General features: G+C 65.7%; 59 protein-coding genes and 1 tRNA gene (1 of these 60 running past the window's edge). 34 read left to right on the forward strand and 26 right to left on the reverse strand.

Annotated elements, in window-relative coordinates; translation table 11 throughout:
• On the forward strand, positions 1–410 hold a 410-nt coding region (locus L286_RS46145; RefSeq protein WP_021224040.1), incomplete at its 5' end, for a histidine phosphatase family protein.
• A gap of 176 nt (positions 411–586) precedes the next feature.
• Here L286_RS46145 and L286_RS46150 read toward each other — a convergent pair.
• The 3 genes from L286_RS46150 to L286_RS46160 are packed head-to-tail and all read right to left on the reverse strand — an operon-like array spanning position 587 to position 2415.
• Entirely contained in the window at positions 587–1138 is a 552-nt protein-coding gene (locus L286_RS46150) for an LptA/OstA family protein (protein WP_020818731.1), read from the reverse strand.
• Positions 1138–1785 carry a hypothetical protein gene (locus L286_RS46155; protein ID WP_007682542.1) on the reverse strand — a complete coding sequence of 216 codons (648 nt, stop codon included), beginning with the start codon at positions 1783–1785 and terminating at the stop codon, positions 1138–1140. Before L286_RS46155 ends, L286_RS46150 begins: the two co-directional genes overlap by 1 nt.
• 12 nt (positions 1786–1797) lie before the next feature.
• Positions 1798–2415 (reverse strand): ribonuclease D, encoded by a 618-nt coding sequence (locus L286_RS46160; protein ID WP_020818730.1) that lies wholly within the window; start codon positions 2413–2415, stop codon positions 1798–1800.
• A 246-nt stretch (positions 2416–2661) separates the two neighbouring features.
• Here L286_RS46160 and L286_RS49645 point away from each other — a divergent pair, with 246 nt between their 5' ends.
• Both L286_RS49645 and L286_RS48735 read left to right on the forward strand, forming a co-directional pair.
• Positions 2662–3486, forward strand: coding sequence for a cold-shock protein (locus L286_RS49645; protein ID WP_007682544.1), 825 nt, complete (start codon positions 2662–2664; stop codon positions 3484–3486).
• A gap of 187 nt (positions 3487–3673) precedes the next feature.
• The gene (locus L286_RS48735) at positions 3674–4237 is read left to right on the forward strand and encodes a P-loop ATPase, Sll1717 family (protein ID WP_152520578.1); all 564 of its coding nucleotides are present in this window, start codon (positions 3674–3676) and stop codon (positions 4235–4237) included.
• On the opposite strand, the gene L286_RS46165 is transcribed toward L286_RS48735, so the two are convergent.
• A complete protein-coding gene (locus L286_RS46165; protein ID WP_020817899.1) occupies positions 4226–5305 on the reverse strand; it encodes an IS630 family transposase in 1080 nt (359 codons plus the stop codon). The genes L286_RS48735 and L286_RS46165 overlap by 12 nt on opposite strands.
• Positions 5306–5332: 27 nt before the next feature.
• Between L286_RS46165 and L286_RS48740 the strand changes: the two genes are divergently transcribed.
• The gene (locus L286_RS48740; RefSeq protein ID WP_443215302.1) at positions 5333–6340 is read left to right on the forward strand and encodes a P-loop ATPase, Sll1717 family; all 1008 of its coding nucleotides are present in this window, start codon (positions 5333–5335) and stop codon (positions 6338–6340) included.
• An 8-nt stretch (positions 6341–6348) separates the two neighbouring features.
• Here L286_RS48740 and L286_RS46170 read toward each other — a convergent pair whose 3' ends face one another.
• Positions 6349–7764: a helix-turn-helix domain-containing protein gene (locus L286_RS46170; protein WP_020817901.1), complete on the reverse strand. Its 1416-nt coding sequence runs from the start codon at positions 7762–7764 to the stop codon at positions 6349–6351.
• Positions 7765–7887: 123 nt separating this feature from the next.
• On the opposite strand from L286_RS46170, the gene L286_RS49100 reads away from it, so the two are divergent.
• Positions 7888–8055 carry a hypothetical protein gene (locus tag L286_RS49100; protein WP_007682549.1) on the forward strand — a complete coding sequence of 56 codons (168 nt, stop codon included), beginning with the start codon at positions 7888–7890 and terminating at the stop codon, positions 8053–8055.
• Between the two features lie 61 nt (positions 8056–8116).
• Here the strand turns inward: L286_RS49100 and L286_RS46175 are convergent, their stop codons facing one another.
• The 4 genes from L286_RS46175 to L286_RS46190 all read right to left on the reverse strand — a co-directional run bounded on the left by L286_RS46175 (position 8117) and on the right by L286_RS46190 (position 13516).
• Positions 8117–9118 carry an inorganic phosphate transporter gene (locus L286_RS46175; protein ID WP_007682550.1) on the reverse strand — a complete coding sequence of 334 codons (1002 nt, stop codon included), beginning with the start codon at positions 9116–9118 and terminating at the stop codon, positions 8117–8119.
• Between the two features lie 18 nt (positions 9119–9136).
• Positions 9137–10252, reverse strand: coding sequence for a DUF47 family protein (locus tag L286_RS46180; RefSeq protein ID WP_007682552.1), 1116 nt, complete (start codon positions 10250–10252; stop codon positions 9137–9139).
• Between the two features lie 105 nt (positions 10253–10357).
• Positions 10358–12472 (reverse strand): TonB-dependent receptor domain-containing protein, encoded by a 2115-nt coding sequence (locus L286_RS46185; protein WP_020817902.1) that lies wholly within the window; start codon positions 12470–12472, stop codon positions 10358–10360.
• Positions 12473–12601: 129 nt separating this feature from the next.
• Complete coding sequence (locus L286_RS46190) at positions 12602–13516, reverse strand: LysR family transcriptional regulator (protein ID WP_020817903.1); 915 nt, start codon at positions 13514–13516, stop codon at positions 12602–12604.
• A gap of 108 nt (positions 13517–13624) precedes the next feature.
• Between L286_RS46190 and L286_RS46195 the strand changes: the two genes are divergently transcribed.
• The 7 genes from L286_RS46195 (at position 13625) to L286_RS46225 (ending at position 19321) form a co-directional block, all read left to right on the forward strand.
• A tRNA-Gly gene (locus tag L286_RS46195) sits at positions 13625–13698 on the forward strand.
• 26 nt (positions 13699–13724) lie between these two features.
• The gene (locus L286_RS46200; protein ID WP_007682557.1) at positions 13725–13919 is read left to right on the forward strand and encodes a DUF4169 family protein; all 195 of its coding nucleotides are present in this window, start codon (positions 13725–13727) and stop codon (positions 13917–13919) included.
• A 179-nt stretch (positions 13920–14098) separates the two neighbouring features.
• Positions 14099–15034: a hypothetical protein gene (locus L286_RS46205; protein ID WP_238559350.1), complete on the forward strand. Its 936-nt coding sequence runs from the start codon at positions 14099–14101 to the stop codon at positions 15032–15034.
• A 160-nt stretch (positions 15035–15194) separates the two neighbouring features.
• Complete coding sequence (locus L286_RS46210; protein ID WP_007682561.1) at positions 15195–16412, forward strand: argininosuccinate synthase; 1218 nt, start codon at positions 15195–15197, stop codon at positions 16410–16412.
• 135 nt (positions 16413–16547) lie between these two features.
• Positions 16548–17174, forward strand: a complete 627-nt coding sequence (locus L286_RS46215) for an EF-hand domain-containing protein (RefSeq protein WP_020820116.1) — start codon at positions 16548–16550, stop codon at positions 17172–17174.
• A gap of 75 nt (positions 17175–17249) precedes the next feature.
• Complete coding sequence (locus L286_RS46220) at positions 17250–17969, forward strand: response regulator (RefSeq protein WP_007682565.1); 720 nt, start codon at positions 17250–17252, stop codon at positions 17967–17969.
• A complete protein-coding gene (locus tag L286_RS46225; RefSeq protein ID WP_020820117.1) occupies positions 17966–19321 on the forward strand; it encodes a sensor histidine kinase in 1356 nt (451 codons plus the stop codon). Before L286_RS46220 ends, L286_RS46225 begins: the two co-directional genes overlap by 4 nt.
• A 553-nt stretch (positions 19322–19874) precedes the next feature.
• Here L286_RS46225 and L286_RS49875 read toward each other — a convergent pair.
• The 14 genes from L286_RS49875 to flgB form a co-directional block, all read right to left on the reverse strand.
• A protein-coding gene (locus L286_RS49875) for an IS5 family transposase (RefSeq protein WP_152520581.1) occupies positions 19875–20632 on the reverse strand; the annotation gives its coding sequence in 2 pieces (ribosomal slippage) (positions 19875–20314 and positions 20314–20632; 759 coding nt in all).
• 243 nt (positions 20633–20875) lie between these two features.
• Positions 20876–21931 carry a flagellar motor protein MotB gene (locus L286_RS46235; RefSeq protein ID WP_020820118.1) on the reverse strand — a complete coding sequence of 352 codons (1056 nt, stop codon included), beginning with the start codon at positions 21929–21931 and terminating at the stop codon, positions 20876–20878.
• Between the two features lie 3 nt (positions 21932–21934).
• Positions 21935–22798: a flagellar motor stator protein MotA gene (gene motA, locus L286_RS46240; RefSeq protein WP_007682571.1), complete on the reverse strand. Its 864-nt coding sequence runs from the start codon at positions 22796–22798 to the stop codon at positions 21935–21937.
• A gap of 261 nt (positions 22799–23059) precedes the next feature.
• Positions 23060–23905: a flagellin gene (locus L286_RS46245; protein ID WP_020820119.1), complete on the reverse strand. Its 846-nt coding sequence runs from the start codon at positions 23903–23905 to the stop codon at positions 23060–23062.
• 17 nt (positions 23906–23922) lie between these two features.
• The gene (gene flgK / locus L286_RS46250) at positions 23923–25263 is read right to left on the reverse strand and encodes a flagellar hook-associated protein FlgK (RefSeq protein ID WP_007682575.1); all 1341 of its coding nucleotides are present in this window, start codon (positions 25261–25263) and stop codon (positions 23923–23925) included.
• The gene (locus tag L286_RS46255; RefSeq protein ID WP_020820120.1) at positions 25260–25574 is read right to left on the reverse strand and encodes a rod-binding protein; all 315 of its coding nucleotides are present in this window, start codon (positions 25572–25574) and stop codon (positions 25260–25262) included. The genes flgK and L286_RS46255 overlap by 4 nt, the downstream gene beginning before the upstream one ends.
• Positions 25574–26809, reverse strand: a complete 1236-nt coding sequence (locus tag L286_RS46260) for a flagellar basal body P-ring protein FlgI (RefSeq protein WP_238559351.1) — start codon at positions 26807–26809, stop codon at positions 25574–25576. Before L286_RS46260 ends, L286_RS46255 begins: the two co-directional genes overlap by 1 nt.
• Positions 26810–26820: 11 nt before the next feature.
• Positions 26821–27480, reverse strand: a complete 660-nt coding sequence (locus tag L286_RS46265; RefSeq protein WP_020820122.1) for a flagellar basal body L-ring protein FlgH — start codon at positions 27478–27480, stop codon at positions 26821–26823.
• Between the two features lie 119 nt (positions 27481–27599).
• On the reverse strand, positions 27600–28388 hold the full coding sequence (flgG, locus tag L286_RS46270; RefSeq protein WP_007682583.1) for a flagellar basal-body rod protein FlgG: 789 nt from the start codon (positions 28386–28388) through the stop codon (positions 27600–27602).
• A gap of 62 nt (positions 28389–28450) precedes the next feature.
• Positions 28451–29191, reverse strand: a complete 741-nt coding sequence (locus L286_RS46275) for a flagellar basal body rod protein FlgF (RefSeq protein WP_020820123.1) — start codon at positions 29189–29191, stop codon at positions 28451–28453.
• A 117-nt stretch (positions 29192–29308) separates the two neighbouring features.
• Entirely contained in the window at positions 29309–30151 is an 843-nt protein-coding gene (locus L286_RS46280; RefSeq protein ID WP_007682587.1) for a flagellar hook-basal body complex protein, read from the reverse strand.
• Between the two features lie 30 nt (positions 30152–30181).
• Positions 30182–30838, reverse strand: coding sequence for a flagellar hook assembly protein FlgD (locus L286_RS46285; protein WP_020820124.1), 657 nt, complete (start codon positions 30836–30838; stop codon positions 30182–30184).
• Positions 30835–31245 (reverse strand): flagellar basal body rod protein FlgC, encoded by a 411-nt coding sequence (gene flgC, locus L286_RS46290; RefSeq protein WP_025161007.1) that lies wholly within the window; start codon positions 31243–31245, stop codon positions 30835–30837. Before flgC ends, L286_RS46285 begins: the two co-directional genes overlap by 4 nt.
• Before the next feature lie 2 nt (positions 31246–31247).
• Positions 31248–31616 (reverse strand): flagellar basal body rod protein FlgB, encoded by a 369-nt coding sequence (gene flgB, locus L286_RS46295; protein ID WP_021224042.1) that lies wholly within the window; start codon positions 31614–31616, stop codon positions 31248–31250.
• Positions 31617–31878: 262 nt separating this feature from the next.
• Between flgB and L286_RS46300 the strand changes: the two genes are divergently transcribed.
• The 8 genes from L286_RS46300 (at position 31879) to L286_RS46335 (ending at position 38275) form a co-directional block, all read left to right on the forward strand.
• Entirely contained in the window at positions 31879–32547 is a 669-nt protein-coding gene (locus L286_RS46300; RefSeq protein WP_020820125.1) for a MotA/TolQ/ExbB proton channel family protein, read from the forward strand.
• A complete protein-coding gene (locus L286_RS46305; RefSeq protein WP_020820126.1) occupies positions 32544–33026 on the forward strand; it encodes a flagellar motor protein MotB in 483 nt (160 codons plus the stop codon). The genes L286_RS46300 and L286_RS46305 overlap by 4 nt, the downstream gene beginning before the upstream one ends.
• A gap of 74 nt (positions 33027–33100) precedes the next feature.
• A complete protein-coding gene (locus L286_RS46310) occupies positions 33101–33682 on the forward strand; it encodes a flagella basal body P-ring formation protein FlgA (RefSeq protein ID WP_050983532.1) in 582 nt (193 codons plus the stop codon).
• Between the two features lie 46 nt (positions 33683–33728).
• Positions 33729–34010, forward strand: coding sequence for a flagellar biosynthesis anti-sigma factor FlgM (flgM, locus tag L286_RS46315; protein WP_020820127.1), 282 nt, complete (start codon positions 33729–33731; stop codon positions 34008–34010).
• A 4-nt stretch (positions 34011–34014) separates the two neighbouring features.
• Complete coding sequence (locus L286_RS46320) at positions 34015–34323, forward strand: hypothetical protein (RefSeq protein WP_020820128.1); 309 nt, start codon at positions 34015–34017, stop codon at positions 34321–34323.
• 250 nt (positions 34324–34573) lie between these two features.
• The gene (locus tag L286_RS46325; RefSeq protein WP_025161008.1) at positions 34574–35395 is read left to right on the forward strand and encodes a hypothetical protein; all 822 of its coding nucleotides are present in this window, start codon (positions 34574–34576) and stop codon (positions 35393–35395) included.
• A gap of 9 nt (positions 35396–35404) precedes the next feature.
• Positions 35405–37525 carry a flagellar biosynthesis protein FlhA gene (gene flhA, locus L286_RS46330; RefSeq protein WP_021224044.1) on the forward strand — a complete coding sequence of 707 codons (2121 nt, stop codon included), beginning with the start codon at positions 35405–35407 and terminating at the stop codon, positions 37523–37525.
• A 12-nt stretch (positions 37526–37537) separates the two neighbouring features.
• Complete coding sequence (locus L286_RS46335) at positions 37538–38275, forward strand: FliA/WhiG family RNA polymerase sigma factor (RefSeq protein WP_013041201.1); 738 nt, start codon at positions 37538–37540, stop codon at positions 38273–38275.
• A 112-nt stretch (positions 38276–38387) separates the two neighbouring features.
• Here L286_RS46335 and mdoH read toward each other — a convergent pair whose 3' ends face one another.
• The 3 genes from mdoH to L286_RS46350 form a co-directional block, all read right to left on the reverse strand.
• Complete coding sequence (gene mdoH, locus L286_RS46340; RefSeq protein ID WP_021224045.1) at positions 38388–40280, reverse strand: glucans biosynthesis glucosyltransferase MdoH; 1893 nt, start codon at positions 40278–40280, stop codon at positions 38388–38390.
• Positions 40281–40346: 66 nt separating this feature from the next.
• Positions 40347–41831: a glucan biosynthesis protein gene (locus L286_RS46345; RefSeq protein ID WP_031293625.1), complete on the reverse strand. Its 1485-nt coding sequence runs from the start codon at positions 41829–41831 to the stop codon at positions 40347–40349.
• A 377-nt stretch (positions 41832–42208) separates the two neighbouring features.
• Positions 42209–43042 carry a flagellin N-terminal helical domain-containing protein gene (locus L286_RS46350; RefSeq protein WP_031293626.1) on the reverse strand — a complete coding sequence of 278 codons (834 nt, stop codon included), beginning with the start codon at positions 43040–43042 and terminating at the stop codon, positions 42209–42211.
• Between the two features lie 337 nt (positions 43043–43379).
• Between L286_RS46350 and L286_RS46355 the strand changes: the two genes are divergently transcribed.
• From L286_RS46355 to fliQ, 14 genes are all read left to right on the forward strand, one after another.
• Positions 43380–44633, forward strand: coding sequence for a sigma-54 interaction domain-containing protein (locus L286_RS46355; RefSeq protein ID WP_031293628.1), 1254 nt, complete (start codon positions 43380–43382; stop codon positions 44631–44633).
• A gap of 16 nt (positions 44634–44649) precedes the next feature.
• On the forward strand, positions 44650–45009 hold the full coding sequence (fliE, locus tag L286_RS46360) for a flagellar hook-basal body complex protein FliE (protein WP_007682619.1): 360 nt from the start codon (positions 44650–44652) through the stop codon (positions 45007–45009).
• Position 45010: 1 nt separating this feature from the next.
• Positions 45011–46762 (forward strand): flagellar basal-body MS-ring/collar protein FliF, encoded by a 1752-nt coding sequence (gene fliF / locus L286_RS46365; RefSeq protein WP_021224049.1) that lies wholly within the window; start codon positions 45011–45013, stop codon positions 46760–46762.
• On the forward strand, positions 46755–47768 hold the full coding sequence (fliG, locus tag L286_RS46370; protein WP_007682626.1) for a flagellar motor switch protein FliG: 1014 nt from the start codon (positions 46755–46757) through the stop codon (positions 47766–47768). The genes fliF and fliG overlap by 8 nt, the downstream gene beginning before the upstream one ends.
• Complete coding sequence (locus L286_RS46375) at positions 47755–48387, forward strand: FliH/SctL family protein (protein WP_013041194.1); 633 nt, start codon at positions 47755–47757, stop codon at positions 48385–48387. Before fliG ends, L286_RS46375 begins: the two co-directional genes overlap by 14 nt.
• Positions 48387–49715: a FliI/YscN family ATPase gene (locus L286_RS46380; protein ID WP_021224050.1), complete on the forward strand. Its 1329-nt coding sequence runs from the start codon at positions 48387–48389 to the stop codon at positions 49713–49715. Before L286_RS46375 ends, L286_RS46380 begins: the two co-directional genes overlap by 1 nt.
• Complete coding sequence (locus L286_RS46385; protein ID WP_007682629.1) at positions 49712–50137, forward strand: hypothetical protein; 426 nt, start codon at positions 49712–49714, stop codon at positions 50135–50137. The genes L286_RS46380 and L286_RS46385 overlap by 4 nt, the downstream gene beginning before the upstream one ends.
• Positions 50130–51941 (forward strand): flagellar hook-length control protein FliK, encoded by a 1812-nt coding sequence (locus L286_RS46390; RefSeq protein ID WP_021224051.1) that lies wholly within the window; start codon positions 50130–50132, stop codon positions 51939–51941. Before L286_RS46385 ends, L286_RS46390 begins: the two co-directional genes overlap by 8 nt.
• 28 nt (positions 51942–51969) lie before the next feature.
• A complete protein-coding gene (locus L286_RS46395) occupies positions 51970–52617 on the forward strand; it encodes a flagellar basal body-associated FliL family protein (protein WP_021224052.1) in 648 nt (215 codons plus the stop codon).
• Positions 52618–52668: 51 nt separating this feature from the next.
• Positions 52669–53553, forward strand: coding sequence for a flagellar motor switch protein FliM (locus L286_RS46400; RefSeq protein WP_007682635.1), 885 nt, complete (start codon positions 52669–52671; stop codon positions 53551–53553).
• Positions 53550–53888: a flagellar motor switch protein FliN gene (fliN, locus tag L286_RS46405; RefSeq protein WP_007682637.1), complete on the forward strand. Its 339-nt coding sequence runs from the start codon at positions 53550–53552 to the stop codon at positions 53886–53888. Before L286_RS46400 ends, fliN begins: the two co-directional genes overlap by 4 nt.
• An 83-nt stretch (positions 53889–53971) precedes the next feature.
• Positions 53972–54238 carry a FliO/MopB family protein gene (locus L286_RS46410; RefSeq protein WP_007682639.1) on the forward strand — a complete coding sequence of 89 codons (267 nt, stop codon included), beginning with the start codon at positions 53972–53974 and terminating at the stop codon, positions 54236–54238.
• A 61-nt stretch (positions 54239–54299) separates the two neighbouring features.
• Complete coding sequence (gene fliP / locus L286_RS46415) at positions 54300–55079, forward strand: flagellar type III secretion system pore protein FliP (RefSeq protein ID WP_021224054.1); 780 nt, start codon at positions 54300–54302, stop codon at positions 55077–55079.
• Positions 55080–55222: 143 nt separating this feature from the next.
• On the forward strand, positions 55223–55256 hold the 5' portion of the coding sequence (gene fliQ, locus L286_RS46420; protein ID WP_007682643.1) for a flagellar biosynthesis protein FliQ. It continues 239 nt past the right edge of the window; 34 of the gene's 273 nt are visible here — the first part of the coding sequence; its start codon is at positions 55223–55225; its stop codon lies off the right edge, out of view.

Raw genomic sequence — 55256 nt, forward strand, 5'->3', positions numbered from 1 at the left:
TCCGCGCCCGCCAGACCGCCGCCGCCATCGCCGCCGCCACCGGCCACCCGCTCGACGGCCCGCTCCCCTGGCTCGACGAAATCGACCACGGCCCCGACGAAGGCCAACCCGAAGCACAAGTCCTGGCCCGCCTCGGCCCTGAAGCCCTCACCGCCTGGGACGAACGGGGCATCCCGCCCCAGGACTGGAAAGTCGACGCCCCGTCCCGCATCGCCGCCTGGAAAGACTGGTTCGCTCGGAAAGGGGAGGGCGCCGACCTGCTCGTCACCAGCAACGGCGCCGCCCGCTTCGCGCTCCTGGCGCTGGGCCTGCCGCTCGCCAACCTCAAGCTCCGCACCGGCGCCTTCGGCGAACTGACGGTCGAGGAAGGGGCCGGCGTCCATCTCATCCGCTGGGACGAACGGCCCTAACCACGCCGAACGCCCCGAAGCGGCAGCTAAAGGGTAGAGAGCGGACCTTTCCCCTATTCGTCACCCCGGACTTGATCCGGGGTCCCGCTTTTCTTGTAAACCAGCGCCCAGCTCAAGATAGCGGGACCCCGGATCAAGTCCGGGGTGACGGAGGATTAAACCCCCAGAAACCCGGCTCAATCCTTCCGCTGCGGCACCGAAAAAGTCCCCGACACGCGCCCGCCGGCCCCGCCAGAAACCCCCGGACCGCCACTTCCGGCAGCGCGCCCGTCCACGGTCGAGCGCCCGCTGGTCAGGTCGATCACCAGCCGCCCCCCGGTCAGCCTGTTGGCCCCCTGCGTCAGCGACACATTGCCCAGCATGGTGATCAGCCTGCTGTTGAGGTCATAAATCGCGACATTGCCCTTGGCCATCTGGTCCGCCTTGCGCACCACGACATTGCCGGACGCGTCGATCCGGTCGATCTCCACGCCGCCCGGCCCGGTCCCGCCCCCCGGCTGGTTGCGGTAGGCCACCGTCATCCGCGCCGCGTTCAGCGTCATGCCCGCCTGCGTCACCTCGACATTGCCGGACACCACGACGCGGTCGGCGCGGTCCTGCACCTCGATCCTGTCGGCGGTGAAGTTGACCGGCGCATTGCTGTCATGGTTCTTCAGCACCTGCGCGTCCGCCCCCGCGAAAAGGAGGCCCGCCGCACCCAGCGACAGCAAAAGAAGGGGCTTTCTCATCACCTTTGCCCTTTGAGACCATTTTGTTCGATACGCAAGCTCGCCCGCCCGTTCAGTGTAACGGTCCGGGCGCTCAGGTCGGCCTCCAGATGGTCGCCGCTGAACGTCCCGATGGGTATGCGCCCGTCGACCCGCCCGGCGCTCTGCATCCGCCGCGTCTTGAGGTCCACGCCCACGTCCCGCGTGGTCAGCCGGTATCCGCCCTCCGACTGGAACTGCACCGGCCCGTCGATGGCGACCCGCTCCGTATCCATGTCGTACCGCCCCTTCTGCGCCCGCAGCAGCGCCTGCCCGTCGGACAGCAGGATCCGCGCCGACATGTCGTTGAGGTCGACGATCGGCTCCCGCGAGCTTTTCTGCACCGCCGATCCCGCCCGCAAGGAAAAGGGCTGGCCCTTGCTGTCCTCCCCGCGATAGAGCGCCTCGGTCACGCGCATCCGCTCCTTCGCCACCTCGACCTTGTTCTTGTCCAGCACGAAGCTCACCTTGTCCCCGCCGGTGAAGGGCGCCGTCGCCAGCAAGGCCGCCAGCACGCCCACCGACACCGGCAACCAGTTCTTCAGCAGCCCGACCAGCCGGTCATGGCTTCCCCCCGGCCGCGCCCAGTGACGGCGCACGTCGCGTTGCTGATCGGCCTGTATCGACATGGGTTCAGCCCTTCACATATGCGCGAAGATGTCGATCTCCGGCCATCCCGCCAGGTCCAGCTCCGCCCGGTGCGGCAGGAAATCGAAACAGGCCTGCGCCAGTTCCATCCGCCCCTCGCGCACCAGCCGCTTGTCCAGTTCCGCCTTCAACGCATGCAGGTATCGCACGTCCGACGCCGCATATTCCTTCTGCGCGTCCGACAGCACCGGGCCGCCCCAGTCGCTCGACTGCTGCACCTTGGACAATTCCTGCCCCAGCAATTCGCGCACCAGTTCTTTCAGGCCATGCCGGTCGGTATAGGTCCGCACCAGCCGCGAAGCGATCTTCGTGCAATAGACCGGGGCGGCCACGACGCCCAGATAATGGCGGATCGCCGCGATGTCGAACCGCCCGAAATGATAGAGCTTCAACCGCGCCGGATCGGCCAGCGCGGCGCGCAGGTTGGGCGCGGCATAATCGCTGCCGGGGTTGAAGCGCACCAGATGCTCGTCCCCCTGGCCGTCGCTGATCTGCACGACGCACAGGCGGTCGCGGGGCGTGATCAGCCCCATGGTTTCGGTGTCGACGGCGATCGGGCCGGGGGCAAGGACGCCCTGGGGCAGATCCTCTTCATGGAAATGGACGGTCATGATTCCCCTCTATGGCCAAAGCCGCCGGTTCGCAATCGCCCCTTGGCGACCGGGAACGAAAGGCGACCATTCCGTCCCAAAGTCGCCATTTTCACGCCCTTTACCCGCCTTAAAAATCATTCGCCTGTCCCGCAAAAGTTGATATAGTGATTCCCAAACCGCGCGTGAGCGGTGGATTCTGCATGTCATTCGCCCGACATGCTTGTCTGGTTTAGTCTGGGGCGAAGCGAAAGTGACCAACAGGGCATGAGTTTTGATAGAGGTCGCCGCGGCGGGCGCGGCAAGGACAAGCGCGACAGTTTCGGCGACGATAGTTTCTATGAAGGCGGCCGTGGCGGCTTCGGCGGTGGGTTCGACCGCGGCGGTTTCGGTGGTGATCGTGGTGGCTTCGGCGGCGGCGACCGCTTCGGTGGCGGCGGCGGCGGCTTCGGCGGCGACCGTGGCGGTTTCGGCGGCGGCGGTGGTGGCGGCGGCTTCGGCGGCGGTCGCAGCGGCGGCGGCGGTTTTGGCGGCGGTGGCCGCGGCATGCCCGCCCAGGTCGTGGGTGAAGGCACCGGCGTCGTCAAGTTCTTCAACGGCCAAAAGGGTTTCGGCTTCATCGTCCGCGACGATGGCGGCGAAGACGTGTTCGTCCACATCAGCGCGGTCGAGCAGGCGGGCCTGACGGGCCTCGCCGAAGGCCAGCCGCTCGGCTTCACCCTGGTGGATCGCGGCGGCAAGGTGTCGGCGACCGATCTCAAGATCGAGGGCGAACCGCTCCCCGTCACCGAACGCGCCCCCCGCGAACCCCGCGCCGGCGGCTTCGGCGATCGTCCGGGCGGCGGCGACCGCGGCCCGCAGCGCCAGCTTACCGGCGAACGCGCCAGCGGCACGGTCAAGTTCTTCAACGCGATGAAGGGCTTTGGCTTCATCCAGCGCGACGACGGCCAGCCCGACGCGTTCGTGCACATCAGCGCCGTCGAACGCGCCGGCATGAGCGCCCTCAACGAAGGCGACCGCCTCGACTTCGAACTGGAAGTCGACCGCCGCGGCAAATATGCGGCCGTCAATCTTCAGACGAAGGCCGACTAAAGAACAGCCTGCCCGCTTTAGGGAGAGGATAGAAGGGGTCGCCTGCCCGGCGACCCCTTTTTTGTTGGAGCGTAACCGCAAATTGCTTCTTTATATCTACTTGGCTTTTGGTTTTAGTTCTTTACAGCCGATTGCTTGGATGCTGACGGCTTCGGTCTGTACGTGAGGCTGAAAGGGGATATTCTCAATGGATCGGTTGACGCTGCTCAAGAGTCTTTCTTTCGGCTCTCAAGTTGCAGAAGAAGAGGTTTCCAGCCTTCAAGACTACTTCGTTCAAACTGACCAATGGGGCCGTATTTCTGACGGCAATATTGATATTGTGCGGGGGGAAAAAGGTGCAGGCAAAAGCGCAATTTATCTCCTTCTAAATAAGAATAAAGAAGCGCTTTTTGATAAAAACGTTCTGGTAGTTAGTGGTGAACGTCCTCGTGGTACGACTGTCTTCAAGGACCTTATTTCAGACCCGCCAGCCAGTGAGCGAGAGTTTATTATTTTATGGAAGTTGTACATTCTTGTAATTATTTGCCATGAAATTCGGGGATTTGGGATTGAGAAGGGGTTAGGGAGTATTTTCGGTGCGCTGGAGGATGTGGGCCTTCTAGAAAGAGAACTTAATCTCTCAGGATTGCTGAGATCAGCTCAATCGTTGGCGCGAAGGCTTCTTGGGTCGAAGCCAGAGTTGGGCTTTGAGGTCGATCCAATAACGGGAATGCCAACCGGCATTGTAGGCAAGATTGCTCTAGTGGATTGATTCCAACACTTGGTGCCCGCGCCGTACAGCGGCTATAATTTCGTCCGGATCCGCCTTCCAGATGAAGGGGCGGGGATCCTCGTTATGCTCCTTTATAAAGCGGTTGATGGCGGCCTGGAGATCTACGACGGAATGAAAGACGCCGTTTTTCAGCCGGCGCCGTGTGAGCTTGGCGAAAAAGCCCTCGACGGCATTGAGCCATGAGCACGACGTCGGGATGAAGTGGAAGGTCCAACGCGGATGCCTGGCCAACCAGGCGCGGACCTTAGGCTGCTTGTGGGTCGCATAATTGTCGAGGATGACGTGGATGGCCTTGTCAGCGGGCATCTGGGCTTCGATCGTGTTCAGGAACCGGATGAACTCCTGATGCCGGTGCCGTTGCATGTTGCGGCCGATCACGGAACCATCCAGGACATTGAGCGCGGCGAACAGGGTCGTGGTCCCGTTGCGCTTGTAGTCATGCGTCATGGTCGCGCCGCGACCGCGCTTCAGCGGCAAGCCCGGCTGGGTCCGGTCGAGCGCCTGGATCTGGCTCTTTTCATCGACTGACAGCACGATCGCGTGCGCAGGCGGTGAGACGTAAAGCCCGACGACATCGTGAAGCTTCTCGGCAAAAGCCTTGTCGTTGGACAGCTTGAAGCTGCGCCAACGATGGGGCGCCAGACCGTGGTCGTGCCAGATTTTCACGACCGATGACGCCGCGATACCAACGGCTTTAGCCATCGCGCGCACCGTCCAATGGGTAGCCTCGTGGCTGGGCGTCTCCAGCGTCAGCTTCACGACCTTGTCAACCAAAGCAGCCTCGAGAGGCGCAATCCCCGGTGGGCGGGTCTTGTCGCGCAGTAACCCATCCACGCCTTCGGCCATGAACCTTTCCTGCCAGCGCCATACGCACGTCTTGGATTTGCCCGTCGCCATCATGATCGCCTGGGTGCCCAGGCCCCGAGCCGTCAGGAGAATGATCCGCGCTCGCCAAACATGCTTCTGCGGCGAACCCCGCGCCGCAACAATCGCCTCAAGCCGCTTCGTGTCCGGTGCAGTGACCTCGATCTCGATACCCGTTCGCATGCCGCATCGTCGCACGGCACCGAAAGAATGGGAATCCCTCAAGCGGACTCATTCGTTCCGATCAATCCACTAGCAGAACCGTCGAGTGAACTTAGGAGTACTGGCATCAGTTCGCTGGATGGTATGTTCGAGAAAGTAAACGATGCACTTGCTCGTGATGGATTTACAATATGGGTGCTTTTGGATCGTCTCGACGTTGCTTTTGCGGAAAGTCATGAATTAGAAGCAAATGCCATCAGAGCCCTTGTGCGTGTTTATGGCGATTTTAGAGCCTTTGAGAATATTGGCTTAAAGATTTTCCTGCGCGAAGATATTTGGAACCGTGTAACGTCAGATGGATTTCGGGAGGCGAGCCATATTGTTCGCTACGAACTCATGCGTTGGACGACTCCAATGCTTTTAAACCTAACTCTCCGCCGTGTATTGAATAATGATGCTCTTGTAACCGAACTTGGCATTGATAAGGATAAGGTGCTGGGTAGCGCAGAAGAGCAGCGGGAATTGTTCAATAGAATATTTCCTAAGCAAGTTGAACAAGGACCACGTAAGGCAGCAACGTTTGACTGGATGGTTGGGCGATGCGCGGATGGAACCGGAAATACTGCGCCCCGCGAACTGATTCATTTGCTAAATTGTATTCGTGATGAAGAAATTCGTCGCTTAGAGAGGGGAGAGAAGGCGGCGCCCGAAGAACAGTTATTCGATCGGTCTGTTTTTAAATCGGCTCTTCCGACGGTTTCCGAAGCACGGCTGAACACCTATCTTTATGCTGAATACCCTTCAGAGCGCCCTTACATAGAGAAACTAAAAGGCGAAAAAACGGAACAAACGCCGGAGAGTTTAAGTGCGATATGGGGTATGAGCCGAGATGCAGCGATTACCAAAGCAAACGATTTGGTGGTCCTAGGATTTTTTCAAACTCGCGGAACTCGCGTTGAGCCTACTTATTGGGTTCCATTTCTGTATAGAGATGCACTGAACCTTGTCCAAGGTCGGGCAGGCTCTTCGTCAAATGATGAAGCAGACGAGTATTAGCGGCTTTCTCAAACCCGCCGAAACGGAAACGGCGCCACCGTCCGCTCATAGCCATGCAGATCCAGCGCCCGCGTCACCGGCGGCAAAGCGCGGTCCGGACACCCCCGCCGCTCGCACAGATGGCAGGTCGGCCCCACCCCGGTCGCCGCGCCCTTCTCCAGATCGATCCCGTCGGCATGCACGATCCGCGCCCCATGCTTCGCCTCGCAGCCCAGCGCGATCACCGACCGCCCCCGCGCGCCGCCCTCCTTGGGCAACCCCACCGTCAGGCTGACGAAGCGCCGCCCGTCCACCGTCTCGATCAGTTGCGTATGCACCGCATCCGGCGCCTGCGCCTCATGCGCGTCCCAGCGCGGGCAGGTGCCCCCCAGCCGCGCAAAGGGCCACGCCTCCCCGTCGAAGCGCTTCGACACGATGCCCGCCCGGTCCACCTTCGCCATGAAGAAGGGCACGCCCCGCGCCCCCGTCCGCCCCAGGCTGGTCAGCCGGTGCGCCAGTTGCTCCATCGACACGCCGAAGCGCGCCCGCAGCAGCGGCAGGTCGTGCCGGCTCTGCTCCGCCGCCTTGGCGAAACGGTCATAGGGCATGATCAGCGCCGCCGCCGCATAGTTGGTGAGCGCGATTCCCGCCAGGCGGCGGCTGTCCTCGTCCGGCGGCCCCGCCCGCGCCACCTGCGCGGCGATGGCGTCCGCCAGTTCCTGCGCGCAAAGCTGATAGGCTACCGCGAACAGCCGCCCCGAAGAGGCCAGCCGCTCGCTCAGCAACAGCCGCCGCCGGTGCATGTCATAATGGCGCAGCGTTCCCGCCAGCACATCCTCCCGCACGATCTGCACGGCCATGCCATGCCGCTCCTTCAACCGCGCCCGGATGCCCGCCTGCAGGGCGGAAGGATCGTCGCCCAGTTCCCCCGCCAGCGACTCCGCCGCCGCATCCAGTTCCGCGAAATGATTGCCCGCCTTCGCCATGGTCTCGCGCAACCAGTCGAGCGGCGCATGCAGCGGCGCCACGCTCCCCGGCGCGCCCGACAATCCTGACGCAACCTGCTCCGGCAGGCGCCGCAAATCGCTGAGCGCCCGGTAAAATCGCCCGATCGCCTCGCTCACCCCCGGATAATTTTCCGCGACCTCCAGCACTTCGTCGCGGGCGATGCCGATGTCGCGCACCAGCGCATCGGACAATATCTCGCTGAGCGCGCTGGCGGCCCCTTCCTGCGTGCTGGCCACGAAATCGCGAATGTCGATGTCATAGACATTGGCCAGCCGCAGCAGCATCTGCGCCGTCAACGGCCGCTGGTTGCGCTCCAGATGGTTGAGGTAGCTGGGCGACACCCCCAGTTCCTCCGCCATCCGCGTCTGGTTGAGGCCCAGTTCCCGCCGCAACACCCGCAGCTTCGGCCCCAGATAGAGTTTCCGATCATCCGCCATACTGTCACTATGTCAAAAAATGACATTATGAACAAGTCACCGCATGACACCGCCTCACTAATCGGCCTTCATTGACCGACTCGTTCATGGTTTGATGCGTCATCCCAACGGAAAGGAAGACCCATGGAAACGACCGAAGCACCCCAGCCCGCCCGCTCCCGCGCGGTTTTCTCCCAGGAGGATTTCGGCCTGATCCGAACCGCCATCGCCCACTATCTGCGCGAGGTTCAGGACAAGCCGGAATCTGTCAAATACGCCAATCTCTACCATCGCCTCGGCCGGGTGAGCTGAGCGTTTCAGGGTTCAGGAGAGGGAAGGGCGCGGCGGAAAAACCGACCGCGCCCTTTTCCTGTCAGAACAGCCGCGTCAGCCCGTAAAAGGCCGCGCCGATCGCCGCCGCCGCCGGCAGCGTCACCACCCAGGCGACGATGATGCTCGACGCCACGTTCCACCGCACCGCCGACAGCCGCCGCGAAGCCCCGACGCCCACGATCGCGCCGGTAATGGTGTGGGTCGTCGACACCGGCACGCCCAGATGCGTCGCCATGAACAGCGTCAGCGCCCCGCCCGTTTCCGCGCAGAACCCCTGTCCGGGCGTCAGCCGCGTGATCTTCGACCCCATGGTGTGGACGATCTTCCACCCGCCCAGCAGCGTCCCAAGGCCCATCGCCGCCTGGCAGCTCAGCACCACCCAGAAGGGCACATGGAACCCGCCGGTCAGCATGCCCTGCGAATAAAGCAGCACCGCGATGATCCCCATCGTCTTCTGCGCATCATTGCCGCCATGCCCCAGCGAATAGAGCGATGCCGACACGAGCTGCATCTTGCGGAACACCCGGTCCGCCCCCTGCGGCGTGAAGCGCCGGAAAATCCAGCTTACGATCAGCACCAGCAGCAATGCCAGAACCAGCCCGATGGCGGGCGACATCACGATGGCCGCGCTGGTCTTGAACACCCCGCTCCACACCACGGCGGAAAGCCCTGCCTTGGCCGTCCCCGCGCCCAGCAACCCGCCGATCAGCGCGTGGCTGCTGGATGACGGGATGCCCAGCCCCCAGGTGATGAGGTTCCAGGCGATCGCCCCCATCAATGCGCCGAAGATCACCGCCGGATCGATGATGCTGGCGTCGACAATGCCCTTGCCCACCGTCTCCGCCACATGCAGGCCAAAGAAGAGGAAGGCGATGAAGTTGAAGAACGCCGCCCAAGCGACCGCATATTGCGGCTTCAAGACCCGCGTCGACACGATGGTCGCGATGGAATTGGCGGCGTCGTGCAGCCCGTTCAGGAAATCGAACAGCAGCGCGACGCCGATCAGCGCGACCAGCAGCGGAAAGGCGATTTGGGCGTCCATATGTGTGTTCCGGCCGGATCAGGCGTGGTCGATGACCAGGCCGGAAATCTCGTTGGCGACGTCCTCGAACCGATCCGTCACCTTCTCCAGATGGCTGTAGATTTCATTGCCGACGACGAAATCCATCGGATTGCCCTGCCGCGCCTGGTTGTAGAGCGCCTTCAGCCCCGCTTCATGCAGGATGTCGGCATGCCCCTCCAGCTTCACCAGCCTTTCGGTCAGGTCATGCAGCCGGGCCGAATTCAGGTTCAGCGACCGCAGCAGCGGCATCGCCTCCGCCGTGATCCGCGCGCATTCGACGATCAGCGCGCTCATGTCCTGCATCTGGGACGGAAATTCCTTCACCTCGAACAGGGCGATGGCCTTTGCCGTCTGGTTCATCTGGTCGATGGCGTCGTCCATCACCCCGATCAGCCCGGTGATGGCGCTGCGGTCGAAGGGCGTCACGAAGATGCGGCGCACGTCCTGCAGCACTTCGCGGATGATGTCGTCCGCTTCATGCTCGCGGTCCGAAATCTCCTTGATCTGGGCGTCCATGTCCGGCCCGCCCTTCAGCAGCCTGGCGAGCGCATCGGCGCCGGTGACCAGAGTCGCGGCATGATCCTCGAACTGCTCGAAAAAGCGCCCTTGCTTGGGCATCAGCGCGTGAAACCAGCGCAGCATTCCAGTCCTTTCGCTTTGCCATTCCTTGACCCGCAGCAACGTCCGCACGAACAGGCCGGGATCCCGGGGCGGTTCGCGGAAAGCGGCGATGATGGATTGCAGATCGGGTTCGTCGACGGCCTTTGCAGCTTCGGCAACGGGGAACCAACGCAGTTCCCGCTGCCCTTGTTCGGGCCATTGCGGCAACTGGCCGGTCACTGCAAGCGGGAAAACCTCGACCGTCGCCTCTTTCGTGTCGCCGCGCCGCCGTTTCTTGTCATACCGATAGCGGCCGAGCGGCGCGGGGCAGGCAATGCCGTGGATGCCCGCTTCCTCATAGGCTTCCAGTTCGGCGGCGCGGTGCCCGGCCATGCCTTTGATGCGATTGCCCTTGGGGATCACCCAGCGCCGCGTGTCCCGCGACGTGATCAGCAATATGCGCATCGACCCGTCCGGGCCGGTCGCATAGGGAAGGGCGGCGATCTGACGCATCAGCCGCCCTTATGCGCCGCGCGGCGTTCATGACTGATGAATGGCGGCCCCTGAATCACCGGCGCCTTGTAACAAAATCGTCACATTGCGCAATCGATCCGCTCGTCAGATCGACAGCCGCGCCGTGATGCGGATGTCCCGTCCTGCCAGGGGGGCGTAATCCTTCAGGAAACTCGCCGCCCGCCGCGCCTCGACATCGAAGATGTTGTTGGCGGACAGGGTGATGGTCGTCCGCTCATTGCCCTTGATCGGCTTGAAGGACAGGGAGGCGTTGACCAGCGTGAAGCCGTCGGTGGGCGTTTCGGTGTCGGCGATGCGGTTCTGGGCGAAGCTGCGCTCGACTTCGCCGCGCAGGCTCAGCCGGTCGCCCTGCAATTCCACGCCGCCCAGCAGGCGAAGCGGGGGTATGCGCGGCGCCGGACCCGACCCGACGATGGTGGCGCGGACATAGTCCGCCACGCCGTCCAGATTGACGGCATAGCCGCCCACCTGCCCCAGCTTCACCGTGCCCTCCGCCTCGAAGCCCAGATAGCGGGCGTCGGCCTGGAGGTTCTGGTAGCAGGGGAAGTCGAGCGGCTCTCCGCCATTTGCCGCCATGCAGACGCTGTCGTCGGCCAGCGAATCGTAGATATAGCCGTCGAACCAATTGTGATAGGCGGACAGCGAGACGGTATAGCCATTGCCCTGGCCGCGCAGCGTGCCCTCGACGCCCCAGCTCTTTTCCAGCCCGAAATCGGGATTGCCCAGTTCGAAGGCCTGCGTTCCGGCATGGTTGCCGCGCGCGAACAGTTCCTCGGCCGAAGGGGCGCGCTCCGTGCGGGACAGGTTCAGCCCGACGCGCCAGCCCGGCACAATTTCCTGGCTGACCCCCAGCGATCCGGACAGCGCATCGAAGCTGCGGCGATAGGCGGGATTGAGCAGCGTCTCGTCCGCGTCCGCCCCGACCCGCGTATGCTCATAGCGTCCGCCCAGTTCCACCCGCGTGGTGCCAAGGTCGAAGGATTGCAGCGTGAAGAAACCCAGTTGCTCCGTCTCGTTGCGCGGCAGGAACTTCTCCTCCCCCACGACGTGGAAATTGCGGGCGAAGAATTGCGCGCCGATCGCGCCATCCCATCCGCCGCGCTTGGCCTGCACCAGTTCCAGCCGCGATTCGATGGATTGGTTGTAGAAGGTCGTGCCGACCTCGCCCGTCTCCTCGATCTCCTGGTGCTGGTAATCGGCAAAGCCCGCGCGCAGGCGGATTGATTCCAGGAAGCCGCCATTGACCGGCAGTTCGGCGCGCAGGTCGGCGCGATCCTGCTTCATGTGCAGCCGCACCTCTTCCGCTTCGCCGTCGGGGTCGAGCGAATAGCGGACGGGTACGCCATAGAAATTGTCGGTATGCGCGACCGAAAAGCCCAGATTGCCGCCATCGGTGATCAGCGCCGCGCCGCCCGCCACTTCCCAGGTGCGCGCCGCGCTGTTGGGCAGCTTGCCGCGCAGATTGGCCAGATCCTCAATCTCCGGATCGCCGCTCAACGCCGCCTGCGCGCGCAGCGCCGGCGTCAGGATGTAGCTGCCGGTGTCCAGGTCGCCGCTCTTGGAATAGCTGCCGTCGAAATGGACCACGAACCTGTCGCCGACGGGCACCTCGATCTCGCCCGATCCGGTGCGCTCATTGGCGGCGCTGCCATAGGTGGCGATGCCCTCGACATGGATCGGCTCGTCGGGCACGCGGCGGGGGATGCGGCTGTCGATCACATTGACCACGCCGCCAATGGCCGAGGAACCGTAGAGCAATGCCGCGGGGCCGCGCAGCACCTCTATCCGGTCGGCGGTAAGGGGGTTGATCGCCACGGCATGGTCGACCGAAGTGTTCGACACGTCGAAGCTGCCGATGCCGTCGGTCAGGATGCGCACGCGTTCCCCCTGGAAACCGCGCAGCACGGGGCGGGAAGCGTTGGGACCGAAGGAGGTCGCGGAGACGCCCGGCTGGCGCGCCAGCGTGTCGCCGATGGTGGGACGCAGCGACCGGGTGAGTTCCTGGCCGGACACCACGGACGTCCCGGAAAGAATATCGCCCTGCCGGCGGGGAATGATGGCGGTGACGATGATGTCCGCTCGTTGATCATGATAGGCTTGCGGCGCCGCATCGGCGGGCGCGCCTTGGGCGAAGGTGGGAAGGGCGGCAGACAATGCGGATAGGGCGCAACCGGCACGCAGCACTGCGGAACGATACATTCGGTTCGTCATCCTTGATTGGGAAAGAGACGCGCCCTCCTATCTGAAATGATATAGCATATCAATACCGCTTCGGCGCGCGATGGATCGCTTCCCCGTGAAATCCCCCCAACCAGTCGCGATGAACGATCAGAGAAAGAGGAATTCGGCCAGCGCAGCGGCGGCGGGGGGGCTTTCCGGGCGGAGCGCCTGGCGCACTTCTATGGCGGGCAACGGACGTTCCAGCGCGATCCGCCTGATCCCGGTCATCCGTCCCAGGTCACGGGCGAGCGGGCCGAAGGCGGCGAAACAGCCGGCCCCTTCGCGCAATATGGTCATGATGTCGAACAGATTGTCGGTTTCCAGCACCGGGTCGCCCAGCCGGATGCCGCCGCGCAGCAGCGCCTCGTCGATGATCCGCCGCAGGCCGTTGTGCGCCTCCATCGCCAGCGTCGGCATGGCGGCAAGCTCGTCCGTCGCCACGCTGTCGCGACGAGCGAGCGGATGGTCGGCGCCGGCATAGAGGTTGATCTGCTCCGACCAGCCATAGCGGGATAGCGGCTCGTCCGTTTCGCCCAAGGCATAGAAATAGGCGATGTCGGCCTTGCCCCGGCGCAGCGCCCAGGCGGCTTCGTCGGCCAGGTGGATCGTCAGGTCCAGCGTGATGGCGACGTCGTCATTCGCCGCCTCGAACGCGGCCAGCGCTTCCTGGAAGTGGCCGAAGACCGGCGCGGGCGCGGCCAGGACGATGCTTTGCCGCGATGAGGAGGATTCAGGCGGAGCGGCGGCGGGGACAATGCCGTCCGCCTGGTCGACCTGCCAGTTTTCCGGCCGGTCCTGCGACAACAGGGTCATGGCCTCCGCCGTTTTCCGGCCGGCGGCGGTCAGGCGAGGAGCGCCGGCAAGATCGTCGAACAGGCGATAGCCCAGGCGCAGCTCCAGCGAGGCCAGATCGCGGGCCACGTCATCAGGCGTGACCCCCAGGTCGCCGGCGCAGCGCGAGAGGCTGCCCGATGCCACCATCTGCGCGAATATATCCAATTGGCGCAGGGAAGGCGTGGCCATGACCCCTGATAGTGCAAATATGGCGCGGGGTTAAGGCCGATATTGGGTGAATATAGCTTTCATATTGACGAAGACCGCCCAAAGATGGCAGGGCGCTCAGCCTGACGGGCGGGTATAGCTCAATGGTAGAGCACTAGCCTTCCAAGCTTGTGATGCGGGTTCGATCCCCGCTACCCGCTCCATCCCCTCATGGAGGCCCGTCGACATCATGGGCGACATCGTCAACCTGCGGCAGGCGCGCAAGGCGAAGGCGCGGGCGGACAAGGAGCGCCGGGCGCAGGGCAATCGCGTCAAGTTCGGCCGGACCAAGGCGGAACGTCTGGCCCTATCGGCGGAAGAAGAACGCAGCAGGCGGCAGATCGACGGCGCGCGCCGTGACAATCGGGATGATGATCCCAAATAATGGATCGCGATCTTCGCGCTGCTGGCAGAGGCATGAAGAGTAGAAACCGCCCAATAGAAATGAACGCCTGTTAATATTGGCCAAGGTCGGATCATTTCGTCGGTGCTTTGGCTCGATTGATCGGGAATATCCTGCGCGTTTTGCGCTGAATCGTGAAGTTCGCGGGTTCAACCCTGGCTATGACTGGACATATTCGCTCACTTCGCCCCGCCAGGGCCGCGATTGCCGCTGTTCTGGCTTTCAGTTCGCCAACGCTGCTCGCGCAGGACGTCGTGCCGCCCGGTCAGCCGGCGATCGCCAACGCTTCCCCCGAACCGGCGCCCCCGGCGGCCTCCGCTCCGACATTCGCGCCGGCTCAGCCCGTGGTCCAGGCGACGCCATCGGTCGAAGAACGCCTGGAGGCCGCCATCGCGGCCGCGCAAGCAGAGGAGAAGACGCAGACCGCTGGCGCAGCGACCGGGGCGGAACGGAGCGCGCCCAAACCCGCGGCGCGCGCGGCGGCACGAGCCGAGCCGGCCGCGCCGCCCGCCCGCGTCGAGCCCCCGGTGCAGCGCGAGGCGCCGTCCCCGACGCCTCCTGCCGAGGCATTTGCGCCCGCCGCGCCCGCGACGCAGGCTCCTGTTCCGCCGTCCGAAGCCGGGATCGATCCGGCATTGCTTTGGGCGCTGGGCGGCGGCTCCTTGCTGATGGTTGGCCTGGGCGGAGCCGCTTTGTTGCGCAGGCGCAGGCGTCGCGAGGGGCAGTGGGAAGGCCAGGAGCATTGGGAGGGCGAGGTGATCCAGCCCATGGAATCTGCCGCGACGACCGCGCCCGACATGCCGCCGATGACCCCGCCGCCCCCCGCCGCTGTGTCGAGCGAGGAGGAACGCACATTGGAGGCGATGGTCGCCGCGCCGCCCAGCGCCGACAACCCGTTCCGCACGCATGCCAAGCGCATGACCCGGGCGAAATTCCTGCTCGCGCAGCGGCAGAGGCAGGCAGAAACGCCGATGGTCGAGGAAACCGCGGCAGCACCGGCCGAATCGTCGCGGCCTGCGCCGGCGGCTACCCAGACGGTTTATCGTTTCGGTTCCGACCGGCGGCGCGACGGCGTCTTCAAGCCGCGGACAAGCTGAGTTCCTTCGGATTCCGTGAGGAAAGGGGATGCCGGTCCCGATCGGCATCCCTTTGTCGCGAGATAGTGCGGCCCATCCGGTTGCCTTGAGCCGTCCGGCCTGATACCGGCCCGCCGGTAATCGCATGGCCGCCCAGGCCCGCCCTCAAGGAAAGTTGCCCATGTCCGACAAGATCAACCGCATCGTTCTTGCCTTCTCAGGTGGGCTGGATACCAGCGTGATCCTGAAATGGCTGCAACAGACCTATCAGTGCGAGGTGGTGACCTTCACCGCCGATCTGGGCCAGGGAGAGGAACTGGAACCGGCCCGCGCCAAGGCCCGGCTGATGGGCGTCAAGGAAGAGCATATCTTCATCGACGACCTGCGCGAGGAATTCGTCAAGGACTATGTCTTCCCGATGATGCGCTCCAACGCGCTCTATGAGGGGCTTTACCTGCTCGGCACGTCAATCGCCCGGCCGCTGATCGCCAAGCGCCAGATCGAGATCGCCAAGCAAGTGGGCGCCGACGCGGTGTCCCACGGCGCGACCGGCAAGGGCAATGATCAGGTCCGTTTCGAACTGGGCTATTACGGCCTCGCGCCCGACATCAAGGTGATCGCCCCTTGGCGCGAATGGGATTTGACCAGCCGCACCAGGCTGATCGAATTCGCCGAAAAGCACCAGATCCCGATCCCCCGCGACAAGCGCGGCGAAAGCCCCTTCTCGACCGACGCGAACATGCTGCACACATCGTCCGAGGGTAAGGTGCTGGAAGATCCGTGGGAGGAAACCCCGGACTATGTCTATTCGCGCACGGTCAATCCGGAGGATGCGCCCGACGCGCCGGAATATATCACCATCGATTTCGAGCGCGGCGACGGCGTGGCGATCAACGGCGTCGGCATGTCGCCTGCGACGCTGCTGGAGACGCTCAACGACTATGGCCGCAAGCATGGCATCGGCCGCCTCGACCTGGTCGAAAACCGCTTCGTCGGCATGAAGTCGCGCGGCATGTACGAAACGCCGGGCGGCACCATCTATCACCTCGCCCATCGCGGGATCGAACAACTGACGCTCGACCGGGGCGCGGCGCATCTGAAGGACGAGTTGGCGCCGCGCTATGCCGAACTCATCTATAACGGCTTCTGGTTCTCGCCGGAGCGCGAGATGCTCCAGGCCGCCATCGACCATAGCCAGGAGAAGGTGACGGGCACCGTCCGCCTGAAGCTCTACAAGGGCGGCGTCTATGTCGTCGGCCGCAAGTCGCCCTATTCGCTCTACAGCGAGAAGGTCGTGACCTTCGAGGACGATGCGGGCGCCTATGACCAGCGCGACGCGGCGGGCTTCATCAAGCTCAACGCGCTCCGCCTGCGCCTGCTGGGCCGCCGCGACCGCTGAGGAATTTTCGTCGCCCGATACAAATTGCGACATTTTATCGGGTGACGTGACAAAATTGCGGGACAAAACTTCCCGATAAGCGTCTTCAAGGACGGCAGGGCGCCGTTCGTGACAGACGCTTTGAAGGAAAATCCCATGATCCGCAAATTCATGACCACGGTGACGCTGGGCTCGCTGTTCGTCGGCGGGCTCGCTGCATCCCATCTCGCTTTCGCTCAAGACGCCGGACCGCGCGGCGGCGGCATGCTGATGATGGCCGACGCCGACAAGGACGGGGCCGTCACCAGGGCGGAACTGACCGCCGCCCTCGAAACCCGCTTCGCTAGGCTCGACGCCAACCAGGACGGCAAGCTGGACCAGGCGGATCGCGACATCCTCCGCCAGCAGCGGCTCGATAAGCGCTTCGCCGCGCTGGACACCGACAAGAACGGCCAGATCAGCAAGGCGGAATTTGCCGCCGGGCATCAGGGCCGGGATGGCATGCGCGACCGCATGGGCAAGCCCGGTGGGCCGGAAGGGCGCGGCTGGGGCCACCGCGGAGGGGGGCATCATGGTATGGGAGAGGGCATGCGCGGCGGTCCGGGTGATGCGGTGAAAAAGGACGGCATCACCAAGGCCGAGTTCCTGGCCCGCCCGCTTGCCCTGTTCGACAAGGCCGACGCCAACCATGACGGCAAGGTGACCGCCGAAGAGATGAAGGCGGCGCGCCAGGCCTTCCGCGACGGGTGGAAGGACCGCAGGGCGACGCCGCCCTCCAACTGAGGGTAAAGGGCGAAGGCGCTGATTTGCAGGCCCTCGCCCTTCCAACCCGCCCCAAGCCATGACAAGAAGCGGACCATGAGCGAACGACCCCATCTGCTGCTCGTCGATGACGAGCGCTCGATCCGCGAGCCGCTGGCGCAATATCTCGGCCGCAACGGCTTTCGCGTGACGGCCGTCGAAAATGCGGCGGAAGCGCGGGTGCGCCTCAACGCCAACGCCATCGATCTGGTGATCCTCGACATCATGATGCCGGGCGAGGACGGGCTGTCGCTCTGCCGCCATATCCGCGAAACCAGCGAGATTCCGGTGATCCTGCTCACGGCGAAATCGGAAGAGACGGACCGCATCGTCGGGCTTGAGATGGGCGCCGACGATTATGTGCTGAAGCCCTTTTCCCCCCGCGAACTGGTCGCCCGCATCAAGGTGATCTTCCGCCGCGTCGCGACCGGCGGCCAGCGCGTCACGGCTCCCGACGGCGCCACCTATGCCTTTGCGGGCTGGCTGCTCAAGACGCAGGAGCGCACGCTGGTCGACGGCGAAGGCGTGGCGCTGCCGCTTTCCACGGCGGAATATAATCTGATGCTGGCCTTCGCCACCCGGCCCAATCAGGTGCTGAGCCGCGACCAGTTGCTGGATATCACCCAGGGGCGGGAGGCCAACGCCTTCGACCGGGCGATCGACAACCAGATCAGCCGCCTGCGCAAGAAGATAGAGCCGGACCCCAAGAACCCGACGCTGATCAAGACGGTCTGGGGCGGCGGCTACACCCTGTCGGCGGACGTGCGCAAGCTGTGAGGCGGCTGCGCCTTTGGCCGCAGGGCGTCGTCGGCCAGATCATCATCCTGGTCGCGCTGGCGCTGTTCGTGGCGCAGGCGATCAATTTCGCCCTGCTGCTGCGCGAGCGGCAACGGATCGAACTGACGGCGCAGACGGCGCCGGGCGTCTACCGCATCGTCGATGCGCTCGACAACCGGCCGGACCGGCGCGGCGGCGATGAGGCGGACCGGCGGGGCCGGGTGCGCTTCCTGGACGCCGCCCCGCCCTTGCTGGGGCAAGCCCGGCCGGATGTCGAGCGCCGCGCCCGGGCGATGTTCGACGATGTCGGCCTTTCGGTCCGCTCCATCCATGCGGTCGAACAGAACCGGCCGCTGCCCATGCGGCGCTGGGACAATTTCCGCCTGCGCGCGGACGTGGACAGGCACGCCCCCATGCGCATGACGCGCCTTGCGATGGCGGTCGAATATCAGCCGGGCAAATGGGCGCTGACGCAGACGCGCATCGGGGGCCGACCGCCGCGCTTCGGCGGCTGGCTGGTGGGGCAGACGCTGATCCTCTACGCCATAGTGCTGCTGCCGCTGCTTTGGGTCGGGCGCAGGCTGGCGCGGCCGTTGAAGCAGTTGACCCGCTCGGCGGAGCAGTTTGCCCGCACCGGATCGGCCGATGCGGTGGAGGAGCGCGGCCCCGGCGACGTGCGGCAGCTCACCATGGCCTTCAACGCGATGCGCAGCCGCATCTTCGCGATGCTGAACGAGAAGGACCGGATGCTGGGCGCCATCGGCCATGATCTGCGCACGCCGCTGGCCTCGCTGCGGGTGCGCGCCGAATCGGTGGAGGACGAGGGCGAGCGCGCCCGCATGTCCGAGACGATCGACGAGATGAACCGGATGCTGGAGGATATTCTCTCGCTGGCCCGCGCAGGGCGCAGCAGCGAAGCCCGGCAGAAGGTCGACCTGTCGGCGCTGGCCGATGCCGCGGTCGAGGATTTTCTGGAACTCGGTTCCCCGGTCGACCTGGCCGACAGCGAGCGCGTGGTGGCCGATGTCCGGCCCCAGCAGATCAGGCGGGCGCTGCGCAACCTGATCGAAAATGCCATCGTCTATGGCGAGCGGGCGCATGTCTCGGTCGAAAGGGCGGACGGCGCCATCCGGCTGATCGTGGCGGATGACGGGCCGGGCATATCCGAGGAGCGGATGGAGGAGATGATGGAGCCCTTCACACGGCTGGAGGGCTCTCGCAATCGGGATACCGGCGGGGCGGGCCTGGGGCTGGCGCTGGTGCGGGCGATCATGATCGAACATGGCGGCGCGCTGAAACTCGCCAATCGGGCGCAGGGCGGGTTGGAGGCGAGCCTGGTCCTGCCCGCCTGAAAACGGCGCTTTTCCGCCGAAGTTCACAGTGTATGCGCGCGCGTGCCTGGGCGCGCGTAGGCGTCGGGCGCAATGTGTCGGACGTTTCAAAGAGGGGTGGGGGATAGGCCGGGCGGCGGGCGGTAGGACAGGCCGGATTGGCTGATGTTGGAAAATAGGACATTTTGTCAGGAGCCTGTTGCCCTTGGGCCACATGGGCTTTTCTGCGGCGGCCTCTGGGCAAGGTCGAGGAGGAGGGGCTGAAATTCGCCAATCCAGATATACCCCTCCCGCAGGCGGGAGGGGCCAGGGGTGGGCGCGAGCGTAGCGAGCTTCTGACTAGGCCGCGTGGACAAATTCGGAATGTCGGGAAATGGCCATGAGCGGACATCATTTACCGTCACCCCGGACTTGATCCGGGGTCCCGCTTTCTTTCTGAGTGCGCGCCCAGCCCAAGGCAGCGGGACCCCGGGTCAAGCCCGGGGTGACGAATAGGGGAAGGTCCGCAATCCACCCAAATCCCTCAGTCAGGCGAGTCTTGAATTTGTCCACGCGGCCTAGGCTCTGTCTGCATTCACCGTATCCATATCATGGCGCATGCGAGATGGACGAAGCCCATGAAGGCAGAGAGGGTTTTCTCGCAGCGCAGGGCGATCCTTCGGAAGCGCTTGAGTTTGTTGAAGAAGCATTCGACCTGATGGCGCTCCTTGTAGAGCCTCCAGTCGATGGCAGGGGCGATAGCGCGGCTGGGATTGGCCTTGATCTGCGCGATTGCGCCAAGGTCATCGGCAATGAAGGCGCGTAGCGGATCGGCATCGTAGGCAGCATCGGCGATGACGTGGCCGACGCCTTCCAGCCCGGACAGAAGCGTCTGGGCCTGCGGGCAATCGCCATATTGCCCTGGTGTCGGACATATCCGAAGCGGCAGACCGATCGCATCGACGGCGGCGTGCAACTTGGTCGTCAGGCCGCCGCGCGAACGACCGATGGCGGCACTTTCAGCCCCCCTTTTGCGCCGCTTGCATCGGCGTGGACCTTCGAGATCGTGCTGTCGATCATCACATATTCGAAGTCCGGCGTGTCGGCCATGGCATGGAAAAGCCCCTCCCATACCCCGTTGCGTGACCACCGGCGGAAGCGCGCATGAACCGCCGTCCATTTGCCGAATATATCCGGTAGATCGCGCCAATGCGCCGCGTTCCCCGCCATCCACAGGATCGCATCGACAAACAGTCGATTATCAACGCCGCTCCGTCCAGGCGTCCCGGCACGACCCGGAAGATACCCCTCGATCCGGTTCCATTGCTCATCCGTCAGCACCCGTCTGCTCAAAGATCGTCTCCTTCAACGACCTTGAATCAGAACTCTCATAAAATGGGAATCCCATGAATGCAGACAGAGCCTAAGGCTCTTGTCCTTTGATGTCGCATTTTCCGAGCCGTTGAGCGTGAACGGTCAACTTGAAATGCTCTGGCCGTTGCAAAGTAACGCGGAGGTCGCGCCAACCCACCCCCTGGCCCCCTCCCGCCTGCGGGAGGGGGGATGACGGGAAGCCACCCATGGCAGCGGTCCGGCTCAGTGCTTGCCGGGCTTGTTCGACGTGCCCGGCGCCGTCGGGTTGATCAACTGCGCGCCTGCGGGGAGGCTGGTGCCGCCCATGTCGAGCTTGCGGGCTTCGGTCCGCGCCATGGTCATCGGATTGTCGCGTTCCCTGATCGCGGCCCTGGTTTCGGCGACGGCTTGTTCGTCCGCATCGCCGCCATTCGCGCCGTGGCTCCACCCCAGGATGATCGACATGCGCCGGTTGCGCGGGTCGTAGACGTCGCCCTTCGCGAAGGGTTCGCGGTCGGCCACGCCCTCGATCCGGGCGAAGCGGTCGTTGCCGATGCCGCTCGCGGCCAGCGCCTTGCGCGTGGCTTCGGCGCGGGCGGAGGAGAGCATCCAGTTGTTCATCGTCTGGCCGGCGCTATAGGGCAGGCCGTCGGTATGACCGCGCACGATCAGCGGATTGGGCATGGTCCGGATCGTTGCCGCGACCTCGTTCACCAGTTCCCGCGCCTGCGGCAGCAGCCGGTCGGTGCCCATGGCGAACATCGCGAAGTCCGCCTCGTCGATCAGGTCGATGCGCAGCCCTTCGTGCGTTTCGGTGAAGCGGATATTCTTCAGCAGCTTGCGGATGCCCTGGCGGCGGGCCATGCGCGCCTCCAGTTCCTTCCTGATCGATTCGAACTTGGCCCGATCGGCGGCCTTGGTGGCCTTGCCGCCCTGGTCCTTCGTGCCCGATGCGTCGCGGGGGATGGTGATGGCGAGATTGCCCTGACCGCCGGTGGTCGGATAATTTTCCTTCGCCGTCATGCTGTCGCCGCCGAACATGCCGTTCGACCCGGCCGAGCCTTCCTTGAGCTGCACCAGCGTCGGCGTGAAATAGTCGGCCAGCCCCTTGCGCTGCTTTTCGGTGGTCGCGCCCAGCAGCCACATCAGCAGGAAGAAGGCCATCATCGCCGTCACGAAGTCGGCATAGGCGACCTTCCATGCGCCGCCATGATGGCCGCCATGACCCTCCACCACGATCTTCTTGACGATGATCGGCCGGGGTTCAGGCTCGTTCGCGCCGCGCTTCTTCTCGGCCATGGCTTATTTGCCCCGCATGCCGTCGAACACTTCGGCAAAGGCCGGCTGGTTCGCATGGGTCAGGCTGGAGCGCGCCGCCTCTATCACCAGCGGCTGCGGATGGCCGTGCAAGGAGGCGACGATGATCTGCTTGACGACATGGTACATCGACCCGTCCGCCTCGATCACCGCGCGGCAGCGATTGGCGAAGGGATTGACCATGCCATAGGCGAGCAGAACGCCCAGGAAGGTGCCGACCAGCGCCGAACCGATCATGCCGCCCAGGATCGCCGGGGGCTGGTCGATGGACCCCATGGTCTTCACCACGCCCAGAACCGCCGCGACGATGCCGAGCGCGGGCAAGGCGTCCGCCAGCCCCTGCAGATTGTCGGCGGGGCGCAGCGCTTCGTGATGATGGGTCTTGAGCGCATTGTCCATCACCTCCTCGACCGCATGCGGGTCGAGCGTGCCGGAGGAGACGACCACCAGCCGCAACGTGTCGCTGATCAGGTGGATCAGCGTCTTGTCGCCCATCAGGCGCGGATATTCGGAGAAGATGGTGGAGCTTGCCGGATCCTCGATATGCGGCTCCAGCGCCACCGGGCCTTCGACGCGCAGCGTCTTCATCAGCTTGGAGACGAGGAAGATGCAGTCGAGGAAATCCTGCTTCTTGTATTTCGGGCCCTTGAACACCTTGCCCAGGCCGCCGCCCAACGCCTTCAGGTCGCTGCCCGAATTGCCGATGATCAGCGCGCCGACGGCCGCGCCGCCGATGATGATCATTTCATGCGGAAGCGCGTGCAGAACCGGACCGATGTCGCCGCCTGTAAAGATGAAGCCGCCGAACACCATGGCGAGCAGCACGACCAGGCCGATGATTGCGAACATGATTATCCCCGAAATTCTGCCCGAAGGCGCCGTCTTGATCGAAGCATCGCATGAGAGACGCTCTCGATTGGTTAATACGGCTTGGCGATGCCGTGATTTAGGGTGCGGGCCGAAAAAAGGGTGGCGATGTTCTCAACGGAAAACGCTTTCCTTCAGCCAGTTCGTCCAAAGTGCAGCCTGTTCCTGCGAAGGCAGGAACCCAGCCCTGCCGTCGGAACTGGGTTCCTGCCTTCGCAGGAACACGGAGCGCTTGGGATTCGCTTATTTGATCAGGTCGAACAGCGTCTGCTGGTTGATCCGGGCGAAGGCGGATTGCGCCGCCTCCAACTGGAGCAGCTTGGCCGAAACCGAGGAGATGACTTCGGTCAGATCGGTCGATTCCAGATCGGCCCGCCGTTCCTTGAGGTCGATGTCGATATCGGTGAGGCGCGTGCCGATCACGTCCAGCCGGTCGCTGCGCACGCCCTGCTTGGTCTGTTCCAGGACGACATGATTCTGCGCCGCCTTGACGGCGTCCAGCGCGGCGACGACGTCCGCGTCCACGCCGCCTTGCAGGGCGGTGATGCTCTGGCCCAATATGGCGTCCAGCGTCATCGGCGTGCCGCCGACGTCGATGCCTTCGGACACTTCCTGCCGGGTGCCGACCACCGCCAGGTTGAGGCCGCGGCTGACCGGAACCAGGACGCTCTGCCCGTCGTCGAAGGTCGGGACGCCGTTATAATCCTTCTGGTTGAGCAGCGCATCGATGGTCGTGCGGATCGTCTTCATTTCCTCGACGATGGCGGTCTTGCTGGCGTCGTTCAGCGCTCCGTTGCGGGCGGCCGTCAGCAATTCCTGCGCGCGGGTCAGCAGCGTGTTCATCTCCTGCAGATTGGCTTCGGCCGTGGCGGCCCGCGCCGTGCCGGTGCTGACGTTGGACTGCCAGGCCGCCTGCTGCGCCTGCGCCCGGCCGATGTCCGACACCTGCACCCAGGCGAGCGCGTTTTCCGACGGCCTGGTCAGCGTCTTGCCGGTCGAAATGGCGGTCTGGCCGTCGACTATGCCCTGGGAAAGCTGCTGCTGACGACGGATTTCCGCCAGAAGGATCTTGTTGGTGATGCCTACCATGGTTCGGTTCCTTGCCTTCAGATGATCTGCAGGATCGCGTCGACGGTTTCCTTCGCGACCTGAAGGATCTTCGCGCAGCCCGAATAGGCCTGCTGGATGCGCAGCAGGTCGGCCGCCTCCATGTCCAGGTCGACGCCGCTCACCGCTTCGCGCGCGGCCACGGCCTGGTCGCTGCGGCTCTGTGCGGTGGTCTGCTCCGCCTTGGTGGAGGAAAGCAGGTTGGCGTGCGTCGCGATCAGCGCGGTCCAGCCCTGTTCGACGCTGCCATTGCCGCGCAGCACCGTGGATACGGTCAGCAGATTGCCGTTCGCCGTGCCGTCGCTCGATTTGACGGCAAGCTGGGCGGGGTCGCTGATCAATGCGGTGACCGTCGCGGCGCTGGCGCCGGACAGCAGCGGCGCGCCCGCAGCGCCGGGGCTGCCGTCGGTCAGGCCCTGCGCATGCCAGGCGTTCATGTTGGCGACGAACTGCTGCGCCAGCGTGTCGAGGCTGGCGCGGCGCTGCGAGACCGTGCCCGCGGCCGAAAACAGCCCGCCCAGCGTGCCGCTGGTCGGCGCGGCGAGGGCGGCGCCCGCGCTCGTCGCCAGGGCCAGCGTGCCGTCGGCGTTGACGGTCAGCGCCAGCGGCGTGGCGGCGTCGCCCTGCACCAGCGTCTGGCCGTTCAGCGTCACCTGCGCCTGGTCATGCGTGCCGAAGCTGACGTCGATATTGAGGTTGGACGACAGCGTGCCAAGCGCCGCGTCCCGGCTGTCGAGCAGTTGCGCATAGGCCGACGTGCCCGGCTGCGCCCGCAACAGGCTGTTGTTGATGTCCGCGAGGGCGGAGAGCGCCTGGTTGATCGTCGTCACCGACGCCTGCGCTTCCGTCGCGATGCCGCTCGACACCTGCACCAGGTCGGCCGCCGTCTGGTTGAAGGCCTGGGCGACGCGGCCGATGCTGTCCAGCGTCGTCACGCGCAGCGATTTGTCGTTGGGGCTGGCGGCCAGCTTGTCCATATTCTGGAACATGCCGGTCATCAGTTGGCCGATGCCGGTTTCCGTGTCGTTGAGCGCGGTTTCCGAATCGGTCAGCCAGCGCATCCGCGCCAACGCGCTGCCAAGCTGGGTGTTGGTGTAGCGCACCGTCGCGTCCAGATAGGGATCGGTGGCACGGTTGACGCTCTTGACGTCGGTGCCGCCGAAATTGGCGCGGGAGATGTAGACGGCCATGGTCGCGGTGGACGAACCGGATTCGACCGTCGTCACCGACCGGCGCGAATAGCCCTCCGTACTGGCGTTGGCGATATTCTCCGACACCGCCGCCATGGCGGTGCGATAGGCCTTCGTGCCTGAGGCGCCGATGATGAAGAGGTCGCTCATTCAGCCTTGTCCGCCGGGCTGGCGGGCGCGGATGCGCCGGGCCTGGTCCCGAACTGGCGCATCAGCATCTCCGCGATGCCCAGCGTGCCGCGGCTGGCCATGCTGTCGGCGGTGCGGGCGTCGGCCATGTCGCGAAACTGGTCGGTGGCGCTGGAATCGCTGATGCCCTCGGCCAGGCTGGCCGAGCGCATCGCGCCCATCATCTGGCGCAGGAAGATCGCCTCGAACTGCTGCGCGGCCTTTTCGAGGCCGGCCCTGTCCTGCGTTCCGCCCGGCTGAGCGGCTGTCCCCGAAGTCGCACCGATCTGCATCACAACACCACCAGTTCAGCCTTGAGCGAACCTGCCTGCTTGAGGGCTTCGAGGATCGCGACCATGTCCGCGGGGGAGGCGCCGATGGCGTTCACCGCCTTGACTATATCGGCCAGGGAGGCGCCGCCTTTAAAATTTATCATCGGCCGCTTTTCCTGATCGATCGAAATCGAGCTGGATTGCTCGACCGCGGTCTGCCCTCGCGAGAAGGGCGCGGGCTGGACGACGCGGGGCGATTCGTTGACGCTGACGGTGATTTTCCCGTGCGCGATGGCGGCGGGGTGGATCTTCACCGCGCCGTTGATGACGACCGTGCCGGTGCGGGCGTTGACGATGACCTTGGCGGGCGCGTCGGCGGGCGCGACCTCGATATTCTCGATCAGGCCCATCATCATGATGCGGTCGGTCGCGCCGGGCGCGGCGTCGATGGAGACGGATACCGCGTCGGTCGCCCTGGCGCGTCGGTCGCCGAAGGTGCGGTTGATGCCGTCCGCCACGCGCAGGGCCGTGGTGAGGTCGGCTTCGGACAGGTTGAAGGTGAGGGTGGGGGCGGTGTCGAAGCCGGTGGCGACGGCGCGCTCCACCGTCGCGCCGCCCGGAATCCGGCCGGCCGAGGGGATGTTGACCGACACCTGGCTGCCGTCCGCGCCGGATACGCCCAGGCCGCCGACGGCGAGGTTGCCCTGCGCCATGCCGTAAATCTCGTTATCCGCGCCGCGCAAGGGGGTCATGATGAGCGTGCCGCCGCGCAGCGACTTGGCCTTGCCGAGGGCGGAGACGGTGACGTCGAGCCGCTGGCCGGGCTTGGCGAAGGCGGGCAGGTCGGCGGTGACCAGCACGGCCGCCGCATTTTTGAGCGCGGGGTTGATGCCCTGCGGCAAGGTGAGGCCGAAGCGCGAGACCACGCCCTTCATGCCCTGCGTCGCATAGTCCAGGCTGTCGTCGCCGGTGCCCGCAAGGCCGACGACGATGCCGTAGCCGGTGAGCTGGTTCGGACGGACGCCCTGGAATGTGCCGAGATCCTTGATCCGCTCGGCATGGGCCGGGGCGGCGAGGAGGGCGAGGGCGGTGAGGATGGCGATTAAGGTGCGGTGGAAGGCTTTGCTCCAAACACTCTCGTCATTCCCGCGAAGGCGGGAATCCATCTCCAGCCGCATCCCCAGGCGCAAAACCGGGAGATGGATTCCCGCCTTCGCGGGAATGACGGAAAGGAAAGGGTGCGAGAAGGAGGCCATGGGACGTTCCATCAGAAGGGGCTGATCATGGAGAAGAAGCGCTGCAGCCAGCCCTGGCGGCTGGCGCGGGCGATTTCCCCCTTGCCGGTGTAGATGATCTTCGCGTCGGCCACGCGGGTCGAGGCGATGCGGTTGTCCGGGCCGATGTCGGCCTGGCGGACGAGGCCGCTGATCTGGATATATTCGTCGCCGCGATTGAGCGTCAGCGCCTTTTCGCCCTTCACCAGCATCGTGCCGTTGGGATAGGTCGCCGCGATGGTCACGGTGATTTCGCCGTTCAGCGCATTGGACTGGGTGGCGGCGCCCTTGCCGGTGAAGGCGTTGCTGCCGCTGGAGCCGATGTCGCTGGCGGAGAAGATCTTGGACAGCGGGCCGGTGCTGGGCGGGGTCAGCGCGATGCTGCCGTCGCGGCTGGTGTCGGCGCTGTTGCTCTTGGTCGCCTGGGTCCGTTCGACCAGGACGATGGTGATGATGTCGCCCACGCTGGTCGCGCGCGCGCCGCTGGTGAGCGGAGTATAGCCCATCGACGCCTGAAAGATCGAGCCGTTCGCCGCCGGGGCGGCAGGAGCGGCAACGACGGTGGGGGCAAAAAATTGCCGCTCGGCATCGCGCTTCTTGCCGGCCATGGCCGGGGAGGTGGCGAGGGCGGCAAGCGCCAGTCCGAATATCATTCGTCCTGAGCGAAGTCGCAGGATGCGTCCAGCCGACGGGGAGGCCACTTCGACAGGCTCAGTGGAGGGCTTCGACAGGCTCAGCCCGAACGGATTATGTGGCGAGAACATGGTTAGGCTCACAACTGCTGGTTGGCATATTGGAGCATTTCGTCGGTCGCCTTGATCATCTTCGAATTGACCTCATAGGCGCGCTGGGTTTCGATCATGTCGACCAGTTCCTCGACCACGTTGACGTTCGAGGTTTCGAGATAGCCCGCGCGCACGACGCCGCGCCCGTCCAGACCCGCGACGCCGACCTGCGGCGTGCCGCTGGCGGCGCTTTCCTTGAGCAGGTTGCCGCCCACCGAGGTGAGCCCGCCCGGATTCATGAAGCTCGCCAGTTCGATCTGGCCGAGCTGGGTCGGTTCGGTCTGGCCCTGGAGCGTCGCGGAGACGGTGCCGTCATTGCCGATGGTGACGCTGGTCGCGCCCTCCGGCACGGTGATCTGCGGGATGAGGGGCAGGCCGTCGCTGGTGACGACGACGCCTTCGGCCGTGGTCGTGAAATTGCCGGCGCGGGTATAGGCGATGGAGCCGTCGGGCTGCTGCACCTGGAAATAGCCGGAGCCCTCGATCGCCATGTCCAGCGTGTTGCCGGTCTGGTTCAGCGTGCCCTGCGCGTTGATCTTGCTGGTGCCCTGCAGGGCGACGCCGGAGCCGAGGTTGAGGCCGGTGGCGAACTTGTTTTCGCTGTCGCTGTTCGCGCCCGCCGCCACGATCTGCTGATAGGCCAGCGTCTCGAAATCGGCGCGGTCGCGCTTGAAGCCGGTGGTGTTGACGTTCGCCAGGTTGTTGGCGATCACGCGCATCTTCGTGTTCTGCGCGTCGAGGCCGGTGCGGGCGACATGAAGGGCGGCGTTGGTCATCGTCTATCTCCGTGAGGCAGGCTCATGCGGGCGTCAAAGCAAGGGTCGTGCCAGATTAACCATTAATCGAGGCGCATCAGCGACGCGCCGCCGTCGTCCAGTTGCTTGGCGGTGTCGATCATCTTGATCTGGGTTTCCCAGGCGCGGCTGGCCTCTATCATCTGGACCAGCGCCGATGTGGCGTTGACGTTCGATCCCTCCAGCGATCCGCCCGTCACGGTGGCGATGGGATCGTCGGGCAGGACGCCGCCATTCGCTTCGCGGAACAGGCCGTCCGTGCCCTTGGCGATGCTGGAGCCGACCGGGTTGACCAGCTTCAGCTTGTCGACCTGCTGCGGGTTGGCGGGATCGCCGCCCTGCGGCACGCCCCAGATGCTGCCGTCCTTGGCGATGGAGACGCTGTCCATCTGCGGCAGGGTGATGGGTCCGCCCTCGCCCAGCACGACCAGGCCGTCGCCGGTGGTGAGCAGGCCGCTGTCGCTGACCTTCAGGTCGCCGCGGCGCGTATAGGCCTCGCCGCCGTCCGGGGCCTGAACGGCGAGCATCGCGTCGCCGTTCATGGCCACGTCCAGCGGATTGCCGGTTTCGGTGACCGCGCCTTGCGCCATGTCGGCGGCGATCACCTGTTCGGATGCCTGCGCCCGCGTGTTGAGGTTGTCGCCCTTGATCCAGCGCGTCTCGGCATTGGCGATCTCGGCGCGAAAGCCGGTGGTGTTGACGTTCGCCAGATTGTTGGAGATCGCCGCCTGCCGCGCCATCGCGCCGCGCATCGCGGTGAGTGCCGTGTTGACGAGCCGGTCCATGGGGGTTCCTTCGCAGGTCTTTTATGCAGTGTGTTCCTGCGTAGGCAGGAACCCAGTTCAGACGGCGGGACTGGGCTCCTGCCTTCGCAGGAGCACGTTACCTACCGAGGCGAACTATTACGTCCGCATGTTGACGATAGTGGTCGACAGCGTGTTCGCCGCCTCGATCGCCTTCGAGTTTGCCTGGAAGTTGCGCTGGGCGGAGATGAGGTTCACCAGTTCTTCCGTGATGTCGACGTTGGAGCGTTCCAGCGCGCCGGAGCGGACCGAGCCGAACAGGCCGCTATTGCCGGTGCCCAGCATCGGCGCGCCGCTGGCGTTGGTGGCGGTCCAGTGGGCGTCGCCGCTCTGGCGCAGCCCTTCCTGGCTGTTGAAGGCGGCGATGGCGGTCGCGCCCAGATAGACGGTGGAACCGTCGGCGTAGACGCCGGTGATCTTGCCTTCTTCCGATACGCCCACGCTGGTGAGCTGGTTGCCGGTGCCGCCGTCGGGCCAGTTGGTCGGAATCTTGAGGTCGGTGAGCGAAGCGGGGGTCAGCGTGCCGGTCACCGTGGGCGCGCCGGTCGTGGGATCGAGCGGAATGACCTGGAGCCGGGCGCCGGTGGTGTCGACGACATAGCGGTCCTCTTCGACCGAGAAGGCGCCGTTGCGGGTATAGCCGATCTGGTCGTCGGCGCTGCGCTTCACCGTGAAGAAGCCTTCGCCGGTGATGGCGAGGTCCAGCGTCTTGTCGGTGGTTTCGATGGTGCCCTGGGTGAATTGCTGGCTGATGCCCTGGGTGCGGACGCCCTGGCCCGCGACCTGCGTGGTGGTCTGCATCGGCGCGGCGGCGAAGATGTCGCCGAACACGGCCTTGCTCTTCTTGAAGGCGGTCGAATTGACGTTGGCGACATTGTTCGCCGTGGTCGACAGGTCGGTCTGGGCGGCCTTGAGGCCCGAAAGCGAGATGTAGAAGGACATGGCGTTGCTCCTTGGGTGAAAGGAAAGGGATTAAGCGAGTGAAATGGCGTCGGTCGGCTTGTAGGTGCCGAGCGGAGTGATGAGTTTCGACGAACTGCCGTCGGCGGGCGATTGCACGGCGGCGATGGTGGCCCAGCTCGCGACGCGGCTGGGGTTGGCGCCGTTGACCTTGATCCGGAGGGCGTCGGTGGCGATGCTGTTGCCCGCCTCGTCCTTGCCGTCCCAGTAGAAATTGACGTCGCCCCTGGGCTGGTCGCCGAGGTCGATGGTCTTGACGACATTGCCGTTGCCGTCGATCAGGTCGACCGAAGCGCCGCTGGTGGCGTCGGCAAAGCTGACCTGGCCCATATATTGGCCGGCGGCGTCGGGGGCGGCGATGTTGCTCTGCACCAGCATCGACTTGCCGATCCAGCTTGCCGCGTCGCCCAGGCGCGATCCGGTCAGTTCCGACGCCAGATTCTTCAGCGTCTGGTTCATTTCGGCGATGCCGCTGCTGTTGGTGATGGTCGCCATCTGCGCGACCATCTGCGCGTTGTCGACGGGTTCGAACGGGTCCTGCGTCTGCATCTGCGCGGTCAGCAGGCGCAGGAAATCCGCCTGGCCCATTTCCGACTTGCCCGTGCCGACCTTGGCATTGGGGTTATAGACGGACAGGCCCGCTTTGTCGGTGGCGGTCGTGGTCGTCATTTGCCGATCCTTATGGTTTCCATCATCAGGGACTTGGCGGTGTTCAGCACCTGCACGTTGTTCTGGTACATGCGGGCGGTCTCGATCATGTCGACCAGTTCCGCGCTGCTATCCACGGCGGCTTCCCAGACATCGCCATTCTTGTCGGCAAGCGGATGGTTGGGATCGTGGCGCTTGGTGGGCTGCGCGTTGGTGGTGACGACATTCTGGACCTTGACGGTCGAGACGCCGGGGCTGTCGGTGACCGACTGGAACACCGGCTTGATCGCGCGATAGGCCTCCGCCGCGCTGCCGGTGACGTTTCCGGCATTGGCCATGTTGGAGGCGGTGGCGTTCAGCCGCACGAGCTGCGCGCTCATGGCGCGGCCGGCGATGTCGAAGACGTTCATGGGGCCATGGCCGCTCATGCTCATTCTCCCTTCAGGGCGCGGGTGATGGTGTTGATGCGGCCCTCCAGGAAGGAGAGGGTCGTGCGATATTTGACGGCGTTTTCCGCGAACAGTGTCTGTTCGGTGCTGAGTTCGACGGTGTTGCCGTCCAGGCTCGACTGAAGCGGCACGCGATAGCCCATGGAATCGTCCACCGCCTGCGACACGTCGGCGGCGGACTTGCCCTGCCGGGTGGTGGCTTCCTTGAGGGCGGACTCGAAATCGATGTCGCGGGCCTTATAGCCGGGCGTGGAGGCGTTCGCGATGTTGGACGCGAGCAGGGACAGGCGCTGCGAGCGAAGCGCCAGCGCCTGTCCATGTATCCCGAACAATCCGTCTTCCAGCGACATTGCACATCTTTCCGTTTTTTCGCCCTGCCGGGCCTAAAACTTCCGGTCGCTCCGCCGTTCTGAGGCCTGATGGCGTGAACCGCGGGTGATCCAGCCCGATATTCGCAAGAGCCGTGCCAATTTGCGTGGGTGACGCACCGGCAGGGCGGAAATGGCGGAAATCCGGGGGATCGCATGAGGATGGCGGCAAGGGCGGCAAAATTTTGCCGGCGGGTGGCAGCGCTTTGCCGCCGGCCGGTCGGGCGTGAGCGGGGACGTGAAGATGATCGGGATCATGGCGCATTTGTTCGACCCGCTGACCCTGCTGGCCATGGTCGCGGGCGTCGGGCTGGTGGCGCTGTTCCAGAATGGAGCGCGCGCGCTGGGGCGGGCCTTTGCCGCCCTTGTCCCCCTGCTGCGCGCCGATCCGACAAAGGACCGGGATGCTGCGCGGGCGGCGATGCTGAAGATCGACCAGGTCGCGCAACTGCGCGGCCTTGCCTGCATCGACCGGGTGAAGACCGCCAACCCCTATCTGACCGAAGCCGCGCGCAAGCTCGCCAATTGCGAGAAGACCGAGCAGTTCGAACTGTGGGCCGTGCAATCGCTGGCCGACCGGGCGCAGCGCCACGGCGCCGCCTGCAAGGCCTGGCTGTCCATCGCCGACGCGGCGCCCGCGCTGGGCATGGCCGGGACGATCATCGGGCTGGTCGGCATGTTCGCCGCGATGGACGATCCGGCGGCGCTGGGGCCTTCCATGGCGCTGGCGCTGCTCACCACCTTCTATGGCGTGGTCATCGCCAATGTCATCGCCGCGCCCGTGGCGACGCGGCTTGCCGACCTGTCGGAGCGGGAACTTGCCTGGCAGAAGGAAGTCACCGACCGCATGGCCGCCATTGCGCGCCGGGAAAATGTGCCGATGCGCCGCGCTTCCATCCGTGAGGTGGCATGAATATTTCCACCCTCGCCAGTGCGCGGCGCGGGCGCTGGGCGCTCAGCTTCGCCGACCTGCTGCTGTTGCTGCTGGGTTTCTTCGTGATGCTTCAGGCCAGCGGCCAGCGGCGCGACGCCGTGCTGGCGCAGGTGCGGCAGCAATTTGGCGGCCATGCCGGCCGGCCCATGGAAATCCGCGCTGCCGAGCTGTTCCTGCCCGGAGAGGCGGTGCTGACCGAGCAGGGCCGGAAGCGGCTGAAGGTCGTGTCGGATCGCTTCGCCCTGGGCCGCGAGCGGCTGGAGGTCAGCAGCCGGGGCACGGACGCCGCGCATCGGCGCTTCGACGGCTGGGATCTGTCGGCGGCGCGTCTGGGCGCGGTGGCGCGGGCGCTGAAGGCCGACGGCATTGGGGGCGACCGGCTGGCGCTGCGCGGACTGGACCAGTTGGATGGCGAGGGCGGCAAGGGGCAGGTGATCCTGATCGCCGCCGGGCGTTAGGCCCGCCCGAAAGTCCGGCGTGACTGCCCTCCACCGGCCCTTGTCCATCACATGGCACGAATATTGCATACTCCATGGTTAATCCTGTCCGCTTTCGGAGAGACGCTGTGAACCATTTGCCCAAGATCCTCCTTCTGGCGCTGTCCGTTTCAGCGTCCGACCCTGCGCTGGCGCAGCAGAAGTTTGAGAATCTGGACCGTATCGACAGCCTGGTCGCGATGACCGTCGGCGCCAATCTGGGCGAGCCGGGCGGCCCCGTCGCGCCGGTGGACCGGCGGTTGCGGCTGGCCGCCTGCCCCACGACGCCCAGCGTCGACGGGCCGGTCTTCGGCGCGGCCATCGTCAAATGCGACGCCCTGGGCTGGCGCATCCGCGTGCCTCTGGGCGCGGGGGGCGCGGCGGCGGCTTCCGGGCCGGTCGCCCGCTATGCGCCCGCCGCGCGTCCCGTCGCCAGGGAAGCCGTGGTGAAGAAGGGCGATCCGGTCCAACTGATGGCGGGCAATGAGAATTTCAGCGTTTCGCGCATGATGGTCGCGGACGAAGACGGCGCCGTGGGCCAGACGATCCGCGTGCGCGAAGACAGGAAAGGCGCGCCGATATTGGCGCAGGTCGTGGAAATGGGAATTGTTCGCGTTCCGGGATTTAATAATTTTTGAACCCGTCCGTATATAGGCTGTGCGGGACGAGTGAAGGAATGGAATCATGATTAAGTCTGTCGGCCAGAATATCAGCGCCGCCATAGAGGCGAGCCGCCTGAAGGAAGGCGGCAAGACCGTGCGCGCTTCGTCGGCCGGTTCGGTCGGCGGCACGTCTTCCTCGCCTCGTTCGGCCAGCCCCGCTGCCCGCATGGCGGCGGAAGGCGCGCCGGTCGACATGGATCGCGTCGCCGCGATCAAGGCCGCCATCGCGTCGGGCAATTATCCGGTCGATCCGGCGGCCATCGCCGACCGCATGATCGCGCTCGACCTGCCGGCGGCTGACTGACGCCATGCCGCTTGGCCTTGCAGCGCTGGATGAATTGAGCGCGGCTTTCGAGGAGCTGCGCGGGGCGCTGGATGGCGTGGACGCGGCGGAGATCGAAGCGGCGACGCAGCGGATCGCCAAAGCCGCCTCCGCCGTGCGCGCCATTGGCGTGTGGCGATCCGACGAAGCGGTGAAGGACCGGCTGAAGGCGCTCCAGCCGCTGATGGAATCGGCGCGAATCCGCACCAACCTGCTGGCGGACCATGCGAATCAGCGGCTTGCGATACTCGCGGTCCAGGGGGCGGAAACGGCGCCGCTGGTTTACGGGCGCTGAAATATTCCATTTCCGGCATATGCGAAGGCGCCCAGGAGGCGCCTTTTTTCACATCAACTTCTTACGTTCCTTCTGGACGCCCGGTGCTCCTGCCTTCGCAGGAGCACGGGTTCGCAGGCACGGGGGCGCGCCTTGATTTGACCGGAGCAGGCTCCATCCCCAAAAATCAAATTATGAGCGCGCGTTAACCAAATCTTGGCACGTCACTTGCTCTAATGACCCCCGGTACCAACGGGGATTGATCGAACCAGTGTCGGCTTTCGCAGACATCGCAGCAACAGGCGCTTCGACGGGCAACCGCGTGACCAACGCGATCGCCATGGCCAGCCGCAGGACGGGCGTGGACTTCGCCTATCTGCTGGGGCAGGCCAAGATCGAGAGCAGCCTCAATCCCACGGCCCGCGCCACCACCTCCTCCGCGACCGGACTGTACCAGTTCGTCGACCAAAGCTGGCTGGCGGTCATCGACCAGCATGGCAGCGAATATGGGCTGGGCTGGGCCGCCGACGCGATCAGCAGGGGCAGCAACGGCCGCTATCATGTGGCTGACCCCGCCCTGCGCCAGCAGATACTGGACCTGCGCAAGCATCCCGAAACCGCATCCGTCATGGCCGCCCAACATGCCGCCGACAACAAGGTCGCGCTGGAACAGCGGCTGGGCCGGGAGGCGGAGCCGGTCGACCTCTACATGGCCCATTTCCTGGGCGTCGGCGGGGCCGGCAGGTTCCTGTCGATGAACGACCGCGCGCCCAATGCCGCCGCGGCCGGCATGTTCCCGGCGGCCGCGCGCGCCAACCGCTCCATCTTCTACGACCGGCAGGGCAATGCCCGCAGCTTCGCGGAAATCCGCGACCGTTTCGCCGCCAAGCTCCAAAGGGGGTTCGATTCGGTCGGCGGCGCCATCCAATATGCCGAAGCCTCGCTGCCTGCGGGCGCGAAGGCCGTGCAGCCCGCCGACTATGTGCGGATCGAAACCGAGCGCCTTGCGAGCGCGGCCGATGTGACAAGCATCCGCCCGCAGCCGCAGACGGCGCGCCTCGCCTATCTCATGCTCGCCACCCTCGGAAGGTAACGGCCCGATATGACTCCCGCCCAAGTCAAAGCGAAGATCTGGATGAGTGCCGCCAAGGGAGCGGTGCTGCCCATCGCGACGCTGATGGTCGTGCTGTTCATGATGGTGCCGGTCCCGGCGGTCATGCTGGATGTCGGCTTCATCACCAACATCATGATCTCGCTGGCCGTGCTGATGGTGGCGCTGAACGCCGCCAAGCCGCTCGATTTCTCCAGCTTTCCCACGGTGCTTCTGTTCGCGACCCTGCTGCGGCTGGCGCTGAACGTCGCGTCGACCCGCGTGGTGCTGGTGAACGGGCATGAGGGCACCGATTCGGCGGGCCATGTCATCGAGGCCTTCGGTCATTTCCTGATCGGCGGCGACTATGTCGTCGGCATCTTCGTCTTCGCGATCCTGATGATCATCAACCTGGTCGTCATCACCAAGGGCGCGGGCCGCGTGTCGGAAGTGTCGGCGCGCTTCACCCTGGACGCCCTGCCCGGCAAGCAGATGGCGATCGATGCCGACCTGAACGCCGGCCTGCTGACCCCCGAAGAAGCCAAGGTCCGTCGCCGCGAAGTCGCGACCGAAGCCGACTTTTACGGCTCCATGGACGGCGCGTCGAAATTCGTGAAGGGCGATGCGGTCGCGGGAATCCTGATCCTGGCGATCAACATCGTCGGCGGCATCATATTGGGCGTGGTCAGCCACAAGCTGAGCATCGGCGAGGCCGCGCAGACCTATATCATCCTGGCCATCGGCGACGCGCTGGTGGCGCAGATTCCCGCGCTTTTGCTCTCCATCGCGGCGGCGGCCATCGTCACCCGCGTCGGCAGCGAGGACGATCTGTCGAACCAGATCACCAGCCAGTTCGGATCGGGCAAGGCATGGATGCCGGTCGCGGCGATCCTGACTTTCCTGGGCATTTTGCCCGGCATGCCGCACATGATCATCCTGCCCGCCGCTGCGGTCGCTGGCGGCATCGCCTGGCACCTGCGCAAGTCGAGCCAGCGCAAGGCGGCCGAGCCTGAACCCGCCGCCCCGCCGCCCAACCCGGCGCTGATCGAATGGAACGACGTGTCGGACGGCGCGGTGCTGGGTCTGGAGATCGGCTATGGCCTGATCGGGCTGGTGGACGAGCGCAAGGGCGCGCCCCTGATGGCCCGCATCACCGGCATCCGTCGTCAGTTGTCCAAGGAACTGGGCTTCGTCGTGCCGATGGTCCGGGTGAAGGACAATCTGGCGCTGGAGCCGAACCAATATCGCATCACCATCGCGGGCGTGGTCGTGGGCGAGGACGAAATCTTCCCCGACGACCTGCTGGCGCTGGACAGCGGCGCCCTGGAGGGCACGGTGTCCGGCCGCGAGGCGAAAGACCCGACCTTCGGCCTGGACGCCGTGTGGATTTCGCCCGCCAAGCGCAGCGAAGCGGTGGTCGCGGGCTATACGGTGGTCGATCCCCCGACGGTGGTGGCGACCCATCTCAACCAGTTGATCGCGATGAACGCCAGCGAGATGTTCGGCCTGGACGAGGCGCGCAAGCTGCTCGACAATTTGAAGGACGCCGCGCCGCAACTGGTCGACGGGCTGACGCCCGGCCTGCTGAACCTGACGCAGATTTCGGCGCTGTGCCGCGCCCTGCTGGCGGAGGGGATTCCGCTCAAGGATTTCCGCCGCATCTGCGAGGCGATGGTCGACGCGGCGCGGCCCGACATGACGCTGGACCAACTGGTCGAGGCGGTGCGCCAGCGGATCGGTTCGCTGATCATCCAGGGGCTGGTGCCGGTCAAGATGCCGCTGCCGGTGATCACGCTGGACGGCGATCTGGAAGCCTTGCTGGCGCAGGCGATGCGGGTCGCGGGCGATGCCCGGCACCCGATCGAACCCGCCCTTGCCAACCGCATTATCGAGGCGGTTATCACGGCGGCCCGCCCGTTGCTGGGGCAGGCGCGCAATTTCGCCATCGTCACGTCGCCGGTGGCGCGGCGCGCCATGGCCCGCCTGTTCAAGCCGCATCTGCCGGAGACGCCTGTGCTGTCCTTCCTGGAAATTCCCGACGGCAAGGGCGTGGAGGTCGTCGCCGTGGTCGGCGGCGAGCAGCGGCCCGCGCCGCGCCACGATCCGCTGCCTGCGCGCGAACGGGTTGCTTGAGGAGCCTGACCGATGTTCATGAATAGGGTCGTCGCCGGTTCCGATGCCAACACCTATGGCCGGTCCGCCCATGCCAGTTCGCCCGAACGGCTGGCGCGCCAATATATGCCGCTGGTGCGCAAGATCGCCTGGCACGTCCATGGCCGGGTATCGAGCGCCATCGAGATAGAGGATCTGCTCCAGATCGGCATGGTCGCGCTGGTCGAGGCCGCCAACGGGTTCGAGGATCGGGGGCTGGGCTTTGCCTCCTATGCGCAGATGCGCGTGCGGGGGGCGATGATCGACCATCTGCGCCGCCATGCGACGATGACCCGCTCCGCCATGTCGCAGCGCAAGCAGTTGGCGGCCATCCGCAACCGGCTGGAACAGAGACTGGGCCGGGCGCCGCTGGAGGCGGAGATGTCCGCGGAGATGGGGCTGGACGCCGCCGCCTATCGCGAAGTGGCCGACGGTTGCGAGATGGTGCAGCACACCAGCATGGACGAGGTCTATTCAGACCAGTCCATGTGGTTCGCCGATGTCGAGGACCGGGCCGACGACATCATGGAGCGGGAGTCGCTCAAGGGCGCGCTTGCCCAATATATCGGGGAATTGCCACAGCGCGAGGCGTTGGTGCTTCAGCTTTATTTCGTCGAGGAACTCAATCTGGAGGAAATCGGCGCGACGCTGGACATCGGCGCGGCGCGGGTCTGCCAGATCAAGAAAGCGGCGCTCGACAAGCTGCGCGAGAAATTGCGGGATTGGGATTGAATTCATCTAGCGCGACGTGCTCCTGCGAAGGCAGGAGCCCAGTCCGAACGGCGGCGTAATGAACTGGAGGCGGAACTGGGTTCCTGCCTTCGCAGGAACACGGAGCGATATACTAACTATCGTTCGCGGCGTTGGAAAAGTCCCTGATGGGCGCATTGTCCAACTGCAACTGCCGATAGCGGGTCTTCTGGTAATTCTGCGTCCGCCACCATGGTTCCGCCACCTGGAACAGGCCGCTTTTCGCGACATGGCTTCCCAGATCCTTGCGCGCCGTAAAGGCCGCGAAGAAGGGCGCCAGCACCAGCCCCGCCGCCACCGGCGCGATCCAGCCGAGCGAGGTGCCGGACCTGATCGCGAGCAGGGTCAGCCCCGCGCCGAGCAATATATGCCATTTGAACAGCCAGATCGCGGGCAGTATCGCCATGCCGTCGCGGTCGCGGGTCTGGCCGTTCCAACTGCTCTTGCGGCCCATCAATATGCCGAACAGGTTGATGGTCTGGGTCAGCATGCTGATCGGCGCCATCAGGATCGACAGCGCGATGTCGGCGATCACGCCGCGCACCATCCGGACGCCGCCGCCGAAACCGATGCGCCGCGCCGGATCGGCCAGCGCCCAGAGCAGCGCCAGCAGCTTCGGCCCGAACAGCAGCACCGCCGTCAGCGCCAGCAATCCGCCCGCGGGCAGGATCGCGCTGGGCGGCCAGACGCCCGCCGCCGCGCCCCCCAGCACCACCAGCATCAGCGCCAGCCACAGCGGCGAGGTGCAATAGGCGGACGCTCCGACGAAGAGCTGGAACTTGCTGACCGGGTGCATGCCCCTGATCTTCGAGAGAAGGGGCACATGCTGGATATTGCCCTGGCACCAGCGCCGGTCGCGGGTGGCGAGATCGGGCAGGGAAGGGGGGAATTCCTCGAAACTGTCGTCGGCCATGACGATATGCACGTCCCAGCCGCGACGGCGCAGCAGCGCGGCCTCGACCATGTCGTGGCTCATGATATGGCCGCCGAAGGGCGCGCGACCGGGCAGTTCGGGCAGGCCGCAGCTTTGCGCGAAGGCGCGGGTGCGCAGGATGGCGTTATGGCCCCAGAACATGCCCTCCGACCCCGACCACCAGATCATCCCGGCGGCGGAGATCGGCCCGAAGAGGCGGCTGGCGAATTGCTGCCAGCGGGCGAAGAAGGTGGAGGCGCCGACAATGGACGGCACCGTCTGGATCAGGCCGACATGGGGGTGCCGCTCCATATCCGATGCCAGGCGGGCCATGGTCTGGCCGCTCATGACGCTGTCGGCGTCCAGCACGATCATATAGTCGTAGGCGCCGCCGAAGCGTTCGACCCATTCGGCGATATTGCCGGGCTTGCGGCCGACATTCAGGGCGCGGCGGCGATAATGGACGGGGCGGGAAAAGCCCCGGCGCATCTTCAGATAGGCGGTGCGTTCGATCTCGCCATTTTCGGCGTTCGAGTCGCTCAGGATGAAGAATTCGAACCGCTCGCCGCCCATCACCTGCGCCAGCGAGCGCTCCATGATCGACAGGCGGCCCAGCACGCCCCGGAAATCCTCGTTGCAGACGGGCAGCAGCACGGCGGTGCGCCCGCGCAAGGGGGGCGTGGAGCGGGCGCGATAGGGGCGCACGCTTTGCCCCCTGCCCATGGTCAGCAGCAGGAAGCCGATCAGGCTGGTCGCGAAGCCGAAGGCGATCCAGGCGAAGAGCGGGATGAAGAGGGCCAGATAAACCCCTTCCCAAGCCGAAATGCCGTCCAGGCCGATGGAGCGCCGCATCTCATGCGCCGCCATGGACGCGGGCAGCAGGGCCAGCAGCACGACCAGCGTGCGCCGCGCCCAAAGGTCGATGTTGAAGGGGCGATGGGGCAGGTCGCGGGGCGTCGCGGCGAAATCCTGCGCGGGCATGGCCAGCGGCCTTTCCGGCGGCAGATGCTCGAACGCCCGGCCTGGGGTCGACCCGTTCGCCTTGTCGCTATGCACGCCGCCCGTCGCTTTCATGCCTGACCCGCTTTTGGTTTCGTTACCAGAACCGACCTGTAACCGGCTGGTTCCCTTTGCCCGACCTCAGGCGCCCAGCGGGTAATGCACATATTCGCTGAACGGGCGATTGCCAGCGCGAAGTTGGGCGCGGATATCGGTCGGCCTGCCCGGCTCACGACGGATATCCAGGACCATCCGGAACATGTCCTTCTGGTGCAGCACCGGATAGCCCGCCTTCTTGACCAGCGTTCCGCCCGCCAGATCGACCCATATGTCGGGATTCGCGCCCGCCGGAACCCCGGCGAAGTCGGCCAGGAACCGTTCCACCCCGGCCTCGCCCGATTGCCCGGTCCAGATATTCTCGACCGTGGCGAGGCCGGTGGAGGCGGGCGTCCGCGCCGCCGACCAGTCGAGCCGGTAGCTCGCCTCGATCCGGCTGCCTGCGCGGACGGGCGCGGCGGGCGTCCAGTAGGCCGCGACATTGTCGGTATATTCGCTGTCGGTCGGGAAGGCATAGAGCCGCACCTGCCCCGCGCCCATCGGCTTGCGGCTGGTGGCCCAGAGCGAGGGCCGCCGTTCGTAGAAGACGCCGTCATCCTGATAATGGTCGAAATTCCGGTCGCGCTGGAGCAGGCCGAAGCCCCTGGGGTTGCGCTCGGCAAAGACGTCCACGCGGGGGGCGGAGGGGTTCACCAGCGGGCGGCAATGGGCGGTGCCGTCGGCGCTGGCGATGGAGAGCATGTCGGAATCGTGGATTTCCGGCCGCCAGTCGGTGCGCTTGGCGCGGTCGGCCTGATCGTACCAGAACATGCTGGTCATCGGCATCAGCCCCAGTTCGGCAATCCCCTTGCGGGCGAACAGCACGGCGTCGACATCCTGCCGCACCCCTTGCGGCGTCAGGCTGTTGACGAAGCGGAAGGCGCCGGTCAGCGACGCGCTGTCCATCAGCGCATAGACGGTGACGCTGCTGCGCCCGGTGCGCTCCAGCCAGAAATGGGTGAAGCGGGGAAATTCCTCCTTGCCCGCGATGCTGGTGTTGATGGCGACGGCGCGGGCCGACAGGCCGAACTGCCTTTCGGCGGGGGCGCGGAAATAGGTCGCGCCCAGGAAGGACAGCCAGTCGCCGTCCCGCGCCTGATTCATGATGCGGAACCCGGAAAAGCCCGCGCCGGGGCCAAGGTTGCGCACGGCATTGCCCAGCGGGGCGTCGAACATGGCGGGATCGTAGCGCAGCGGCGTCGCCCGGCCCCCTTCCACCAGCGCGATCTCGACCGGCTGCTGCACCGTGCTGCTCAGCGGGAACAGGCGGATGCCGGTGTCGTCGCCCTTGTCGTTCCAGATGGTGCGCTCGTCACGGAAGCGCGCCTGGTTGAAGGCGTCATAGCCGATCTTGTCCGCGCCGGGGAAAAAGGGCGTCACGGCAAAGGGCGCGCGGGTCAGCCGCTGCGCCCGGCCAATCACCATGTTCCAGGAGAAAGTCTCGCCCCTTGCCTGCGCCAGGGCCGAACGGGGAAGCAGCAGGGCTGCGCCGGAGGCGGCGATCATGGCGCGGCGATCTATCTTGGTCATGGCGCTTATCATGGGTGCGACAACCGCCGATGCAAGTGTTTCGATCCCGCACTAGGCTGTATCGGCATTCAGCGCTGACGGCCTGCAAATGGCGATTTCCCGCGCTTCCGGTGCTCACGTACTTTAGTACGCTGCGCGCCGGGTCACGAAAAATCACCATTTTCGGCTCGCCATCATCTGAATGTCGATACAGCCTAACGGGAAACTGGCCGATCGGCAAATGCGATGAAGCCTCCGTCCGGGGGGACGGAGGCTTCGCTATGCTGGTCGTTTCATCGAAGTTTCTGCCCCCGGCGCGGTGGGGACTGTAAATGCGCCGGGGGCGACATGACCGGCCGGGGTGACCAAGACCCCAGCCGGTCAATCCGGTGTCAGCCTTAGCTGATCAGCTTCAGCACGCCCTGCTGGCTCTGGTTGGCCTGCGCCAGCATCGCGGTCGAGGCCTGGCTCAGGATCTGCTGCTTGGCGAGCGCGGTCGTTTCGGCCGAGAAGTCGGCGTCCTCGATGCGGCTGCGGGCGTCGGTCAGGTTGGTGACGTTGGCCGTCAGGTTGTTGACCGTCGATTCGAGGCGGTTCTGCGCGGCGCCCAGGTCTGCGCGCTTCGTCGCAACCGTTTCCAGCGCCGTGTCATAGACGGCGAGGTCGGCAGCCACGAAAGCAGGGGCGGCCACGGTGCCGCTCAGCGCGCCGCCGGTGGCGGTGGCGACAGCGGACAGGTCGAGCTGACCCAGGTTGATGGCGACGGTATCGGTGCCGCCGGCGCCCGCCTGGACGCTGATGGTTGCCGGAGCGGTCGCGGAGAAGAGGCTCTTGCCGTTGAACTGGGTCTTGCTCAGGACCGAGTCGATCTGCTTGGCGAGCTGGTCGATTTCATTCTTGATGTTGCCCTGCGACTTCGCGTCGTTGGTGCCGTTCAGGCCCTGGACCGTCAGTTCACGCATGCGCTGCAGCATGTTGCCGACTTCGCCCAGCGCGCCTTCCGCCGTCTGGGCGAGCGAGATGCCGTCATTGGCGTTGCGGATGCCCTGGGTCATGCCGCGAATCTGCGAGGTCATGGTCGACGCGATGGCGAGGCCGGCGGCGTCGTCCTTCGCGCTGTTGATGCGCTTGCCGGTCGACAGGCGTTCCATCGCGGTGCCCAGGGCCTTGTTGGCCATGGCCGAAGCGTTCTGAGCGCGCAGCGCCGAAGAGTTGGTTCCGATAACAGTCATGATAATCCCTTTCCGTTCACTATCAGGTCGCTGCCATCAGGCTGCTTGCGGCCTCGAAAGGGGATAACGGCGCCGGGGAAAAAGCTTTTAGGGCCATTGCGATTTTTTCTGCTATTTTATTGAAAAGGCCCGGAAACCGGGCGTTCGCGGCCTTTGGCGGCCACCGCCGCATATATATGCCGGCGAAAAGTTCCGGCCGTCCGGAAAAAAATTGCCGTTATGCGGCAAGGACTTTGCCGCATTAACCATATGATAACCACATTGGGGCAGTCCTGAACCATCGAAGGGGTCAGGGGCGTGCGGGGGCACAAGCCGGCCAAAACATGGGGACAAGTTCATGTCATCTCTGGACGTGAGCCAAGGAGTCTGCGCGCTCGTTCCGGGCCTGCGGCACTGGCTGGAAAATGCGTTCTTTACCGTCCGGATCGTGGACGCCCAGAGCCCGCGCGAGCGGGATGATCGGCGCGTGCTACTGGCCACCGAAATCGGTCACGCGACCCATCGCGACATATTGATCAACCTGGTCGACGGGGCGCCTTCGCTGGTGCCCGCCGCAAACGGCCTGCCCGCCCGCGTGGCGTTCGGCCTGGAGGATATGGGCTTCGCCTTCGCGCTGATAGCGGAACTGGCCCGCCCGGCGGCGATCCCGGCGGTGGGCGACAATGCCAGCACCCGCCTGATGACGCTGGCCGGGCGCGTCGCCCGCAGCGACGCCACCGTGCTGATCCAGGGCGACACCGGCACCGGCAAGGAAGGCATGGCGCGCTTCCTCCACGCCCAGTCGGGCCGCGTGACCCGCGACTTCATCGCCGTCAACTGCGCCGCCCTGCCCGAAACCATGATGGAAGCCATGCTCTTCGGTCACAAGAAGGGCAGCTTCACCGGCGCGGCGCAGGCGTCGGAAGGGCTGTTCCTGGCGGCGGACGGCGGCACCCTGTTCCTGGACGAAATCGCGGAACTGCCGCTGGCGCTCCAGGCGAAGCTGCTGCGCGCCCTGCAGGAAGGCGAAGTGCTGCCGGTGGGGGCGACTCACCCCGTTCCCGTAAATGTCCGCATCATCGCCGCCTGCAACCGCAACCTTGCCGCCGAAGTCGCCGCCGGGCGCTTTCGCGAGGATCTCTACTGGCGGCTCAACGTCATGCCGCTGGAACTGCGCCCGCTGGCCGAGCGTCCGGGCGACGTGACCGCCATCGCCGCCGCCATGCTGCTGCGCTCGTCGGATGCGGCGAAGGACGCCTTCGTCTGGCCGACCGCCGCGGCGCTGGAAAAGCTGACCGCCCATGTCTGGCCCGGCAATGCCCGCGAACTGGGCAATGTGCTGCAGCGCGCCGTGGTCCTGCGCGACGGCGACCGGATCGAGCCTGCCGACCTGCACATCACCGGCGCGCCGCAGCTTCGCATCGTGGAGCAGGTGCTGGCGCCCGCCGATCCGATCCGCCTGCGCGACGTGGCGCATAACAGCAAGCTGGAGGCTGTCCGCGCCGCGCTGCGCGAGACGGACGGCCACCGCGCCGCCGCCGCCCGCAAGCTGGGCATTTCCGAACGCACGTTGCGCTATCGGCTCGCCGAAATGCGCGAAATCGCGGCTTAAAAGGGGGTAGGGCGCAATGACCGGAATTTCTCCGACCGACAGCGTGATGGCGATCCGCAACGCCATCCTCCAGAAGAACGCCGCGCTGCGCGATGTCGCCCAGACCGGCAATGTCGGCGCGGGTTCCGCCGTCGGCACCAACGGCGCGACCGCGCCGGGCGGGTTCACCGACGCGCTGAAATCGGCGCTGGAGCAGGTGAACGGCCTGCAAAATCAGGCGGGCGAAGCGGCCGCCTCGTTCGAACGGGGGGAAACGACGGATATCGCCGGGGTCATGCTGGCCAAGCAGCAGGCGTCGGTCAGCTTCGAAGCCACCCTTCAGGTCCGCAACAAATTGCTGTCCGCCTACAAGGACATCATGAGCATGCCGGTGTAATATGAGCGAGAACGCACTCACCCCCTCCGCCGGCGCCGCCGCCGCTCTCCCCGCCACCAGCCCCGCCTCTTTCGGAGGCGCGAAGGGCGTCGACGCGCTGAAGGCGCGCTTCACCGGCTTCATGAAGCAGCCTGCGGTTGCCAAGAGCCTGCCGCTGCTGGGCCTGCTGGGCGTCGTCGCCACGGCGGGCGCGGCCTGGCTGGCGCTGCGCGAACCGCCGCAGCGCGACCTGTTCCGCGCCCTGCCCGATGCCGACAAGTCGGCCGTGGCGCAGGTGCTGGACCAGAATGGCATCCGCTACGATTTCGACAATAGCGGCGGCATGACCGTCGGCGAGGACGATTATTTCAAGGCGAAGATGATGCTCGCCGCCCAGGGCCTGCCCAAGAGCGCGCCCGACGGCAACAGCATGATCGACAGCCTGCCCATGGGCGCCAGCCGCGCCGTGGAGGGCGAAAAGCTGCGCTCCGCCCGCGAAATGGACCTGGCCCGCACCATCGAGGCCATCGACAGCGTGGAAAGCGCCAAGGTGCACCTCGCCGTCGAGCCGCCCAGCGTCTTCCTGCGCGAGCGGTCGAAGCCCTCCGCATCGGTGATGCTGCGCCTCGCCTCCGGCCGGTCGCTGACCGACCAGCAGGTCAGCGCCGTCGTGCATCTGGTCGCTTCCTCCATCCCGGAACTCAATCCGGAGGATATTTCGCTGGTCGACCAGAATGGCCGCCTGCTCAGCAATAATGACGGCAATGCCGCCGATGACCGTCAATTGGCCGTGCAGACCCGGATGGAGGACCGCTATCGCCAGTCGGTGATCGCGCTGCTGACGCCGATTTTGGGCGCGGGCAAATTTTCGACCGAGGTGCATGCCGAACTGAACTTTGCCGAGCGCCAGGCGACCCGCGAAACCTATCCGCAGGATGAAGCCCGTCTTCGCAGCGAGCAGGGTACATGGGCATCCGACCCGCGTGGGCAAGGCGCCGGTGGCGAGGCAAGCGGCATTCCGGGCGCGCTCAGCAACCAGGCGCCGGTCAACCCGACCGTCACCCAGACCAATCCCAACGGACAGGCCGTTGCCCAGGGCACGGAAAGCGCGCAGACCGCCGCCCAGCCCGGCACGCCGGGCAATCCGCTCATGAAGACCGAGGAGACGTTCAACCGCAGCTTCGAACTGGGCCGCGAGGTTTCCGTGACCAAGGACGCCGTCGGCACGGTGAAGCGCCTGTCGGTTGCCGTAGCGCTGGACAACGGGCCTGACGGCAAGCCGCGTTCGGCGCAGGAAATCGCCGCCCTGGAGGCTCTGGTGAAGGGCGCGGTCGGTTTCGACCAGGCGCGGGGCGACGTGGTGGCCCTGTCATCGCGCAGCTTCGCCAAGGAGGAAGTGGTCGAGGCCCCCTGGTATGAGGCCCAATGGGTGTCGCCGCTGGTGCGCAACGTTTCCGCCTTGCTGGTCGCGCTGCTGCTGATCTTCGGCATCGGCCGCCCGCTGCTGAAGCGCCGCGCCGCCGCCCAGGCCGCCGCCGCCGAACAGATCGCCGTCCAGGGCCAGAAGATCGGCCGGGAAATCTCCACCGAGATCGGCCGTCAGGCGACGGCGAACCCCGACGGGTCGACGCCGATCACGCTCGACATGATCTCCTCCACTTATGATTACGCCCAGCGCGCCGACCTGATCCGCAATTTCGTGAAGCAGGATCCCGACCGCGCCGCCCTGGTCGTCCGCGACCTTCTGAAGGAAGGGAAGAAGGAAAATGCCTGACGCCGCCACCGCCCCGGCGCTGAAGGGCAGCGCCGCCGCCGCCGTCCTGCTGATGCTGTTCGACGAGGACGAGGCCGCGCAGATCCTGTCCCGCCTGGAGCCTGACGAGGTCCGCCAGCTTGGCTATGCCATGTATGACGTGGCCGACGTGCAGGTCGAGGAAGTCAACGAGGCGCTGGACCATTTCGTCACCAAGGCGAAGAAGCGCACCACCATCGGTTACGGCGCGACCCGCCATATTCGCGGCGCGATGACCAAGGCGCTGGGCGAGGAGCGGGCGGAGAACATGCTCGCCCGCATCACCCCGCCGACCCGTTCGACCCAGCTTGAGATGCTGAAATGGATGGACGCCAAGGAGATCGCCTCCCTGATCGAGGCGGAGCATCCGCAGATCATGGCCATCGTGCTCGCCCATCTGGAGGCGCCGATCGCCGCCGACGTGCTGCAATTGCTGCCGACCGAATATCAGGAGGAGATCGTCTATCGCATCGCCACGCTCGGCCCCGTGTCGAACGAGGCGCTGGACGATCTGGAGCAGCTCCTGCTGCGCGGCAACATGGCCAAGAAACAGGGCGGCGCATCCCAGCGCGGCGGCACGGTCGAGGCGGCGGCGATCATGAACAATGTCCGCAAGGACAATGAGCAGCGCATCATCAAGGCGCTGGCCAAGCGGGACAAGATGGTCGCGCAGACCATCGAGGAGGAGATGTTCGTCTTCGACAATCTGATCGACATGGACGACAAGAATCTGGGCACGCTGATGCGCACCGTCGACAGTTCGATCCTGGTGGTCGCGCTGAAGGGGGCGAACGACATGCTGAAGGCCAAGATATTCGGTTCCATGTCGGCGCGCGCCGCCCAGGCCATCGCCGACGAGATCGAGGAACGCGGGCCGATCCGCCTGGCCGAGGTCATCGACGCGCAGAAGCTGATCATCGCCACCGCCCGCCGCATGGCGGATGCGGGCACCATCATGCTGGGCGGCAAGGGGAATGATTTTGTCTAAGCTCTGGACCAATGCCGACGTTGCCAGCGTGCCCCTGGGCGGCATGGGTCAGGTGACGAGCGGGGGCTTCCGCAGCCGGTTCACGCCGATGCATGCCCCGTCCGGACAGGCGATGCACGACAGCGTGCCGGAAACCGAGGAAGACCTGCTGGAACAGGCCCGCATGGAGGCCTTCGCCATGGGTTTCGATGAAGGCAGCCGCGTGACGGCGGAGGCCAATGCGACCGACGCCGAAGCGCGCCGCCGCCTGGCCGAAGCGCTGGAACTGCTGGCGCCCGCGCCCAGCGGCATGCTCTCCACCATGCTCTCCGCCACGGTGGTGCGGCTGGTCGAGCAGATCGTGGGCGAGGTGGAGATCGACATCGAACGGCTGCTCCAGCGGTGCGACAGCGTGGCCGCCTTCATCGAGGAAAATGACGAGAAGGGCGCGCTGCACCTGCATCCCGACGACATCGAACTGCTGGAGGGCGAAAGCATCGGCGTGAAGCTGGTGCCCGACGGGGCGATGCAGCGCGGTTGCGTGCGCCTGGAAACGGCGGACGGCTGGGTCGAGGATGGGCCGGATGTGCGCCTGTCCCGCCTGCGCGCCCTGCTGGACGATATGGAGGGCAAGGCCTGATGATCCGCGCCGCGCTGGCCCAGGCGGAAACGCTGTTCGACCATATGCAGGTGCAGAACCGCGCGCCCCGCCATGTCGGCCGTCTGGTCAGCCATGATGCGGGGATGCTGGAAGTCACCGGCTTCCGCCGCCCCATCGGCGCGGGAGCGCGGCTGATCGCTTCGGACGGCACCATCTGCCGCGCCGAGGTCGTGGGCTTTCGCGGCGACAGGACGCTGCTGGTGCCGCTGGACGCGGACGCGCCGCTGGAAAATGGCGCGCGGGTGGAGCCGGACAGCCAGGCGACCATGGTGCAGGTGGGCGAGGGCCTGATCGGCCGCGTGATCGACGCCATGGGCCAGCCGCTGGACCGCAAGGGGCCGATTATCGCGGGCGGCAGTTGGCCATTGAACGGGGTCAAGGGCAATGTGCTCGACCGGGGCCGCGTGACCGAGCCTTTCGACCTTGGCGTGCGCGCCGTCAACGCGCTGCTGACCGCCGGGCGCGGCCAGCGCATCGCTATCATCGCGGGGTCGGGCGTGGGCAAATCGGTGCTGATGGGCCAGATGATCCAGGGCGCCGAGGCCGACATCGTCGTCGCCGGCCTGATCGGGGAACGCGGCCGCGAGGTCAGCGATTTCCTGGAAACCAAGCTGAAAGGCGCGATGCACAGGAGCATCGTCGTCGCCGTGCCCGCAGACCATCCGCCGGTGCTGCGCCTGCGCGCCGCCGCGCGCGCCACCGCCATCGCCGAATATTTCCGGGCGCGCGGCAAGAAGGTGCTGCTGCTGATCGACAGCCTGACCCGCTGCGCCCATGCGCAGCGCGAGATCGGGCTGGCTCTGGGCGAACCGCCCGCGATGAAGGGCTATCCGCCTTCCGCCCTCGCGCTGATCCCGCGTCTGGTCGAACGGGCGGGCGTCGATGCGCGCAGCGGCGGATCGATCACCGCGCTTTATACCGTGCTGGCCGATGGCGACGATACCGACGATCCCATCGTCGACGCCGCCCGCGCCATCGTGGACGGGCATTTCGTGCTGTCGCGCCATCTGTCGGAACAGGCGATCTTCCCCGCCATCGATGTCGGCAAGTCGCTGTCCCGCGTCATGGCCGATGTGGTGCCGGACGAGCATCGCATGGCGGCCGCCGCCTATCGCCGCCTCTGGGCCGCCTATGAGGAGAATCGCGACCTCATCCTGATGGGCGCCTATCGCCCCGGCAACGATCCGGTGATCGACGAGGCCGTGCAGCGGCGGCAGGAAATCCTCGACTTCATCCGGCAGGATCAAAAGAGCTTCATCGACCTCGACACCAGCGCCGCCGCCCTGATCGCCGAGTTCGGCGCGTGAAGGGGGAGGTCGCCCGCCGCCAGCGCGTGCTGCGCGTCCGCCATGTCCAGCATGCCATGGCCGTCGCCGAAACCGCCCGCGCCCGCGACGAGGCGGAGGGTATCGCCCGCAACGCCCAAAGGCTGCGCAATGTGCGCAACGATCTTTTTACCGGCCAGGGCGTCGCAACTGGCGCGAATTTTGCAGCGATGCAGGAACTGGCGGGCCGTCTGGAACAGGCGGGGCGTCAGTTGGATGGTGCGCTCTACGATGCGCGCCGCAAGGTGGAGGCCAAGGAAGGCCTTTCCCTGGCGGCCAATCGGGATCGCGAAATCGCCGTGAAGCTCAAGGATCGCGCCCGCGCGGACCTGGAGGAATGGCGGGAGAACAAGTTGGCGGCCCTGCCGCGCTATCGCCGGATGCAGAGGACAGGAGATGTCTGACGTGAACATGCTGACGAGCCTCAAGGCGCTGCTCTTTTCCTCGGCGGCGACGCCCATGCCCGCCGACGGCGCGGCTGCGTCGGCCGTGCCCGCGGAAGGGGCGGCGGATTTCGCCAAGCTGCTGAACGGCACGATGGACGCCATGCCGGACGCGCAGGAAAGCGCCGGGATCGCAGGCCTGTCGCAGGAAATTGCGCCCATGGTCGCTGATGAAGCCGAAGGCGTGGAGGTCGCGCCGGCCATGGGCGGCAAGGCCGATGCTGCCGATGCGCAGGGCGAGACGCCTTCCCCCTTGCCCTTCGGCCTCGCCAACGCATTGAGGGCGGTGCAGGGCCATCGCAAGGATTCGCTGCCCCTGCCGCCCGGACTTGCCAGGAAGATCGAGGCGCCGGCCGAGCCCGCCGTCGAGGGGACGGTGCCTGCGCCGAATACCGACTCTGCCGAGGAGGTCGCGGAGGAAATGCCTGTTCCGGTGTTGGTCGCGATGGAAGCGGGCGAGGTCGAGGCGCCGGAACTGCCGGTCCTGACGCCCGATCCCCAGGTCAAGGCCGCGCGCCCCGGCAAGGAAGCCAAGCCGGAGAAGGCGGAGGCCTTGCCCGAAGCCGCTGCGGTGGAGCATGCCGACGAGCCGGCGGAAGCCGAACCGAGCGGCAAGGACAAGCCGAAGGAGCATGCCGAGGCGGCACAGGCTCCGGCAATGGTCGTCGCCGTTGTCCAGACGCCGGCGCCGCAAGGCGTTCCGGTACCGCCGCCGACATCGGCGGCCGCAGCCCCCGAAATAGTGTCCGTCCAGCCGGAAAGCGGCAAAAATCTGCCGGCAGCGGCGGCGCCATTGCCGCCCCAGATTGCCGGACAGCCGGTTACCGCTCAGCCGCCGGTTGAAAAAACTCATGTGGCAAAAGGCCCCGTTCAGCCTGCCGTTGCAGCGCCTGCGGCATCGGCCGATCACGCGAAAGGCCCTGTCGCCGATCCGGCTTCCGACCGCATCCCGATGAAGTCCGAGGCGCTTGCCCTGCTCCAGCTGGTCCGCGATCAGGTCGCCGCTCGCCAGCCGGGCACGCCGGTCCGCGCCGGGGAACCGCTCGCGGCCCGCGTCAAAACGGGCAGCGCCGCCACGCCGGTCGAGGCTGCTCCTACCCATAGCGCCCAGCATAACCCGGTCGATGCCGTGCCGCAGATGCCGCTCGCCCAGCCTGCTTCCGCCCCCTCTATCCCGCCGGTCGTGGCGCCGCAGCCAGTCGACCTGTCCGCCAGCCTGGGCGCGCAGATTGTCGACATGGGCGTTTCCGGCCAGTGGATCGACGGGCTGGCCCGCGAGATTGCCGGGCTGTCCGCGAACGGCGCGCAGGGCCGGTTCCAGATCAACGCCGACCAGCTTGGCGCCGTGCAGGTGGACATCCGCCAGGGCAGCGAGGGCGCGGCGGTCAGCCTGACCGTCGCCAGCGAAGCCGCCGAAATGGCGCTGCGCCAGGACAGCGACCGGCTGCGCATCGACGCGGGCCTTTCGGCGGTGCGCATCGCCGAGGTGAAGATCGAGCGCATGCCGCATGTGGCCGAGGCTGCGAAGGCGGACAGCGCCAATCAACAGCAATCCTCCCAGCAGCAGGGCTCCCAGGGCGCGAACGCATGGGCGAACAACGGCCAGAACATGGCGCAATCCCAGGGACAGGCCCAGGGCCAGGGGCGCTGGCGTCCGCAGGAAAATAGCGCGTTCGCCGCTAAAAATTCCGGCGATCCGGCCGTTCTTAACCATGACGAGCTGCGCCATGCCGGCAATCCCGCCGCGCGCGCGCGCTATGCCTGACGACTTGGATTGCGGGGGATTTTGACCGATGAGTGACGACGCCAAGCCGAAGAAGAAGAAGGGCGGGGGCATGAAGATGATCCTGCTCATCGTCATCGCCATGGTCATTGGCGGGGCGGGTGCGGCCGGCGGTCTCTATGCCGCCGGTTTCTTCAGCCCGAAGGAAGAAGGGCCGAAGGAAGATCCGAACAAGCCCGTGCTCGTGCTGGCGGGCGAAAGCGCCGAGGAAGTGGCGAAGGCCCATGGCTATGCCGGCGGCGAGGGCGGCGGTCATGAGGGCGGCGGCGGTCATGCCCCGAAGGGCGCCCATGTCCCGGCCAAGGGCATCGACCTGCCCAGCCCGGCCAATCCGGCCGCCTATCAGGCGACCTATTTCCAACTCCAGACGCCCTTCACCTCCAACATGTCGGATACGGACGCCTTCGCGCAGATTTCCATTGCGGTGTCGACCTATTACGACATCCGCGTGGTCGAGGCGATCAAGGCCCATGAGATGGCGATTCGCAGCCAGGTTCTGATGATGCTGGCCGAACAGCCGGTGGAGGCGCTTTCGATGCCGGAGGGCAAAAGGGCGCTCCAGGCCAAGATCAAGACCGTCATTAACGACATTCTGAAGCAAAAGACGGGCTATGGCGGCGTCGATAACGTTTATTTTACCAATTTCGTTATTCAATAGGGATGCCTGAACGCGCGGGAAGTCCCCCGCCTGGACCGGCAGGGGACTGAAATGACCGACGTTCAAGCCTACGCCTTCGGGCGGGGGGAATCTCAGGCGCCGTTGATGCTGTCGGGGCTGGACCGGCTGGGCGAAAAGCTCGGCCGGCGTCTGCGCGCCCTGATCGAGCCGATCGCCGGGGCGCGCCCGCATGTCGTCGCGCAGGATGCGCGCGCGCTGGAATTCGGCGCCTGGGCGCATGAGGTGCCCGGATCCGCCAGCATCGGCGTCTATCGCCTGGCGCCGCTCAAGGGGCAGGTGCTGCTGCGGCTCGACGCGGAGATGATCTCGACGCTGGTCGATTGTTTCTATGGCGGGATCGGCAACCGGGCCTTGCCGCCGCGCGGAGAGTTCACCCCTACCGAAGATCGCCTGATCGCCCGGATTTCCGAGGCCTTCATTGCCCGGATGGTCGAATGCTGGAGCGACATGCTGGCCCTGGAGGCGGGCCTGATCGTCCGGGAAACCGGCATCGGCTTTGCCGCCGCGGCCCAGCCGGGCGAGCAGATGGTGCTGCAACGCTTCCTGATCAGCATCAGCCGCGATGCCGAATGGCCCATCGACCTGCTGTTCCCGCTGTCCTCGCTGCGCGCCGTCGAGCCGTTGATGGGCAACCGCATCCCCGTGGACGACGAACGCGCCGACCCGGTGTGGCAGGCCCGCATCGCCCAGCGCATGCGCGAAATCCGCCTGCCCGCCCGCACCGTGCTGGCGCGTCCCGACCTGTCCCTGGCGGAGCTGATGCAGCTCAAGGCCGGCGACATCATTCCCGTCACCATCAACCGCAGCCTGCCGCTGATCGTGGGCGACCGCATCGTCGCGCATGGCTCCATCGGCGAACAGGACGGCCGCGCCGCATTCCAGATCGAAAAGCTAGCACAGGAAACCGGACAATGAGCGACATGAGCGAAGCCCCACGCATCGACGGCGTGGGCGAGGACAGCATTTCCCGCATGGTGAACAACCGCCAGTTCCGGTTGCTGGCGGACATTCCGGTCCGCATGTCGGTGGAGGTCGGGTCGACCTCCCTCCGGCTGGCGGAGGTCATGGACCTCAGCGAAGGCAGCGTCGTGGAACTGGACCGCCAGGCCGATGACCTGCTCGACATCATGGTCAACGGCGCGCTGATCGCCAAGGGAGAGGTGGTGACGGTGAACGGCCGCTACGGCATCCGCATCGTCGAAATCGCGGCCGCCGAAAGCCGGCTGGCGGGCGTCGAGCGGCGCGGCTGAAGCGGGCGGCTGATTTACCGCTTGCCTTGCGCGCCAATCTTTCGGAACGGATGACGCATTAACCATCTTCGCGGAAAGCGCTCATGACCTGGTATTTCGTCAAGCTGCTGATTTTATTGCCGCTGGTCGGCGGCATGGCCTTCGGCGCGCTGTGGCTGTGGCGCAAATATCAGCCCGGCATGATGGCCGGGCAGAATGATCGGTCGCTCAAACTGCTGGAAGCGCTGCCGATGGGAACGTTCGGCAAGCTCGCCGTGGTGGAGTTCGAGGGGAAGAAGATCCTGCTTTCCGTGACGCGGGGACGGATCGAGAAGATCGCGGAAGGCGACAGCTATCGTGCCGGGCGCTGACGTTTTTCCCGCGGTGGCGTCCGGACGTGAGGTCGGGAGATGGATTCCCGCCTTCGGGGGGATGACGAAATTGCTGTTGGCGGCGCTGCTGCTCGTGGCGCTGTTCGTCGCCATGCCCGCCTTCGCGCAGGCCCTGCCTGCCGCTCCGGCGCCTGTCGACAATGGCGGCGCATTGAGCCGCGCCATGGGGCAGATCAGCGGCGACGGCCGTTCCCTGTCGCTGTCGCTGCAGATCCTGATCCTCATGAGCCTGCTGACGGTGCTGCCGTCGCTGATCCTCATGATGACCAGCTTCACCCGCATCATCATCGTGCTGTCGCTGCTGCGCCAGGCGCTGGGGTTGCAGCAGACGCCGCCCAATCAGGTGCTGGTCGGCCTGTCGCTGTTCCTCTCCCTGTTCGTGATGCGGCCCGCCATCGACCAGATCAACGCCCAGGCCTTCGACCCCTATGGCAAGGGCCAGATTTCCATCGAGGAGGCGGTGGGCCGTTCGGGCAAGGTGCTGCACGGCTTCATGACCAAGCAGACGCGCGAGACCGACCTCAAGCTGTTCCAGAATCTGGCCGAGGCGCCCGCCTTCCGCACGCCTGCGGACATTCCCTTCTCGATCCTGCTGCCCGCCTTCGTGACGTCGGAATTGAAGACCGCGTTCCAGATCGGCTTCATGATCTTCCTGCCGTTCCTGATCATCGACCTGGTGGTCGCGTCGACGCTGATGGCGCTGGGCATGATGATGCTGTCCCCCACGATCATTTCCATGCCGTTCAAGCTGCTGCTGTTCGTGCTGGTGGATGGATGGGCGTTGACCATGGGGTCGTTGGCGGGGTCGTTCGCGACGTGATCGTGCCGCCTCCCTCTCCACCGTTCGGGCTGAGCCCGTCGAAGCCTCAGGCCGAGCGAAGCGAGGCCATGCAGAAGGCTTCGACAGGCTCAGCCTTGCCCTTCGACAGGCTCAGGGCGAACGGATCGGAGGTGATCTGATTCATGGAAAACGCCGATTTCTTCATGGGCCTTGCGC

Origin of the sequence: Sphingobium sp. HDIP04 (genome assembly GCF_000445085.1) — a bacterium.
Lineage (GTDB): Bacteria > Pseudomonadota > Alphaproteobacteria > Sphingomonadales > Sphingomonadaceae > Sphingobium > Sphingobium indicum.

Bases quoted from the DNA above. Each gene is read 5' to 3' on its own strand.
- L286_RS48735 (WP_152520578.1), top strand. From the start codon at position 3,674: ATGGATCGGTTGACGCTGCTCAAGAGTCTTTCTTTCGGCTCTCAAGTT.
- L286_RS49645 (WP_007682544.1), top strand. From the start codon at position 2,662: ATGAGTTTTGATAGAGGTCGCCGCGGCGGGCGCGGCAAGGACAAGCGC.
- L286_RS46255 (WP_020820120.1), bottom strand. From the start codon at position 25,574: ATGCAGATCGGTGCGACTTCGGGGACAGCCGCTCAGCCGGGCGGAACG.
- motA (WP_007682571.1), bottom strand. From the start codon at position 22,798: ATGTTCGCAATCATCGGCCTGGTCGTGCTGCTCGCCATGGTGTTCGGC.
- L286_RS46170 (WP_020817901.1), bottom strand. From the start codon at position 7,764: ATGGCGGATGATCGGAAACTCTATCTGGGGCCGAAGCTGCGGGTGTTG.
- L286_RS46260 (WP_238559351.1), bottom strand. From the start codon at position 26,809: ATGGCCTCCTTCTCGCACCCTTTCCTTTCCGTCATTCCCGCGAAGGCG.
- L286_RS46285 (WP_020820124.1), bottom strand. From the start codon at position 30,838: ATGACGACCACGACCGCCACCGACAAAGCGGGCCTGTCCGTCTATAAC.
- fliP (WP_021224054.1), top strand. From the start codon at position 54,300: ATGACGAAATTGCTGTTGGCGGCGCTGCTGCTCGTGGCGCTGTTCGTC.
- L286_RS46200 (WP_007682557.1), top strand. From the start codon at position 13,725: ATGGGCGACATCGTCAACCTGCGGCAGGCGCGCAAGGCGAAGGCGCGG.
- mdoH (WP_021224045.1), bottom strand. From the start codon at position 40,280: ATGAAAGCGACGGGCGGCGTGCATAGCGACAAGGCGAACGGGTCGACC.
- L286_RS46165 (WP_020817899.1), bottom strand. From the start codon at position 5,305: ATGCGAACGGGTATCGAGATCGAGGTCACTGCACCGGACACGAAGCGG.
- L286_RS46410 (WP_007682639.1), top strand. From the start codon at position 53,972: ATGACCTGGTATTTCGTCAAGCTGCTGATTTTATTGCCGCTGGTCGGC.
- flgM (WP_020820127.1), top strand. From the start codon at position 33,729: ATGATTAAGTCTGTCGGCCAGAATATCAGCGCCGCCATAGAGGCGAGC.
- L286_RS46390 (WP_021224051.1), top strand. From the start codon at position 50,130: ATGTCTGACGTGAACATGCTGACGAGCCTCAAGGCGCTGCTCTTTTCC.
- L286_RS46155 (WP_007682542.1), bottom strand. From the start codon at position 1,785: ATGTCGATACAGGCCGATCAGCAACGCGACGTGCGCCGTCACTGGGCG.
- L286_RS46380 (WP_021224050.1), top strand. From the start codon at position 48,387: ATGATCCGCGCCGCGCTGGCCCAGGCGGAAACGCTGTTCGACCATATG.
- L286_RS46345 (WP_031293625.1), bottom strand. From the start codon at position 41,831: ATGACCAAGATAGATCGCCGCGCCATGATCGCCGCCTCCGGCGCAGCC.
- L286_RS46310 (WP_050983532.1), top strand. From the start codon at position 33,101: ATGGTTAATCCTGTCCGCTTTCGGAGAGACGCTGTGAACCATTTGCCC.
- fliG (WP_007682626.1), top strand. From the start codon at position 46,755: ATGCCTGACGCCGCCACCGCCCCGGCGCTGAAGGGCAGCGCCGCCGCC.
- L286_RS46305 (WP_020820126.1), top strand. From the start codon at position 32,544: ATGAATATTTCCACCCTCGCCAGTGCGCGGCGCGGGCGCTGGGCGCTC.
- L286_RS46220 (WP_007682565.1), top strand. From the start codon at position 17,250: ATGAGCGAACGACCCCATCTGCTGCTCGTCGATGACGAGCGCTCGATC.
- flgB (WP_021224042.1), bottom strand. From the start codon at position 31,616: ATGTCGCTGGAAGACGGATTGTTCGGGATACATGGACAGGCGCTGGCG.
- flgG (WP_007682583.1), bottom strand. From the start codon at position 28,388: ATGACCAACGCCGCCCTTCATGTCGCCCGCACCGGCCTCGACGCGCAG.
- flhA (WP_021224044.1), top strand. From the start codon at position 35,405: ATGACTCCCGCCCAAGTCAAAGCGAAGATCTGGATGAGTGCCGCCAAG.
- L286_RS46175 (WP_007682550.1), bottom strand. From the start codon at position 9,118: ATGGACGCCCAAATCGCCTTTCCGCTGCTGGTCGCGCTGATCGGCGTC.
- L286_RS48740 (WP_443215302.1), top strand. From the start codon at position 5,333: ATGGGAATCCCTCAAGCGGACTCATTCGTTCCGATCAATCCACTAGCA.
- L286_RS46335 (WP_013041201.1), top strand. From the start codon at position 37,538: ATGTTCATGAATAGGGTCGTCGCCGGTTCCGATGCCAACACCTATGGC.
- L286_RS46300 (WP_020820125.1), top strand. From the start codon at position 31,879: ATGATCGGGATCATGGCGCATTTGTTCGACCCGCTGACCCTGCTGGCC.
- L286_RS46375 (WP_013041194.1), top strand. From the start codon at position 47,755: ATGATTTTGTCTAAGCTCTGGACCAATGCCGACGTTGCCAGCGTGCCC.
- L286_RS46395 (WP_021224052.1), top strand. From the start codon at position 51,970: ATGAGTGACGACGCCAAGCCGAAGAAGAAGAAGGGCGGGGGCATGAAG.
- L286_RS46160 (WP_020818730.1), bottom strand. From the start codon at position 2,415: ATGACCGTCCATTTCCATGAAGAGGATCTGCCCCAGGGCGTCCTTGCC.
- L286_RS46275 (WP_020820123.1), bottom strand. From the start codon at position 29,191: ATGGACCGGCTCGTCAACACGGCACTCACCGCGATGCGCGGCGCGATG.
- fliN (WP_007682637.1), top strand. From the start codon at position 53,550: ATGAGCGACATGAGCGAAGCCCCACGCATCGACGGCGTGGGCGAGGAC.
- L286_RS46190 (WP_020817903.1), bottom strand. From the start codon at position 13,516: ATGGCCACGCCTTCCCTGCGCCAATTGGATATATTCGCGCAGATGGTG.
- L286_RS46350 (WP_031293626.1), bottom strand. From the start codon at position 43,042: ATGACTGTTATCGGAACCAACTCTTCGGCGCTGCGCGCTCAGAACGCT.
- L286_RS49100 (WP_007682549.1), top strand. From the start codon at position 7,888: ATGGAAACGACCGAAGCACCCCAGCCCGCCCGCTCCCGCGCGGTTTTC.
- fliF (WP_021224049.1), top strand. From the start codon at position 45,011: ATGAGCGAGAACGCACTCACCCCCTCCGCCGGCGCCGCCGCCGCTCTC.
- L286_RS46215 (WP_020820116.1), top strand. From the start codon at position 16,548: ATGATCCGCAAATTCATGACCACGGTGACGCTGGGCTCGCTGTTCGTC.
- flgC (WP_025161007.1), bottom strand. From the start codon at position 31,245: ATGAGCGGCCATGGCCCCATGAACGTCTTCGACATCGCCGGCCGCGCC.
- L286_RS46150 (WP_020818731.1), bottom strand. From the start codon at position 1,138: ATGAGAAAGCCCCTTCTTTTGCTGTCGCTGGGTGCGGCGGGCCTCCTT.
- L286_RS46400 (WP_007682635.1), top strand. From the start codon at position 52,669: ATGACCGACGTTCAAGCCTACGCCTTCGGGCGGGGGGAATCTCAGGCG.
- L286_RS46180 (WP_007682552.1), bottom strand. From the start codon at position 10,252: ATGCGTCAGATCGCCGCCCTTCCCTATGCGACCGGCCCGGACGGGTCG.
- L286_RS46355 (WP_031293628.1), top strand. From the start codon at position 43,380: ATGTCATCTCTGGACGTGAGCCAAGGAGTCTGCGCGCTCGTTCCGGGC.
- fliE (WP_007682619.1), top strand. From the start codon at position 44,650: ATGACCGGAATTTCTCCGACCGACAGCGTGATGGCGATCCGCAACGCC.
- L286_RS46185 (WP_020817902.1), bottom strand. From the start codon at position 12,472: ATGTATCGTTCCGCAGTGCTGCGTGCCGGTTGCGCCCTATCCGCATTG.
- L286_RS46265 (WP_020820122.1), bottom strand. From the start codon at position 27,480: ATGATATTCGGACTGGCGCTTGCCGCCCTCGCCACCTCCCCGGCCATG.
- L286_RS46205 (WP_238559350.1), top strand. From the start codon at position 14,099: ATGACTGGACATATTCGCTCACTTCGCCCCGCCAGGGCCGCGATTGCC.
- flgK (WP_007682575.1), bottom strand. From the start codon at position 25,263: ATGAGCGACCTCTTCATCATCGGCGCCTCAGGCACGAAGGCCTATCGC.
- L286_RS46210 (WP_007682561.1), top strand. From the start codon at position 15,195: ATGTCCGACAAGATCAACCGCATCGTTCTTGCCTTCTCAGGTGGGCTG.
- L286_RS46235 (WP_020820118.1), bottom strand. From the start codon at position 21,931: ATGGCCGAGAAGAAGCGCGGCGCGAACGAGCCTGAACCCCGGCCGATC.
- L286_RS46320 (WP_020820128.1), top strand. From the start codon at position 34,015: ATGCCGCTTGGCCTTGCAGCGCTGGATGAATTGAGCGCGGCTTTCGAG.
- L286_RS46245 (WP_020820119.1), bottom strand. From the start codon at position 23,905: ATGGTAGGCATCACCAACAAGATCCTTCTGGCGGAAATCCGTCGTCAG.
- L286_RS46280 (WP_007682587.1), bottom strand. From the start codon at position 30,151: ATGTCCTTCTACATCTCGCTTTCGGGCCTCAAGGCCGCCCAGACCGAC.